General features: G+C 44.3%; 50 protein-coding genes and 5 pseudogenes (2 of these 55 running past the window's edge). 31 read left to right on the forward strand and 24 right to left on the reverse strand.

Annotation, left to right across the window (positions count from 1 at the left end; all coding sequences use genetic code 11):
- Positions 1-1,362, forward strand: the 3' portion of a protein-coding gene (focA, locus tag VTAP4600_RS25010; protein ID WP_102525380.1) for a formate transporter FocA. 93 nt of this gene lie to the left of the window's left edge; the window shows 1,362 of its 1,455 coding nt (coding positions 94-1,455); its start codon lies beyond the left edge, outside the window; it ends in the stop codon at positions 1,360-1,362.
- A 185-nt stretch (positions 1,363-1,547) separates the two neighbouring features.
- On the opposite strand, the gene VTAP4600_RS25015 is transcribed toward focA, so the two are convergent.
- The 3 genes from VTAP4600_RS25015 to VTAP4600_RS25025 form a co-directional block, all read right to left on the reverse strand.
- Entirely contained in the window at positions 1,548-2,117 is a 570-nt protein-coding gene (locus VTAP4600_RS25015) for a YceI family protein (RefSeq protein WP_102525381.1), read from the reverse strand.
- Positions 2,114-2,659 (reverse strand): cytochrome b, encoded by a 546-nt coding sequence (locus tag VTAP4600_RS25020; protein WP_102525382.1) that lies wholly within the window; start codon positions 2,657-2,659, stop codon positions 2,114-2,116. The genes VTAP4600_RS25015 and VTAP4600_RS25020 overlap by 4 nt, the downstream gene beginning before the upstream one ends.
- A 221-nt stretch (positions 2,660-2,880) precedes the next feature.
- Positions 2,881-3,123, reverse strand: a complete 243-nt coding sequence (locus VTAP4600_RS25025; RefSeq protein WP_102525383.1) for a DUF2164 domain-containing protein — start codon at positions 3,121-3,123, stop codon at positions 2,881-2,883.
- Positions 3,124-3,467: 344 nt separating this feature from the next.
- Here VTAP4600_RS25025 and VTAP4600_RS25030 point away from each other — a divergent pair, with 344 nt between their 5' ends.
- Positions 3,468-4,106, forward strand: coding sequence for a hypothetical protein (locus tag VTAP4600_RS25030; RefSeq protein WP_102525384.1), 639 nt, complete (start codon positions 3,468-3,470; stop codon positions 4,104-4,106).
- Between the two features lie 295 nt (positions 4,107-4,401).
- Complete coding sequence (locus VTAP4600_RS25035; protein WP_102525385.1) at positions 4,402-5,205, forward strand: EAL domain-containing protein; 804 nt, start codon at positions 4,402-4,404, stop codon at positions 5,203-5,205.
- Here the strand turns inward: VTAP4600_RS25035 and uhpC are convergent.
- The 4 genes from uhpC to uhpT form a co-directional block, all read right to left on the reverse strand.
- On the reverse strand, positions 5,202-6,533 hold the full coding sequence (gene uhpC, locus VTAP4600_RS25040) for an MFS transporter (protein WP_102525386.1): 1,332 nt from the start codon (positions 6,531-6,533) through the stop codon (positions 5,202-5,204). The two genes, VTAP4600_RS25035 and uhpC, sit on opposite strands and share 4 nt — an antisense overlap.
- 8 nt (positions 6,534-6,541) lie before the next feature.
- Positions 6,542-8,101, reverse strand: a complete 1,560-nt coding sequence (gene uhpB, locus VTAP4600_RS25045) for a signal transduction histidine-protein kinase/phosphatase UhpB (protein WP_102525387.1) — start codon at positions 8,099-8,101, stop codon at positions 6,542-6,544.
- On the reverse strand, positions 8,101-8,709 hold the full coding sequence (uhpA, locus tag VTAP4600_RS25050) for a response regulator transcription factor UhpA (protein WP_102525388.1): 609 nt from the start codon (positions 8,707-8,709) through the stop codon (positions 8,101-8,103). The genes uhpB and uhpA overlap by 1 nt, the downstream gene beginning before the upstream one ends.
- A 161-nt stretch (positions 8,710-8,870) precedes the next feature.
- On the reverse strand, positions 8,871-10,265 hold the full coding sequence (uhpT, locus tag VTAP4600_RS25055; RefSeq protein ID WP_102525389.1) for a hexose-6-phosphate:phosphate antiporter UhpT: 1,395 nt from the start codon (positions 10,263-10,265) through the stop codon (positions 8,871-8,873).
- 370 nt (positions 10,266-10,635) lie between these two features.
- Between uhpT and VTAP4600_RS25060 the strand changes: the two genes are divergently transcribed.
- From VTAP4600_RS25060 to VTAP4600_RS25070, 3 genes are all read left to right on the forward strand, one after another.
- On the forward strand, positions 10,636-12,939 hold the full coding sequence (locus VTAP4600_RS25060) for a bifunctional diguanylate cyclase/phosphodiesterase (RefSeq protein ID WP_197708687.1): 2,304 nt from the start codon (positions 10,636-10,638) through the stop codon (positions 12,937-12,939).
- Between the two features lie 106 nt (positions 12,940-13,045).
- Positions 13,046-13,981, forward strand: a complete 936-nt coding sequence (gene ylqF / locus VTAP4600_RS25065) for a ribosome biogenesis GTPase YlqF (protein WP_102525390.1) — start codon at positions 13,046-13,048, stop codon at positions 13,979-13,981.
- 171 nt (positions 13,982-14,152) lie between these two features.
- Positions 14,153-14,947, forward strand: a complete 795-nt coding sequence (locus VTAP4600_RS25070; RefSeq protein WP_102525391.1) for an EAL domain-containing protein — start codon at positions 14,153-14,155, stop codon at positions 14,945-14,947.
- A 55-nt stretch (positions 14,948-15,002) separates the two neighbouring features.
- Here the strand turns inward: VTAP4600_RS25070 and VTAP4600_RS25075 are convergent, their stop codons facing one another.
- A complete protein-coding gene (locus VTAP4600_RS25075; RefSeq protein ID WP_102525392.1) occupies positions 15,003-15,989 on the reverse strand; it encodes a CobW family GTP-binding protein in 987 nt (328 codons plus the stop codon).
- 443 nt (positions 15,990-16,432) lie between these two features.
- Between VTAP4600_RS25075 and clcA the strand changes: the two genes are divergently transcribed.
- The 3 genes from clcA (at position 16,433) to cqsA (ending at position 20,316) form a co-directional block, all read left to right on the forward strand.
- Positions 16,433-17,845, forward strand: a complete 1,413-nt coding sequence (clcA, locus tag VTAP4600_RS25080; protein ID WP_102525393.1) for a H(+)/Cl(-) exchange transporter ClcA — start codon at positions 16,433-16,435, stop codon at positions 17,843-17,845.
- Positions 17,846-17,960: 115 nt separating this feature from the next.
- Complete coding sequence (locus VTAP4600_RS25085) at positions 17,961-18,905, forward strand: TDT family transporter (RefSeq protein WP_102525394.1); 945 nt, start codon at positions 17,961-17,963, stop codon at positions 18,903-18,905.
- A 235-nt stretch (positions 18,906-19,140) separates the two neighbouring features.
- Positions 19,141-20,316 carry an alpha-hydroxyketone-type quorum-sensing autoinducer synthase gene (gene cqsA, locus VTAP4600_RS25090; protein ID WP_102525395.1) on the forward strand — a complete coding sequence of 392 codons (1,176 nt, stop codon included), beginning with the start codon at positions 19,141-19,143 and terminating at the stop codon, positions 20,314-20,316.
- Positions 20,317-20,357: 41 nt separating this feature from the next.
- On the opposite strand, the gene VTAP4600_RS25095 is transcribed toward cqsA, so the two are convergent.
- From VTAP4600_RS25095 to VTAP4600_RS25105, 3 genes are all read right to left on the reverse strand, one after another.
- Complete coding sequence (locus VTAP4600_RS25095; RefSeq protein ID WP_102525396.1) at positions 20,358-22,415, reverse strand: ATP-binding response regulator; 2,058 nt, start codon at positions 22,413-22,415, stop codon at positions 20,358-20,360.
- Between the two features lie 187 nt (positions 22,416-22,602).
- Complete coding sequence (gene ltrA / locus VTAP4600_RS25100) at positions 22,603-23,886, reverse strand: group II intron reverse transcriptase/maturase (RefSeq protein ID WP_102524786.1); 1,284 nt, start codon at positions 23,884-23,886, stop codon at positions 22,603-22,605.
- A gap of 795 nt (positions 23,887-24,681) precedes the next feature.
- Positions 24,682-25,875 carry an acetate/propionate family kinase gene (locus VTAP4600_RS25105; protein WP_102525397.1) on the reverse strand — a complete coding sequence of 398 codons (1,194 nt, stop codon included), beginning with the start codon at positions 25,873-25,875 and terminating at the stop codon, positions 24,682-24,684.
- A gap of 375 nt (positions 25,876-26,250) precedes the next feature.
- Here VTAP4600_RS25105 and VTAP4600_RS25115 point away from each other — a divergent pair, with 375 nt between their 5' ends.
- The gene (locus VTAP4600_RS25115) at positions 26,251-27,825 is read left to right on the forward strand and encodes a putative bifunctional diguanylate cyclase/phosphodiesterase (protein WP_172443223.1); all 1,575 of its coding nucleotides are present in this window, start codon (positions 26,251-26,253) and stop codon (positions 27,823-27,825) included.
- 49 nt (positions 27,826-27,874) lie between these two features.
- Here VTAP4600_RS25115 and VTAP4600_RS25120 read toward each other — a convergent pair whose 3' ends face one another.
- Entirely contained in the window at positions 27,875-28,495 is a 621-nt protein-coding gene (locus VTAP4600_RS25120) for an outer membrane beta-barrel protein (protein ID WP_172443224.1), read from the reverse strand.
- 376 nt (positions 28,496-28,871) lie between these two features.
- On the opposite strand from VTAP4600_RS25120, the gene phhA reads away from it, so the two are divergent.
- Positions 28,872-29,603, forward strand: a complete 732-nt coding sequence (gene phhA, locus VTAP4600_RS25125; RefSeq protein WP_415239696.1) for a phenylalanine 4-monooxygenase — start codon at positions 28,872-28,874, stop codon at positions 29,601-29,603.
- A 65-nt stretch (positions 29,604-29,668) separates the two neighbouring features.
- On the forward strand, positions 29,669-30,016 hold the full coding sequence (locus VTAP4600_RS25130) for a 4a-hydroxytetrahydrobiopterin dehydratase (RefSeq protein ID WP_102525401.1): 348 nt from the start codon (positions 29,669-29,671) through the stop codon (positions 30,014-30,016).
- Between the two features lie 7 nt (positions 30,017-30,023).
- Here VTAP4600_RS25130 and VTAP4600_RS25135 read toward each other — a convergent pair whose 3' ends face one another.
- The 5 genes and pseudogenes from VTAP4600_RS25135 to hutW form a co-directional block, all read right to left on the reverse strand.
- On the reverse strand, positions 30,024-31,796 hold the full coding sequence (locus VTAP4600_RS25135) for an ABC transporter ATP-binding protein (RefSeq protein ID WP_269459963.1): 1,773 nt from the start codon (positions 31,794-31,796) through the stop codon (positions 30,024-30,026).
- Positions 31,797-31,886: 90 nt separating this feature from the next.
- Positions 31,887-34,018: pseudogene (locus VTAP4600_RS25140) on the reverse strand (TonB-dependent hemoglobin/transferrin/lactoferrin family receptor).
- Positions 34,019-34,148: 130 nt separating this feature from the next.
- Positions 34,149-34,676, reverse strand: a complete 528-nt coding sequence (gene hutZ, locus VTAP4600_RS25145) for a heme utilization protein HutZ (RefSeq protein ID WP_102525403.1) — start codon at positions 34,674-34,676, stop codon at positions 34,149-34,151.
- Positions 34,676-35,191, reverse strand: a complete 516-nt coding sequence (gene hutX / locus VTAP4600_RS25150; protein WP_102525404.1) for a heme utilization cystosolic carrier protein HutX — start codon at positions 35,189-35,191, stop codon at positions 34,676-34,678. The genes hutZ and hutX overlap by 1 nt, the downstream gene beginning before the upstream one ends.
- Before the next feature lie 10 nt (positions 35,192-35,201).
- Positions 35,202-36,615: pseudogene (gene hutW / locus VTAP4600_RS25155) on the reverse strand (heme anaerobic degradation radical SAM methyltransferase ChuW/HutW).
- Between the two features lie 145 nt (positions 36,616-36,760).
- On the opposite strand from hutW, the gene VTAP4600_RS25160 reads away from it, so the two are divergent.
- From VTAP4600_RS25160 to VTAP4600_RS25185, 6 genes are read left to right on the forward strand one after another with little or no spacing between them, the layout of a single operon-like run.
- Positions 36,761-37,609, forward strand: a complete 849-nt coding sequence (locus VTAP4600_RS25160) for an energy transducer TonB (RefSeq protein ID WP_231897960.1) — start codon at positions 36,761-36,763, stop codon at positions 37,607-37,609.
- Between the two features lie 2 nt (positions 37,610-37,611).
- Positions 37,612-38,313, forward strand: coding sequence for a MotA/TolQ/ExbB proton channel family protein (locus VTAP4600_RS25165; RefSeq protein WP_102525405.1), 702 nt, complete (start codon positions 37,612-37,614; stop codon positions 38,311-38,313).
- Positions 38,310-38,726, forward strand: a complete 417-nt coding sequence (locus VTAP4600_RS25170; RefSeq protein WP_102525406.1) for an ExbD/TolR family protein — start codon at positions 38,310-38,312, stop codon at positions 38,724-38,726. The genes VTAP4600_RS25165 and VTAP4600_RS25170 overlap by 4 nt, the downstream gene beginning before the upstream one ends.
- A gap of 1 nt (position 38,727) precedes the next feature.
- Positions 38,728-39,591, forward strand: a complete 864-nt coding sequence (locus tag VTAP4600_RS25175) for a heme/hemin ABC transporter substrate-binding protein (protein WP_102525407.1) — start codon at positions 38,728-38,730, stop codon at positions 39,589-39,591.
- An 11-nt stretch (positions 39,592-39,602) separates the two neighbouring features.
- Entirely contained in the window at positions 39,603-40,655 is a 1,053-nt protein-coding gene (locus VTAP4600_RS25180; protein ID WP_102525408.1) for a FecCD family ABC transporter permease, read from the forward strand.
- On the forward strand, positions 40,655-41,482 hold the full coding sequence (locus VTAP4600_RS25185; RefSeq protein WP_102525409.1) for a heme ABC transporter ATP-binding protein: 828 nt from the start codon (positions 40,655-40,657) through the stop codon (positions 41,480-41,482). Before VTAP4600_RS25180 ends, VTAP4600_RS25185 begins: the two co-directional genes overlap by 1 nt.
- Positions 41,483-41,509: 27 nt before the next feature.
- Here VTAP4600_RS25185 and manA read toward each other — a convergent pair whose 3' ends face one another.
- From manA to VTAP4600_RS25210, 5 genes and pseudogenes are all read right to left on the reverse strand, one after another.
- Entirely contained in the window at positions 41,510-42,703 is a 1,194-nt protein-coding gene (gene manA / locus VTAP4600_RS25190) for a mannose-6-phosphate isomerase, class I (protein WP_102525410.1), read from the reverse strand.
- A gap of 245 nt (positions 42,704-42,948) precedes the next feature.
- Positions 42,949-44,682 carry an RluA family pseudouridine synthase gene (locus VTAP4600_RS25195; protein ID WP_102525546.1) on the reverse strand — a complete coding sequence of 578 codons (1,734 nt, stop codon included), beginning with the start codon at positions 44,680-44,682 and terminating at the stop codon, positions 42,949-42,951.
- 106 nt (positions 44,683-44,788) lie between these two features.
- Entirely contained in the window at positions 44,789-45,550 is a 762-nt protein-coding gene (locus tag VTAP4600_RS25200; RefSeq protein WP_102525411.1) for an adenosylcobinamide-GDP ribazoletransferase, read from the reverse strand.
- 17 nt (positions 45,551-45,567) lie between these two features.
- On the reverse strand, positions 45,568-46,170 hold the full coding sequence (locus VTAP4600_RS25205) for a histidine phosphatase family protein (protein ID WP_102525412.1): 603 nt from the start codon (positions 46,168-46,170) through the stop codon (positions 45,568-45,570).
- Between the two features lie 207 nt (positions 46,171-46,377).
- Positions 46,378-46,635: pseudogene (locus VTAP4600_RS25210) on the reverse strand (IMP dehydrogenase); the annotation flags it as partial.
- 899 nt (positions 46,636-47,534) lie between these two features.
- Here VTAP4600_RS25210 and VTAP4600_RS25850 point away from each other — a divergent pair.
- Positions 47,535-47,642: pseudogene (locus VTAP4600_RS25850) on the forward strand (DUF2753 family protein); the annotation flags it as partial.
- Here VTAP4600_RS25850 and VTAP4600_RS25220 read toward each other — a convergent pair.
- Positions 47,633-47,857 (reverse strand): type 2 periplasmic-binding domain-containing protein, encoded by a 225-nt coding sequence (locus tag VTAP4600_RS25220; RefSeq protein WP_102525413.1) that lies wholly within the window; start codon positions 47,855-47,857, stop codon positions 47,633-47,635. The pseudogene VTAP4600_RS25850 and the gene VTAP4600_RS25220 sit on opposite strands and share 10 nt — an antisense overlap.
- 689 nt (positions 47,858-48,546) lie before the next feature.
- On the opposite strand from VTAP4600_RS25220, the gene VTAP4600_RS25225 reads away from it, so the two are divergent.
- Entirely contained in the window at positions 48,547-48,762 is a 216-nt protein-coding gene (locus tag VTAP4600_RS25225) for a hypothetical protein (protein WP_102525414.1), read from the forward strand.
- On the opposite strand, the gene VTAP4600_RS25230 is transcribed toward VTAP4600_RS25225, so the two are convergent.
- The gene (locus VTAP4600_RS25230; RefSeq protein WP_102525415.1) at positions 48,752-48,982 is read right to left on the reverse strand and encodes a helix-turn-helix domain-containing protein; all 231 of its coding nucleotides are present in this window, start codon (positions 48,980-48,982) and stop codon (positions 48,752-48,754) included. The genes VTAP4600_RS25225 and VTAP4600_RS25230 overlap by 11 nt on opposite strands.
- Before the next feature lie 580 nt (positions 48,983-49,562).
- Between VTAP4600_RS25230 and VTAP4600_RS25235 the strand changes: the two genes are divergently transcribed.
- The 11 genes and pseudogenes from VTAP4600_RS25235 to traW form a co-directional block, all read left to right on the forward strand.
- A complete protein-coding gene (locus tag VTAP4600_RS25235) occupies positions 49,563-49,748 on the forward strand; it encodes a TraY domain-containing protein (RefSeq protein WP_102525416.1) in 186 nt (61 codons plus the stop codon).
- A gap of 291 nt (positions 49,749-50,039) precedes the next feature.
- Positions 50,040-50,543: a hypothetical protein gene (locus VTAP4600_RS25240; RefSeq protein WP_102525417.1), complete on the forward strand. Its 504-nt coding sequence runs from the start codon at positions 50,040-50,042 to the stop codon at positions 50,541-50,543.
- Between the two features lie 325 nt (positions 50,544-50,868).
- Positions 50,869-51,156 (forward strand): type IV conjugative transfer system pilin TraA, encoded by a 288-nt coding sequence (traA, locus tag VTAP4600_RS25245; RefSeq protein WP_012396992.1) that lies wholly within the window; start codon positions 50,869-50,871, stop codon positions 51,154-51,156.
- Positions 51,157-51,165: 9 nt separating this feature from the next.
- A complete protein-coding gene (traL, locus tag VTAP4600_RS25250; RefSeq protein ID WP_012396993.1) occupies positions 51,166-51,468 on the forward strand; it encodes a type IV conjugative transfer system protein TraL in 303 nt (100 codons plus the stop codon).
- Positions 51,469-51,477: 9 nt separating this feature from the next.
- Positions 51,478-52,053 (forward strand): type IV conjugative transfer system protein TraE, encoded by a 576-nt coding sequence (gene traE, locus VTAP4600_RS25255; protein ID WP_012396994.1) that lies wholly within the window; start codon positions 51,478-51,480, stop codon positions 52,051-52,053.
- Positions 52,054-52,138: 85 nt separating this feature from the next.
- Positions 52,139-52,831, forward strand: coding sequence for a type-F conjugative transfer system secretin TraK (gene traK / locus VTAP4600_RS25260; protein ID WP_012396995.1), 693 nt, complete (start codon positions 52,139-52,141; stop codon positions 52,829-52,831).
- Positions 52,821-54,329, forward strand: coding sequence for a TraB/TrbI/VirB10 family type IV secretion system protein (locus VTAP4600_RS25265; RefSeq protein WP_102525418.1), 1,509 nt, complete (start codon positions 52,821-52,823; stop codon positions 54,327-54,329). Before traK ends, VTAP4600_RS25265 begins: the two co-directional genes overlap by 11 nt.
- Positions 54,330-54,332: 3 nt before the next feature.
- Positions 54,333-54,713, forward strand: a complete 381-nt coding sequence (traV, locus tag VTAP4600_RS25270) for a type IV conjugative transfer system lipoprotein TraV (RefSeq protein WP_012396997.1) — start codon at positions 54,333-54,335, stop codon at positions 54,711-54,713.
- A gap of 71 nt (positions 54,714-54,784) precedes the next feature.
- Positions 54,785-55,051 (forward strand): hypothetical protein, encoded by a 267-nt coding sequence (locus VTAP4600_RS25275; RefSeq protein WP_102525419.1) that lies wholly within the window; start codon positions 54,785-54,787, stop codon positions 55,049-55,051.
- Positions 55,052-55,101: 50 nt separating this feature from the next.
- A pseudogene (gene traC / locus VTAP4600_RS25280) lies at positions 55,102-57,656 on the forward strand (type IV secretion system protein TraC).
- Positions 57,607-57,671 carry the start of a type-F conjugative transfer system protein TraW gene (gene traW / locus VTAP4600_RS25285; RefSeq protein ID WP_102525420.1) on the forward strand. It continues 703 nt past the right edge of the window, so 65 of the gene's 768 nt are visible here — the first part of the coding sequence; its start codon is at positions 57,607-57,609; its stop codon lies off the right edge, out of view. The pseudogene traC and the gene traW overlap by 50 nt, the downstream one beginning before the upstream one ends.

Here is a 57,671-nt window from a genome sequence, read left to right on the forward strand (position 1 = left end):
TCGACAAGCATGACCATCAGCCTTGCCATTATGGCTGGCGCATTCATCGGCATTGCTTTTTTGTTCTATATAACAGTGACAACGGGGAGTTCTGCTGTTGGATGGGGAATTAGCCGTCTTGTCGGTGGTATCGCATTCAGCCTTGGCCTTATTCTCATTGTTATTGGTGGCGGTGAACTTTTTACCAGTTCGGTGCTATCAGCCATCGCATTGGCTAACAAGCAAATCAATGTCAAAAAGATGCTGTCAATATGGGGCAAAGTTTATGTCGGTAACTTTATCGGGGCAATTTTACTCCTTGCCTTGGTGACTGGTGCGGGTCTTTACCAATTAGATCATGGTCAGTGGGGATTAAACGCTCTAAATATTGCACAGCATAAATTACACCACACGCCATTACAGGCATTTTCTCTGGGTGTGTTATGTAACCTACTGGTTTGTCTGGCAATTTGGCTTTCATTTAGTGCGACTAACGCAATGACTAAGTCCGCCATGCTGATTCTTCCCGTCGCCATGTTTGTCAGTAGTGGATTTGAGCACTGTGTAGCAAACATGTTCATGGTGCCACTGGGCATCAGCATTCAAACGTTCGCTTCACCTGAATTTTGGGTTCAAGTCGGCGCAACACCTGCACAGTATGCCGATTTAAATTGGGGCCAGTTTGTTTCCGCAAACCTAATCCCTGTCACCCTTGGCAACATCGTTGGCGGCGCCGTATTGGTTGGCCTTGCAAACTGGTCCATTTACAGCCGCCCACAAATTAAAGCCGCTAACTTAAAAGCAATCACAACAACTCTAACAACGTCGTCAATTAAGGAAATTACTATGAACACTAACACTACAGTTAAAACGCTTATCAACGCTCCTGCTTTTTCGCTACAAGCTGACATGCCAACTGAGCTAGCAGTTGACTCGTTAGTAGGACAAAACCTTAATGGTGCGGCGGTGACTGATAAGAGCGGTCGCTTGGTCGGTTTCTTCTCTCTTCATGACGTACTCGTTGAACTCTGGTGCCAAGACTACATTCCAGTAAAGGGCCAAAAAGTGGTCGATTTAATGTCTCGCGACGTGGTGGCTATTGATGCGAATGATTCATTAGTCAACATCGCAGAGTATATCTGTTTAGACAAAGACCAGCTTTACCCAACAACAGATACGGGCATCGCGACGAGCTTTAATACCTTGTCATTAGAAGAACGTGCGAAGAGCCTTAAGAATACGAAGCCAAAGTCTTACCCAGTATTAGAAGGCGATACGTTTATTGGTACAGTAACTCGAATTGACGTGATGCGTGCACTTCGTTCTGTTTATGGTGAAAAAGCCGATGCTAACGTAAACCAGCCAGCGTTAGAAATTGCATAAGTGCTATTACTTCATAAGCACTGCTACTTCATAAGGGCGAACAATTCATAAGAACTAATAAAGCTTAGAAGCCCCAAATAGAAAAGTCGCTCTGACACCAATGGGTGTTAGAGCGACTTTTTTAATTAGCTTTTTAGTCAGACAGCTGGGCAGTGAATGTGTCCTATAAACATCTCGCTAATGTCTTACTTACGGATACCTTCCACGTGCATTTCCATGTCAACGTAGCTTGATGAACCCATCACTGGAATATTAAAGTCGGCAAGTTCTAATCGAGTTGAGCCAACAAAACCGGCGCGATATCCGCCCCACGGGTCTTTGCCTTCACCAATAAACGAAGCTTCAATAACAATCGGTTTGGTTACGCCGTGCAAGTTAAGGTTACCCTTTACTTCCAGCATCCCTTTACCCTTGTCTACGACTTCAGTACTTTCAAACGTTGCCGTAGAAAATTTACTAGCATTAATAAAGTCACCGCTGCGAATGTGTTTATCACGCTCTGAATGATTGGAGTCTAAACTGCGAGTATCAACGTTAACTTTAATAGACGAGGCCGCAACGTTATTTTCATCATATGAAAAGTCACCATCAAAAGTATTGAATCGACCTTTGATAAAACTATAACCTAAGTGGCTTACCTTAAAGTTGATTGAAGCGTGAGCGCCACTAGTATCAATCTTATAATCCGCAGCCGAAGCATGTAACGGAAGCAGAGCAGAAACCGCTAAGCCTAGTGTAAGTAGTGTTTTTTTCATTTCCTTTCTCCTATCATTTTTCGTAGCGTTTCGTCTTTGTCGACAAAGTGATGTTTTAACGCTGCGATTCCATGTAATGCGGCCAAACCAATGAGTGTTAAGGCGCTGTAATAATGAATGTTTCCGGCAATATCTGGCTGATTTTCAAATAACTCACCCATGCTTGGTACTGCAAACCAACCAAATACCTCGATTCCGCGTCCGTCTGCTGTCGAGATCAAGTAACCAGAAAAGAACATAACAAACAAAAGAGCATACATAGCAAGATGCACCCATTTTGCTGCCAGAATTTCCAATGGCTTGCCTTCAACCTTAGGTGACGCAGACAAATTTTTCCAAATAACACGAGCTAACGTTAAAAACGCCAACAAAATACCAATCGACTTATGCCAGTGAGGCGCTGTTTTGTACCATTCACTGTAATAAGTCAGATCGACCATCCACAAACCGACACCAAACAAACCAAACACTGTTAACGCAGAAATCCAGTGAAAAAAGCGTGAAAGCGCTGAGTAATGTTTAATTTCAGATTTTGCGTTCATAACGTTCCCTTTTCCGAGATGTAGCAACTTTGTTACAACTAAAGATGTTGATGAGAATTATTTCCCATAATGGCCATGGTAAAAAGATGGGAATGTTGACTGACTCATTCGAATTTTTCGAACGAGTTAAATTGAACTTTTTGATTAGTACATAATTTACAGTGTAAAGAGTCATATCAAATACGCAAAAAACAAGCTAAATCACTGTATTTTATTGCTATTTATTCATCTTTTTCTATTTCGTAAATACCATCGCTGACGTCCATCATTTTACTCTCGAACACCTTCAACGCATCGTTCAATGCTTGATTATAAATCGCGGGGCCAATCTTCTTAACCATAAAGTCCAAAAGGAAGTCAGCATCAAACTGACCTACCTCCAAATCTAGCTCGTCCTGTAAATAAGCTTGTAATTCAATGACTAACTCGTTTTTCCGTTTCGATTCAATTTTTATATTCGACATACTAAGCTCCAAGCGTAAACAGCACATATTGAAAACGTTAACTGAGTTTACATCAGCACAAGTTCAATAAAAATGACTCTAGCTCGAGGTTAACACTTTGATACTCTGTATATTGATGTTGATCGCACTAAGCTTCATTGTCTTTGAGTTAAGTAACAGAATCGAAGCAAACCTTTATATAATTGGGTACAGCTCTCAGTCTTATTTAGCTCAATCTACTATTGTTATTCGGTTGAGCCTTCAACCAGCGTTCTCTTCCGCGGGCTGATTATCGTCAACTTATTACTGCTATAAACTACAATTAACTGATTGATAGCAAAGACGCTATCACAGGAGAACACCTTTTGTTAAAAGATCTGGTCATTCAAGGATTGAACGCCTTTCAAACCGATTGTTTGTTGTTGTGTCAAAGCCATTACCCTACCGTACATAATAAAGGCATGAGTAATCATCATTTAGGTCTCGCTTTTGCACGTAGAATGTCGAGCCAATTTACTCACTTTGATCATCGGAATTACTTTGAAGCCATAGATAGTGGTCATGGGGAAACCCAGCCAAGTCATTTCCGTGTGAGCTCCGAGCTCGGAACGGTATGGGTGCATAGCCATCATTTAATTAATGCAAGTAAGAGCTGCAGAAAAAATATTTTAGAAGATATTAACCTGTGGCAAGCGGAATACGGATATTCGATTCAACCTAATGATTTACTCGTGGTCATCAGCGATCACTGGTTCAGTCGCAATAAAGCGAGCCGCGAGCTATTTTCTTGGTGGAATGAATCTATCCCTGACGACAATCACCTTTATATACAGCAAGGTATCAACCATTCTGAATGTGCTGCAAGCTTACGTACCGATTTAGAACGGCACTTTGATCTCACTCCCTGTTACATAAAGTACAGCCATCCTCTGCTCAAACCACAAAGCAAAAACTCGGTAAAAAAATACATTCAACTTTACTCAATAATTGAATGGCAGGGCTAAGTTATTGTTTTATTAATTATGCATATTAAATTAAACAGATCTAAAGAGCTTAAAACGAAAATAAGCCTCGCTACATATTCAGAAACAATCTATTATTAGACATTAAATTAACATGCTTAATTTATATATATTACCTTGTGATTATTATTTTTTATATATCAAGAAAACAACGTAAGCCATTGATTTTGTAAATATAAAAATAAGAACCCGCAAACACTTGACAAATAAATGATTCAAGTCAAAATTGCCACCCAAATTCGTTTTATAATTCAATCTTTGATTTTCGTAAATAACCATGATTCTATCAAGCATTAATAAGATTAATAATTGCATCCTACGGAAAAGTGATGGCGAGCATTACGCTCGCTTTTCCGGTTTAATGCTCAGAAGTGTTTTCCAACCCATATTCACAGCTGATGAAAATATTATCGGCTTAGAAGCATTATTGAGAATTCAATCTGAAGATGGAAGAACGATACGCCCAGACGATTTTTTTCATACTGATCTTTACTCAAATGAACTAAAAACCTCAATTGAAGCACTCAGCCGTGCAATCCATATCCTTAACTTTGCGCAGTCCGAATACAGCGATAAAAAGCTATTTCTTAACATACTGCCTGATCCGAAGTTTAATCAATTGGACGTTCATAAGAGCTCCGAGATACGTGAACACCTTGAAGCACTAGATCTTCAAAGTAACCAAATCGTGATGGAGTTTGTTGAACTCGAAGTCAAAGATAAAGTGTTACTCTCCCGAGTAAAGACCGTCATAGAGAAAAGTGGCTGCGCTATTGCCGTTGACGACTATGGCAGTAACGCCTCAAATAAAGAACGCGTTACCCTATTGAACCCAGAAATCGTCAAAATTGACCGCGGAATTTTGACCGCTTTTATGAACGGTCTTGTTGCCCCCCTAAATTCAGCATTGAAGGTTGCAGCTGAAGTTGGAGCAAAAACGGTTATTGAGGGTATCGAAACCAGAGAGCAGTTTGAACAAATGGTTCAACTTAAAATAGATATGTTCCAAGGTTATCATTTGGCGCAACCTGAACCGATTAGCATTCGAGCCAACCCCACGATTAACGGTATGGTTGGCTAGAAGGTTTTGAGTGTGTCATTGGGCGTTTGCGCTTTCAAAAATGGTAGCAATAACAAACCCACGACAGCTGAAGCCGATGCGATAACAATAAAGAACCCATTCCACTGATATTGCTCCATGATCAAGGCTAAAGGATATCCTGCTAGCGCAGCCCCCATATAAGCAAATAGGCCGACAAACCCGGTGGCCGCCCCGACCGAATCTTTGTGAGAACATTCAGCCGCCGCCATGCCAATTAACATCTGCGGGCCAAAAACGAAAAAACCGACCGAAAATAGTGCCGCCGCGTGAAAAACAAAACCCGTAATGGGCATTAACCAAAGCGCTGCAACCGACAAAAATATTCCCATGGCAAAAATGAGATTCATTGGCCCTCGGTTGCCACCAAATAATTTATCTGATCCCCAACCCGCCACTAGTGACCCAACGAACCCACCAATTTCGAACAAAGATAAAGCGCCATTCGCACGAATCAAATCGTAATGATGTTGCTCTGTTAAGTATAAATTTCCCCAGTCATTTATTGCGGTGCGTACTATGTAGACCAACACATAACTAAAGGCCAGCAGCCATATGTATTTATTGCGTAACACATACTTGCGTAAAATTTCTTTAGAACTCATGCCGAGCCCTTCATTTTCTTGTGCGAGCTCTAAGTGATCATGCCGCCAACGACCAACGGTTGGTAGCCCCATACTGGTTGGCTTATCTCTTAAACGCCAACACAAGTACAGACCAACCAGTACGCCTAAGCCTCCGGTCACGACAAATCCATGCCGCCAACTATAATGTAACGTAAGGTACCCTATGAGCAACGGAATGATCGCCCCGCCGACATTGTGGGCTGTATTCCACAATGCCCACCAAAAACCCCTTTCCGAACGCGAATACCAGGTGGTTAGTAACTTAGAACAGGAAGGCCAGCCCCACCCTTGAAACCATGCATTGAGCACCCAGAGCCCAGTGAACATTACGACGGAACTCGATAAACCAAAGACGACGTTGATGATCCCCGTGGCGATGAGACCAACCCCCATAAAATAACGAGGGTTTGAGCGATCCGAGATGATCCCAGAGAAAAACTTAGAGAAACCGTAAGTAATATAAAATAGAGTTCCTATCAGGCCAATGTCTGCTTTATCCAACCCCAGATCGGCAATCATTGCGGGCATAGCATAATTAAAGCTTTTACGTGTTAAGTAGAAAACAGCGTAGCCTAAATACATGGTTAACATTATGTGGAAACGCCAATAAGCGTACTGTTTACCGACCTCTTCACGAGAGTAATCATGTTGTACGATGGGAGAAGATTTAAGAAAACCGAGCATCAGAGAACCTATAAAATTGGTAACAGGACAGACAAATGAGTGCCACTTAATTCAGAAGAGGAGATCGAACCTTCAGTCTGTTCACAACACGCACTTTGCAATTCTATTTGCCCGCCTAGCGCCTGCACCCTTTCTCGAATTCCACGCAAGCCAAAGCCTTTAAGGTTATCCTGCGGCTTAAACCCTACACCGTTATCAATGATGGACAGTTTCACCCAATCGTCCACATCAACACGGATGCTGACCTCGGTTGCTTTTGAGTACTTAACGACATTATTGAGCGCTTCCTGACAAATACGATACACTGTCACGTTTGTCGCATCACTAAGCTCGGTTATCTTCCCGTGATTAAGTAATAAATTTGAGTCATCGGGAAGCCAAACCGTCGTTACTCGCATTCCATGCTCCTCAAACTCGAGATCTCTTACTAACTGTTCCACCGCTTCGCGTAAGCCAAAGTCATCCAGCGTTTTTGGCCTAAGCTTTGTAAGTAGCCCTTTAGTCGTATCATAGACATTTAATGATAAGCTCTCGATGAGGTCAGCACAGCGTTCCCCCATATTGGTTCTTTCCACTCGTTTTATGATGCTCGCTTGTGTTCTAATCGCGGTAATATTTTGTCCAATTTCATCATGCAGCTCTCTAGCAATGTCTTTTCTTACAGACTCTTCCGCTTTGATCAATTGTCGTGATAGGTTTTGATTTCGGCTTAACTCATCACGTAACTGTACATTCAAATCTCGTTGTCTTTGAATCCCTATTCCGAGCAGAATCCCAGTTAAACTCTGGGCAGAAAGTGACAGCAATAGATCCGTGACTTCCATATTTGAAACCCCACTTCTTGCTGCGATCAACGCAACACTATTCAATAGCGTTCCGAGTAACGCGCCTTGCCAACCATATCGAAACGCCAATAGAATAATGGGGATCGCCAAACAAAATGGCGCAAAACGACGAAGCTCTTCAGGTAATCCAACTTGCAATGCGATACTCAGCACGAACAAGACGGCATAGAGAAATACATGCCGGGTTCGAAACTCAATGTGCCGAGAGACAAGATTCGCGGTGAGTGGTATCCAAGTACTTTGGAAAAGATAGCTCCACACCAGATAACAACTCGGCACCAACATTAGGCCCCCGGTTATGCTGACTAAGAACACAAGCCCGATCGGATGACCATGACTTGCTATAAAAGCGGTATTGAGCAATGCGGTAAAAACAATCACCCCCGCCATGGTGCTTAAACGGCGCCACTGAGTACCTGCGTTGTATTTCTGGGCGTACCAAATGACAGGGATACTCGCAACACTGGCTGCCAGCACCGTAAGCCACTGAGGCTGATCCAAAAGAATCGCCAATGATATCGTTAAAAACCACTCAGCGCTGTACACAGCAGGCCAATATTTTTTCGGGGCATGTAGACTAACTCCGAGTCGGAGCGCAAACGGAAACAGTAAAATCGCAAGCTCTGCATCCATGACAAAGTAGTAGCCGATGACCCAAAGACAAAACCAGCTGGTTAGCATAAGGAACCAACCGCAAAGTGACATCACTACATAGTTTCGCATCAGATGCCATCACCTTGAAAATGCTTACATAGACCCACATTATTTTTGACGTTGAGTTTGTCCATCGCGTTAGCGCGGTGCACGTGTACCGTTTTGTGGCTTAAACCCAGTTCCAACGCGACCGATTTTACATCTAAGCCTGATGCGAGCATTTCACCAATCTGACGTTCACGTTTGGTGAGCTTATTCAAGCAACCAGCCTCTCTTCCACCAGACGCCAGCTTTAAAGCAACATCGGGCGTTAAATAGCATCCTCCAGCTGAAGCGGTGCGCACAGCTTGTATCAACTCGTCTGGACTACAACGCTTGCTAAGGTAACCTTTAGCGCCAGCCTCAAGCGCTTTTTCTACCATGGCCGCCGTATCGTGAACACTGAGCATGACGCACGCAATGGAAGACGGTATGTCTTTAAGAAGATCCAACCCACTTTCGTCGGGCATAGAAATATCGACGATACACACCATAGGCAGCGTTATAGGCAGACCCGCCCTCGCTTCTTTAGCGCTACCATACTCTCCGACTACATCAATATCGGATTCCAACGACAATAGCTGGGCAAACCCAGAGCGCACGATCATATGATCGTCAATCAGCGCAACTTTGATCATGGATGATTCTACCTATGTTTAAAAACGGGCTAAATTACTCTCAAACCTCTCGGTACGCAAGCAATTGGAGTCACGCAAGCAATGTAAGCCGTGCAATCTATAAAACCAAAAATGCCACCGTGAACTTACGCTCATGGTGGCATTCATTCTGTCACCCGACGTTATATCGCGTCAGATGCAGCCAGCAATTTCTTCGCTTGGCGTATCTTTTTCTCTTCGGCAATCGCAACAAACAAAAGTAATCCGATACAAATCACCGCAGAGGTGTCTAACGCTGCAAACGTACCAGCCCAACCTGTTAGACCAAAAATTGGCGTACCATCGGCAATCATACCCAAGCCAAGTTTTGCAAAACTGTCACCAATTAGGTACGCAAATGTGCCTTTTACGCCATCGGCTACACTGATGGCTTTTTTAGGAACGAAACCGACAGCAGCAACACCTATCAATAATTGTGGACCAAAGACCAAGAAACCTAAGATGAACAATGACCCTAAGTACATGTACTCGTTGGTCGCATGTTGATAAAATTCTAGGGCAAATATGATCAATACCAACGAAACACAAGCTACAAGCGCACGGCGACCATTGGCCAAATCGGATAGGTATCCCCACATCAATGTACCAACCAAGGCACCAACTTCAAACAACGTAAAACCTGAAATTGCTGTTTCTTTAGATAAACCCAACTCTTGATATGCGTAAACAGTTGACCACTGATCAATACCAATACGAACGATGTATAAGAAAATGTTCGCAAAGCACAATAGCCAAATTACTTTGTTTTTCAGCACGTATTCCATGAAGATTTCGCGCTTAGTCATCTGGTTTTCTTCAGTATCGATGTCTTCTTGGCTCAACTCTTCGTCAAACAGTTCCTCCACCTTACCTAGGCCATAAGCTTCTGGTGAGTCATTACCAAAACGTAGGCCAAAGAAACCCACAACAATCGCAATGATCGATGGGAAAACAAACATGCCAATCACATGGCCGTCAAACAGGTAGTTCGCACCAAATAACGCGACGCCCGCAGCACCTGCACCACCGACATTGTGTGACATATTCCATAAGCCTAAGTAACTGCCTCGTTTGTTGCGCGGCGTCCACTTGGTAATCGTAGAATAGCTAGAAGGACCACCCGTACTTTGGAAGAAGCCACTCAAGCCGTAAAATGCAATCATTAGGAACAAGCTAATGCTCGACCCGCCCAAGCTCATGCTGAAGCCGATCATTGCGATGCCTGAAAGAATCAACATGAAGGGTAGAAACTGTTTAGTGTTCTTTCCATCGGCATAATAAGAAACGACCGTTTTACCGATACCGTAAGTAATCGAAAAACCAAGACCAATTAAACCCAAGTCTGTCATCGACAAACCATAGGTCGAGATCATGTCGTTTTGCGCAACATTAAAGTTTTTTCGAATCAAATACATGGTTAAGTAACCAATAAATACAACCAGATATGATTGTATAAATGGTTTGAACCACATTTTGCGTCGTTGTTCTACAGGTAAGTCTAGGGTTGGTTTTCTAACCTGTTCTAGCAGTTTTAACATGTGAAATCTCCAGGATACTCACTAAAGTCCATCCATTTCGCGTGCTTTCCAAACAGAGTCATCACGCCAAACAGTCAAATTCATACTACGTCCCAAATTAAACGAACTATCGAGTGGTCAATTTATTGGTGCAGCTCTTATTGATGAAACTGATTGTAGAAATGATGACAGTGCCTGGCTTGAGAAACGGGCTTAACGTCATTAGGAAAAATTCCTAGATCGTTAGCTATGAAGAGGAAATCGTGAATAAGATCACAAACAAACAGTGTGAACATCGAGTAATAAAATGCATCTTTAGACAATACTTGGGTTAGAAGTCACTTTCTAACGAATAACCCTGTTCATTATTTGTATCGTTTTGTAAAATTAAATGAACATACCATTTGAGCGCCGTATACTAGTGGAATATAACCCTCCCGACAGAAACAAGCGTAACAAGTCCGATCTTATTGTTGGCTCCGAATCGTCTCGTTCGCGTTCAGAGACCCAAGATACAGACCGATTTTTGAATACGATGCGTCGCGTAAATCAAGATTCTTGGGACTGGGATATACAAACCGATGACGTCCACTTTTCATCACATTGGAAAATCAGGCTCGGGTACGAAGAAGACGACACCGCCCCCCCATTAACCCTTGCCTCTGTTATGCAGCCTCAAGAATGGCAATCACTCATCAGCGATGCCAAACAGTCCATCGTCACTCACTCAAATTCTTTTGAAGCCGAAATTCGATTACAACACAAAAGCGGCCATTATCTTTGGGTTCGCGCCAGTGCATTCACCCTGTTCACTCCAAACCAACGGCAGCACCTGATCGGTTCTCTTGTCGACATCAACGCGAAAAAAGAGCACGAAGCATTCAATACAAAAAACGCTCAGATTCTTGAGATGATCGCCATCGGTAAACAAGCGTCCGATGTGTACACTGAGATCGCAAAAATGTATGAAAGCAGGCATCAGGGGATGCGATGCTCAATGCTGGAATTAAAAGGCGACACCTTACTTCATGGGGGTGCACCAAGCTTACCAGATGAATACTGCAAGGCGGTGCACGGTCTAAAAAATGGCCCTAATATTGGGTCTTGCGGTACATCGACATACACCGGGAAACGCGTCTTAGTTGAAGACATCAGTACCGACCACAAATGGGCAAATATCAAACATGTCGCCCTACCCCATGGTTTACGCAGTTGCTGGTCTGAACCGATTAAAAGCTCGACGGGAAAAGTCCTTGGAGCCTTTGGTACGTACTATAACCATCCCGCTTTGCCAACGGAGCAAGAATCTAACGATTTAACATCCGCCGCTATGCTCGCCGGTATTTTGATGGAGCGAGACCAAAATCAGCAACGCATCCAAGAATTGGCTTTTACTGATCAACTCACCGGCTTTTCCAGCCGGGCGAGTTTGTATATAGAACTTCAAAAGCTCATTACTCATTCATCAAGCAATAAAAAATTCGCTTTGCTCTATCTCGATCTCGATAATTTTAAAGACATCAACGACAGCTTGGGTCACGACTTTGGTGATCGTCACCTACAAACCATTGCTCGTCATATCGAATCTGCGGGCTTTTCTTCGCACTTCCTAGCTAGGCTAGGTGGTGATGAATTTTGTATTGTCGTTGAAGAGGCTGATGATACTCACACGGCCGCAGAAATCGCGACTCAGTACCTTAATGCCATTTCTCAAACCTGTTACTTGTCAGGAAGAAAACACACCCAAACCAGCAGTATCGGCGTTGCTTTTTATCCGCAAGACGGCCATGACCTACAAAGTCTATTAAAAGCGGCGGATACAGCGATGTACACAGCCAAAGAGCGTGGTAAGAACCAATTTTCTTTTTACAGCCAGTCACTGACCGAAAAAGCAAAATATCGTCTTAAAGTTGAACAGTACCTTCGTGAAGCAATCGAACAGCAAAAGCTGTCTTTAGTCTACCAACCACAAATCAACCTAGAAAATGATCAATACGTGGGGCTAGAAGCTCTATCTCGCTGGCAACACCCAGAACTTGGCCAAGTCTCTCCATGTGACTTTATTGCCACAGCAGAACGCATAGGGATGATAAAGCCACTCACTGAACTGGTTCTTAAAACAGCCTGTCGCCAATTTATGATATGGCAGAAACAAGGCCTTGATCCAAAACGGATTGCTGTCAATATCTCGCCAAATCACTTTATAGACCCCGACTTCATCCCTTTGATTAAGCGCGTTATTACTGAAACGGGAATTCTTGCATCAAATTTGGAGCTGGAAGTGATCGAAACGGTCGTTCAAACAGAACATAAAAATCTGCCCGTATTCGAAGAGCTAAACAAGCTCGGAATTATCCTGTCAATTGATGACTTCGGTACCGGTTATTCCTCTTTCGCTTCACTTAAACACCTCAAGCTAGACTGTATTAAAATTGATAAGTATTTCATTGATGATCTTCTCACCGATAAAAAAACACGCCTACTGGTTGGCTCAATGATCGAAATGGCGCATAACCTCGGTTGTGACGTTATTGCTGAGGGCATAGAACACCCAGAACAAGTTGGCGTACTAAAAGAATTAAAATGCGACATTGCTCAGGGGTTTCTGTTTAGCAGGCCGACGCACGCGAATGGCATTTCAACACTGCTTAATAACGGCACGAATGGTTTGTATTCTCCTGATTCACATGGCTAGCAGCCTAGTCTCACGTGAATTCTCGGTTTCTGCTAATAAAAGCCTTTACCCTCTCGCATAAGCCATTACAATTGGCAGCAAGTTTAGTTATACAAGGTTTATCTCAATGTCTATCCAATGGTTTCCGGGACACATGCACAAAGCCCGTAAAGAAATCGAAGAAGTTATCCCTCAAGTAGATGTCATCATTGAAGTTCTCGATGCTCGCATTCCTTTTAGCAGCGAAAATCCAATGATCTCTACTTTGCGTGGCGATAAGCCTTGTGTGAAAGTGCTGAACAAACGCGACCTTGCGGATCCTGAGTTGACAGAGCTGTGGATCAAGCACCTAGAAAAAGAACAAGGTGTGAAGGCAATGGCGGTAACAACGTCTAATCCTTCCGAAATTCAGCAAATCATGGATACGGTACGTAAACTTGCTCCTCACCGTGAGCAGTTGGGCAAAAACATACGTACGATGATCATGGGAATCCCTAACGTTGGTAAGTCGACCATCATTAACTCGCTTGCAGGCCGTACTATTGCAGTAACGGGCAACCAACCAGCGGTTACACGTCGTCAGCAACGTATTAATCTACAAAATGGTGTTGTGCTGTCTGATACTCCAGGGATTCTGTGGCCAAAAGTTGAAAACCCACATAGTGGTTTCCGCCTTGCGGCAACGGGCGCGGTTAAAGACACAGCGATGGAATACGATGAAGTTGCATTCTATACCGTTGAATACCTTGCTCAGCAATACCCTCAATTGCTTAAAGAGCGCTATCAAATTGACGAGCTTCCAGAGTCTGACGTTGAGTTAATGGAAGCTATCGGCCGTAAGCGCGGTGCCCTGCGCTCTGGTGGTCGCATTGATTTACATAAATCATCTGAGATTCTGCTACATGAACTTCGAAACGGGACTTTAGGCCAAGTCACCCTCGAGCTTCCAGAGATGATTACAAAAGAACTGGTCGAAGTTGAAGCGGCAGCAGAGAAGAAAGCAGAAGAACAAATTAAGAAGAAAGAAGAGCGCCGTAAGCGTTATCTCAGAAATAAGAGATAAACGAAACATTATTGATAAAATACTAAAATGGGGACGTCGCTCCCCATTTTTACATTTATTATTTTGGCATTAACTCAGTAATGGTACTTTGTCTTGTAACGTGTATCATGCTTTCACATTGGTAGAATAAGCACAACTGACCACCTAATTTGGTCGAGGTAAGAGCCCGAAATGATTTTCTCATCCCGCTCCGATTTCAGCAATCGGTGTAGAATCCACGAAGATACGAAATTACACTACGCTCATTATAAAGATTGGTTGCTCGATAGCGTCTTCCAACCTATCTTCGATCAATCAAATGATGTCATCGGGTACGAAGCGCTATTGCGAATTACGTGTGCCATTAACGGAAACCCAATACCGCCCTCAGACATTTTTGCGTTGGACTCAATATCAAACGAAGATAAAATCAACGTTGACCAATTAAGCCAAGCAGTACACATCAGAAATTTTGCTCAAACCGAGCAATCGCATTTAAAACTGTTCCTCAATACTTTACCCATTTCAAATGAACATCGAGTCAATGCACTTAAGAACAACTCACTATTGCTCACTCGCCTCAACGAGCTTGATTTAAAACCTGATCAACTCGTTCAGGAAATCATTGAAAGCGAGTCTACCGATGATATAGCTTTGAGCATTGCGGTCAGAGAACTCAAAGACAATGGGTTTCATGTTGCAATTGATGACTTTGGCAGCCTTTCTTCAAACTTACAACGTGTCGCGTTAATCAAACCGAATGTCTTGAAAATCGATCGGGGATTATTGTTGGCTTACATGTCTGGTGACAAGCAGCCTCTTTACGATACGTTACTATTAGGTAATAGTTTGCATGCGCCTACGGTTATTGAAGGGATTGAAACCAGTGAACAGCTAGAGGAAATGGCGAAGCTCAATATCGAATTCTATCAAGGCTTCTATCTTGCAAAGCCGACTCCGTTGGCAAAAGCCAATGCTCACTCCTAACTATAATGAGGCAGTACCTCACTATATAGCCAAGAGCGAGACTCTTTATTATTGGTTACGTCGCAATGCCACCTATGTGTAACAGCGCCGCTTCTAATTGATCCCAGCCCAGTAACTGGCTATCAATCACTTCCATTCTTGTTTCAAAACCGTCCAAACTCATTTCGTTCACGGAAAGTACACCATTGGCTAAGTTAAATGAATAGCAACCATTTGTGGTATTCACAACCGCTTTAACTCGTTCTGCGGTAAGCGCATTTAGCATGCTAAACATCAGGTCAAAATCGAAAATATGTTCGGCTCCAAATAACCAACCACAACTGAAGTGACCCTGCCCTTTGTTTTCTTTTCGTACAAACGATTGACCCGGTTGCAACATGAATTGCGGTTCTAAATCGGCGTGTTCGTGATGATGGGCATGTAACTTGGTCGATTCAATGCCTTGAAGTCGCTCAATATCAAGCAGCTCTAATGGGATGTCTCCATGACTGACCACATTATGAAGTTTGCCGCGAGCACTTGAAGTCTCTAACCATTGCTGAAATTGCTCAATGTCACTCTCGGCACATTGATCGGCCTTATTGGCTATGATGACATCAGCGCTATCAAGTTGATCATTAAAGTTGCTATTTGACGTGTATTTCTCGTCACTGAGATTTCTAGGATCGACCAACGCAATCGTTGCTTTTAAATCAACACTTGTTTGATATTGTTCAGAGGTGAGAACGGCAACGACTTGTTTAGGGTGACCTAGTCCTGTTGGCTCTATGATCAAACGATCAGGTTTTTGACGCAAAAGAGCGTTAATTCCGACTGACATAGGAACACCTGCTGTACAGCACATACACCCACCCGGAACTTGTTTAATCATTGCACCATGTTCAGACATTAAAGCGCCATCGATACCGATTTCACCAAATTCATTAACAAGAACAGCCCAGTTTTCTGACTCAGGTTTATTTTTAAGTAAATTAAGAATAGCGGTGGTTTTACCCACACCTAAAAATCCGGTGATAATATTGGTAGGTACAGCAGTGATCATAGATAAGCTCCTTTATTAACAAGGAGTATACTCGGTTTTGATGTAAGACTTAAAGACAAAAGGCGTACTCTTTAAAGTACGCCTTTACCTCGAGACTCAATCGTGAGTTTGCGAATTAGGGCAAACGATGGCCCTAAACAATGTACGAGGAATTACAATTTTTTTCGATTCCATCCAAATTGTGAGTAAAGCGCCTTCTCCTCCATGTTGGTTCGAGTTACTTCGCCTTACACGTTAACTATGGTATACATCCGTGAGTTTGCAAGTATGCCAATCACTCAATATTCATTATGTGATGCTGCTTCAACTTTTGTACTCTTCATTTTTGAAATATGCACATACTATTTTTGCAATTGTAATTTTCATTCTTATGCCTGTTGCTCGTCTATAGATCCATTATAATCGCCAGATCTCTACTCCTCCTCACGCTAGGCAATGGCAAAATGACAAGAAAAGAAAAGGTTAAGCAATCTTTGCTTGCACACTTCCCACGCGGTGCTATTAATCAATTTCTTTCTCGAGACACAACGCCTGTGTCTGTGCTTTTTCAGTCATGTATTGTCGGCATTCTTGCTGGGTTGCTTGGAACCTTGTTTGAACTTGGTGTCCATTTTGTTTCAGAAACCCGCACCGATTGGTTAAAAAATGAAATAGGTAACGCCATCCCGCTGTGGCTTGCCGCCTTTTTGATCAGTGCCGCATTGGCATTCATCGGGTATTTTTTGGTTCATAAATTTGCACCAGAAGCGGCAGGCTCCGGTATACCAGAGATCGAAGGTGCAATGGACAACATGCGCCCGGTTAGATGGTGGCGAGTTCTGCCGGTTAAATTCATTGGAGGACTTGGTGCTCTTGGTTCTGGCATGGTATTGGGGCGCGAAGGTCCAACCGTCCAAATGGGCGGCAACATTGGTCGTATGGTCTGCGATATATTCCGAGTAAAGAACGATGATACTAAACATTCCTTACTGGCCTCGGGGGCTGCTGGTGGTCTTGCTGCCGCTTTCAATGCACCGTTAGCGGGGATCATGTTTGTCGTAGAAGAAATGCGCCCGCAATTTCGATATTCACTTATATCGATCAAGGCTGTTATCATTTCTGCTATCTCTGCAAACATTGTATTTCGTTCGATCAATGGACAACAAGCCGTCATTACCATGCCGCAGTATCAGGCTCCTGACCTTCAGGCATTATGGTTATTCTTATTACTTGGGGTTTTGTTTGGCCTATTCGGAGTGGTATTTAATAAGTTGGTGACTCTGTCCCAAGATGCATTTGTCGCGATTCATAGAAATGACCGTAAAAGGTATCTGATTACCGGCACCATTTTGGGCGGTAGCTTTGGTTTGTTATTGTTGTATGTACCAGAACTTACCGGCGGCGGTATTGGGCTGATACCGGCGGTAACAGAAGGTGAATATGGCACGAATATTCTACTGCTGCTGTTTCTAGGCCGCATCCTTACCACCCTTCTTTGCTTTGGCTCTGGTGCTCCCGGTGGCATATTTGCGCCTATGCTTGCTCTTGGTACCCTATTTGGCTATGCATTTGGCCTCATCGCGCAAACGATGTTGCCTGAGTTACCATTAGAGGCTGGAATGTTTGCGATTGCAGGCATGGGCGCTTTATTTGCTGCAACAGTGCGAGCACCAATAACGGGAATACTGCTCGTGATCGAGATGACTAACAATTACTACCTCATCTTGCCACTGATTATTACTTGTTTAGGGGCAGTTATCATTGCTCAATTATTTGGTGGACAGCCTATCTACAGCCAACTACTTCATCGCACATTAAAGAACGATAAACTCAGACAACAAGATTTGCCCACTCAACAAAATGAAACGGGTAAATAAGATAACAATCCATCGCGAGAACAAGCATTTTTCAGTACAAATCGTGAGCGAATAACAAAGCAAGCGTATAGTCTTTTTGGTACACTATGCTCAAATTGACTATTAGGATTCCACGTTGAACATCGCGTTGCCAAATTTTCGCCGAGCGGTTCCATTATCTCTTGCTTCTCTTGCTCTTGGGGTTATCGGGCTGGGTCAAGCTTGGATGCTTTATGCTCCTTCTGTAGGTGTGTGGTTTCGTCCGTTCTGTGCGTTAGTTGGCGGTTCGCTGCTCGTTCCCGTAATTATTCAATACCTAACAAATTATCGCCGATTTATCACCGAAATACGTAACCCTCTAAATGGCAGTCTTATGGCTCCAATCAGCATGGGATTACTCATTTTATGCGATTATCTCGCGACTATTGTGCCTAATGTAGCCTACTTTCTTTGGTTTTTAGCTTTAGGGTTACACATTGTCATGATGGTTTGTTTTTTCTACTTTCAGATTAAAAATTTCAAGTTATCTAACATAGTACCAAGTTGGTTCCTTTACCCTGTCGGACTAATTAGCAGCTCTCTTGCTGGTTCACAGCTTGGTCATACGCTCTATTCAGAAACCATTGCAGCAATTTGTATTACCATCTATTTCTTTATGTTGCCAGTGGTGTTGTATCGTTTGGTTTTTGCTGGCATGTTACCGCGACGAGCCCGCCCAACTTTAGCCATCATGGCCGCACCAATTAACTTAACGTTAGCGGCCTACCTCGTTAACTTTAAGGCACCTGATCCCATTTTAACGGGCGCGCTCGCAGGTATTGCCATTACGATGACTCTGCTGATCTACCTATGTTACATCCCGTTGCTGCGTTTGAAATTTCAGCCATCGATCGCCGCGGTGACATTCCCTTCAGTTATCAGCTCCATCGCCATGCATCATTTAACCGATTGGTTCCATTCCGATTACCCACAATGGTCTTGGTTGATGAGTTTCGGCCTGACAGAACTGCTCATCGCGACATTTTTAGTTTGTTGGGTGTTTAAAAATTATGTCGTTCATTTCTTAAAACATCCCCACTAAATTGCGGATCAACTACATTAGAATATTTGAATTTTAAAACAACAAATAGCCCCTACTTACCTAAGGAATAGACCTCCAAAAGGGTAATTAGAATATTCAAATACAAAATATAGAATAGTTAATATTGTACACAACTTCAAATTAATTACTTTCTCATGATGACAGTATTTATTTATTGAGCAATAACTAGTTTTGTCAGCTGACATTACATTATTCTTAAAATGAGTACTAAAAAATGAATATTGAAAATAACCATTCAAAACCTTTGCCTTCTTTTATTAGTGACAGGCTAGATTCCTATCTTGACAATCATATTTTGTGCCGGAAAAATGCCAAACATTTAGTGCTTGGACTTGAACCTGACAATACAGGTATCGTATTAAGAAGTAACGATTATCTGGCTGTGTCTAATCATCCATCAATCAAACAAAGACAAATAGATTCCATTCAAAATGCTGAAAAAGAAATCGTCATGTCTGCCGTATTTGAACAAACGGAAAAGAGTTCTAATACCTTCGAATACCAATTGAGTGAATTCACTCAGTTTTCTCAGTGCATCGTTGCTCAGTCAGGCTGGGCTGCAAACGTTGGCTTACTGCATACCATCGCTTCCGAAGACACGCCCATATATATCGACTTTTATGCCCATATGTCGTTGTGGCATGGCGCACAAAACGCGAACAGCCCAATCTACTCTTTCATGCATAACAAAACCAAGCATCTACAGAAGCTGATCGATCAACATGGCCCAGGCATTGTCATCGTAGATTCCGTTTACAGCACCGTTGGCACTGTTTCTCCACTTAAGGACATTGTAAACATTGCAAACGAAAGTGGCTGCGCAGTCATTGTTGATGAATCCCATTCATTAGGTACGCACGGTCCCAACGGAGCCGGTTTGCTGGTAGAGCTCGGTTTGACAGAACAAGTCGACTTCATGACCCTTAGTTTGGCCAAAGCCTTCGCTTATCGTGCTGGTGCGATTTTGTGTCATTCAGAGATGAATCGTTGGCTACCATACACGTCTTTACCGGCAATTTTCAGTTCAGCAATCTTGCCTCATGAAATGGAAACGTTAAAGGCAACACTCGACCTCATTAAAGGTCGCGATAAAGAGCGAACACGCCTATTTGAACAGTCGGATAAACTGAGAAACGGATTAAGACAATTGGGGTATCGAATCCAGAGTCAGTCTCAAATTGTGTCAATTGAAACCGGGAGTGAAGAAAATACAGAAGTCGTTCGAGATTATTTTGAGCAACACGGGTTATTTGGTTCCGTCTTTTGTCATCCAGCAACACCAAAAAACCGGAGCATTATCAGGTTATCTGTGAACAGTGATATTACCAACAGAGACATTGATCATGTTTTAACGGTATGCAGCGCTGCAAAATCCAATAATATAACTTAAAGTTACAACTTATTAATATAAAGAAAAGGTACCTTTCTTTATTATACCCAAGTTGCAACTTTATTAATTAGTATATCTTTCGAAGCCGGCTTAAGTATATAATCATTCATTCCACTTTCTGAAATGGCTTTTAATGTTCGCTCACATTTTTCACCGGTAAAGCATATAATTGGTATTTCCTTACCATTATATTCATAATTGATATCTCGAATTGCTTTTGTGGTTTCAATTCCATCCATCTCGGGCATTTCAAGATCCATCAAAATCAAATTGACTAAATTCGATTTCAATACTTGCAAGGCCGATTTACCATTTTCAGCTTGTAATACCTTATAACCTTGTCTCTCTAATAAAGTCGAAGAGTAAGTGCGAAGTGAGGCATTATCATCGACAATGAGCACCGTTGGTTGCGTAGGCGACGGTTTAGGCTTTGCATTTGAGCGAGGAGTCTGTTGGGAAATCTCGAAAAATAATTTGTCTAGCTTTACTGCTAGGTTTTGCCCAAAAGTACTGATCTCCATTAATTCATAAGGCAATATTCTATTCAGCTTAAAGCAGTCCAAAATATTACCAGCATATAGATAAACAATTTTGCCTTCATAATTGCATAGTTTGCGTTCTAATGCCGAAAATGCCGCAATGTCATCCTTAAAAATGCTTAAGTCGATCAAAACAACGTCTTCAGTCAATTCAAACGAGTTAAGTTGAAAGTCATTACTATATGCATGTAATTTGTAACCAGAGAAAAACGCATGAGACTGCAATGCGTTCAACGTAGCGTTCTTGTAGCCAATATAAATCAGAGATTTCGTTCTGATTAATTCAGATTTAGCGTTTAATACAACATCTGAGTGATATTTCGGGAAATAAAGAGAGAACTTGGTTCCTGCTCCTGACTCACTTTCACAGGTGATTTTTCCGTTTAACGCTTTCATAACCTTTCGACAAAATGGTAAGCCAAGACCAAAGCCCCCTTTCTTACCCGATGTATAAAAATCGTCAAAAATATGCTCTCGAGCTTCAAGATCCATGCCTGGACCGCTGTCTTCGACGCTTATCACATTCCACTCTTCATCATCGACCCTAAGCTGAATATTGAGCTGGAATTTTGCTTTATACTTGTAGTAAAACGCATTTTTCAACAGGTTAAATATTACGTACCTCACCAGAACATCACTGCCAAAAAACTCCTCACTTTTACTAAATTCAAGGTGAATCTTGCTGCGATCAGACTTATCAGCGTAGTGAAAACTATTGATAGAAGCTTCTAATGTTTCACCAAGCGAGTATCGTTTAAAGCTCGATGTAGACAACTTATGCTCATCAATGGATGTGAGTAACAGATTAATGGTCTCGTTGCCTTTCTCTATCACCGACATAGAATCATCTAAGATCAGGTTGATCTCATCTAAGTCTTTGGCATCTAGATGATATTGATCCGACAAATGCTGCGCATTGCGATCTGGTAAGAGAAATTTAATGACTTCAATAGAACTGTAGACGGCACTGAGTGGGTTTCTCATTTCATGGGCAATTCCCGCACCAAATGATTTGGCAAGCGATACCCGTTGTTCATGCTCTGCATGATTTCGATAGTGAAACAAGGTGCCAAACACATAAGTAAACACCAATATGGGAATGTAATTCCAATCTAAGGCGTAGAGCTCGTTGTTGCCCCCGCTAACATGCACGGCTGCGTAAGCTGCAACAAAAGCAACGACGCTTTGCAGAGCCACGATCTTTGAGTCATAAATAAGCAATATCTGCAAGAAAATCGCCGACATTAACGACATAACCCAAATGATAGACCAATCATTTTTAAGCAGCATAAAGAAGAAAAAGAAGGGTAAACACACACCTAACGCCACAATGTAATAAACATACAGTTGACGTTTAAAAGCGTAGGGAATTTTGTGCCTAAGCAAAATTGGGATCAGAAAGGCACCGCAGGCTAAACGAAGCCCGAGATTCTCATACCCGCCAGGTACTAAGAACTGCCATATGTAGTAATACGCGGGAAATCCGACAATCCCCATAATCGCAACTATGGTTAGGTTCGGTTCTGCATATTCGTAGATTTTCTTCGCTCTATCAAACATTTATGAGTTTAGCCAATGTCGTTGTTATTATATTTACTGCATATACTTATATATAGCACAAATAACAACCTAAGACATTTAGCTAGCTCACGCCTCCAGCACTTGATAACGCAATTTCATCGAGTAGGGTGAGGCGTCTCCGCCTCATCCCTCTCACAGAACCGTACGTACGGACCTCGTATACGGCTCATGCACATTTCCATTCAGCATAATGGCTGAACACATATCCTGTCCTAACGTGTTCAAGATTCACTAATCCAAGGTCGTTAAACCATTGATTTGGCATCGAGTAACTGGCTAATGGACTCGCAGCATTTCTCCAACTATCCATACAGATATACCTGAATGACCCTTCGTAACCTAGCTGTCTTAGCCTGCGGTGGAGTCGGGTCGGTTTTTTCCATAATCGTAATTGGACGCTGCGAAGTCTTCGCCTTAACCACGCGGCCAGTTTCTTAAACTCCCTGTTGGCATTCGCTATTCGAAAGTACTGGCTGAACCCTCTCAGAAGTGGATTCAGTTGTTTAATGACTTCTAACAATGGCTTACCGCCATTGCGTCTTGTCACTCGCTTCAACTTTCCTTTGAACGTCGACATTTTCTTTGGCTGAATACGGCTATAATGGCTACCGATTTCTATTCCAAGGAATTTCACACCTTCGCCGCTGTGCGCTATGTGTGATTTGGTTTCGTTCACCGTTAACTTGAGCTGTTTTTCCAGGACCTTCGTTGCCTGTACTTGCGCATTTTCTGCACCTTTACGGCTGCGACAGAAGATCAGTATGTCGTCGGCATAACGGACTATTCGATGTCCTCGCTTTCGCATCTCTTGATCAAACGCATCCAGATAGATGTTCGCTATCAGTGGGCTTATTACTCCACCTTGCGGACTACCTATCTCGGTATGCTGCCACTCTCCATCAACTATTACGCCACTTTTCAGGAACTGTTTGATGAGCTCCAGTACGCTACTGTCTGTGACTCGTTTCTTAATGCTTTTTAGAATAAGCTCATGATCGAGCTTATCGAAGCACTTCGATAAGTCCATATCTACGACGTGTTGCATTCCGTATCGACGGATGAACATCGTCGCTTTGTTTATAGCATCGTGACAACTTCGATTCGGTCTATACCCAAAGCTGGATGGGTGAAACTGCTCTTCGAAGATTGGGGTTAATAGATCATTTAGAGCTTGTTGGACAACTCTATCCCGTACTGTTGGGATCCCAAGTAATCGCACCCCACCATCATCTTTCGGTATTTCAACCCGTCTGACGGGTTGAGGGGTGTATCGCTTGGTTTTGAGTTCCAGAAGAAGTTGATCTAGGTTATCACTCAGATTTTGGGCGTAGTCGCTTAGGCTCTGCCTATCTATTCCGGCCGCGCCTTTCGCTTTCCACACTTTTTTAAATCCTTTATAGAGTCGCTCTTTGTGGAGCAAGTGACCATATAAACTGTAGTAAACTCTCAACTTTTTCCTTTAGATTGTGTGCCGTGTGGGGACAAATGCTCTCTCACAGTGTTGGTGTATTTCACTCCACTCTCTAGCCTTCTAGCTCAATGGCAATTTACTAGAGTGAGTCAGAGTTACTCCCTTGTACGGTTTCTCGCTTCAGTGCTTTGCTTTCACAAAGACCGAGACGGAATACCTCGATAGCTAATCAACTTGTATACCACTGAAAAAAAAACATCTGCTCATCACAGACTTAAAATGTACTTCATCCCTTCGCAACACCAGATTGCTTTTGGCAAAATGTTGTCCCATCAGACGTGTTACTGATGGTCAGCTCAGTTTTATCCTCCACACCATTACTGGGCTTCACCGGCCGAGCTTTACTCACTACTACGGATTCATCTGCCACCTCGCACCAACATAGATCTTGGCTCTCGCCTTGAGTTTATGCTTCCGACGTTTGCTCGGATGTGGTGTCAGGCTTCCCCAGTTACTGCACTGGCTCCCTGTTAACAATGCCACCCTCAAGCACAATCTAGGTCTGATTGAGTATCGGGCTTCACGCTATTTTGCACGCTTACCCACCTAAATTGCCGAATCAGGTTCACTTTCGTTGTGTACTGTTAACTTCCTATCGCTTCCTTCAAACCCTGCCGTTGGCCAGCAACGCCCTTGCGATTCGGATTATCTTCCCCTCAATCAGGGTGATTTAGGCTTCTTTCAGCCTAATGGGTTTGCCAGCTTCGCTGGGCAAACAAAAAAAACCGCCAGCAAAACTGGCGGTTTAATCAAATCTAGTGCTTGAAGCGCTGATTAAATAAGTTCTACAGACTGTTGTGCAATTACGAATTCTTCATTGGTTGGAATAACCATGGCGACCGCGTCAAGCATTTCTGACTTAGCAATAACACCTTCAGCGCCAAAGCGAGCGGCTTCGTTTCCGGCTTCGTCTTCAACAAAACCAAGTAGTTTAAGATTTTTTAAGATTTCACGACGAATCGGTAGTGCGTTCTCACCAATACCGCCAGTAAAGATAATACCATCCAGTGAATCTAGCGCTGCTAGATAAGAGGCGATGTATTTAGCCACACGGTAAGTAAATACTTGGAACGCTAATGTCGCGCCTTCATGGCCTTCTTCCATTGCTTCGAGAATGCCGCGAGCATCGCTTGTCAAACCGGACACACCTAGGAAGCCTGATTTTTTGTTCAATGAGTCAAATACCTGCTCTTGCGACCAGCCTTTCTTAAGAAGGTACTCAATGATGCCAGGATCAAGGTCACCACAACGTGTACCCATCATTAGGCCAGAAAGTGGCGTGAACCCCATGCTTGTATCAACACTGTTACCATCTTTGATAGCACATACTGATGCACCATTACCTAGGTGAACAGAAATGAAGCTCGATTCTTCAACGGGTTTGTTAACCATCTTCGCAGCTTCACGGCTAACAAAGTAGTGACTTGTACCGTGGAAACCGTAGCGACGCACGCCAAAGTCCGTGTATAGCTCTTTCGCGATGGCACCAGTAAATGCGCGCTCAGGCATTGTTTGATGGAAAGCAGTATCGAATACAGCGAATTGAGGAAGTGCTGGGAACGCTTCCATTGCTGCTCGAATACCAACAGCACCTGCTGGGTTATGCAGCGGAGCAAGGTCTGCAAGGCTTTCGATCTCAGTTGTTACTTCTTCAGTAATGCGAACCGTTTTAGTAAACTTTTCACCACCATGTACAATACGATGACCCACCGCTACAAGGTCTTTATTGAAGCCATACTCACTGACTAAATCAACCAGACGGTTAATCGCTAGTTGGTGGTGATTACCCTCACCCTCAACGGCTACTTCTGACTTCTCACCTTGGTATTTCCAGCTCATGCGCGCATCATCAAGGCCAAAACATTCACCTAGACCGCTTAAAATTGCGTCGCCGCTTACAGAATCGATAACTGCAAACTTCATGGAAGAACTGCCAGAATTGATTACGAGTACATATGCGTTTTGCATGGGGTAGAATTCCTATTGGTACTAATAAATGAGCTGAAACATAAACTCAACAAAAGGTGTAACCCTATTATTCAATATATTTTGAATCATTCAACTTTATTTTGGCTTTTTGTTCATTTAATCGTGTTTTTTCTTGATCTAAAGCATAAATCGATTTTATTTATTGCTCAAATTATCAAAACCTCATTAACAACATCAATTCACTCAACTATTTTTGAGTCCATTCGTTATGAAATCAGTTTATTCGTAAGTCTAATACCGATTCTCAGAAATTTTGCTAACCTTATAGAGAGATTGCAATCAGAAGAAGACTTATATGCACGCTTACAATCAATCTAGTCACCGTTATTTATGCTGATTTTTGCTGATTTCCTTATGATTGTGGCAATTGGGCTCCTACTACTCTCTGTTAAGCCAGCACTCATCATTTGCATGAAAACAGAAGAGCCCGGATGGAAGCTCCTGTTGGGGCTGATTGTCGCATTCTCGATAGCTTATGTTGCCTACTTAGCTTATCTGTTAGGAAAAAGAGACGCTAATTATGTCGATATTGGGATGACGTCGATTCTGTTCGGAGGCAGTATCTTTGTGTCTATCGTCCTTAGGTTTAGTTTGAGTACTATTCTTAAAATCGAGCGAATTGCCAAAAGTGAACGACACAATGCCCTACACGATTCATTGACCGGGCTTCCTAATCGAGCTTATTGCTCCAAAGCGATGACAGAGCGACTCACAGCCCAAACACCCTTCTCTGTTTTGCTCTTCGACATCAACAATTTTAAAAACGTTAATGACGCGATGGGCCATCAAACAGGAGATCTATTGCTCGTTAACATCGCCAAGCGGATATCTGTGGTCGTCCCTCCCGATGCGTTTTATTCTCGAATTGGCGGAGACGAATTTGTCATTATATTGAACACCAACAGTAAACAGCGCATTGACTCTTACTGCACTGAAATAGCAGAACAGCTCAGCCCACGGTTCCAACTAGAGCAATACAATCTTCCAGTGTCAGCCAGCATCGGTGTAAGTATTTTTCCTGATTTTGGTTCTAGCCAAGATGAATTATTGAAACAAGCAGATTCTGCGATGTACGACGCAAAAAGAAAAGGGCTCAGCGTTTCATTTTATTCTGATGCGTTAGAAGTTAAGGCAAAACAGCAACTCGATATCGCCAGTCGCATCACAACCGCATTGCATAATCAGGAATTTAGGCTGTATTACCAACCCATTGTTAACACACTTAAACAAACCTTATACGGTTACGAAGCACTGATACGATGGCCTCAAGAAGACGGCAGCTTTATCTCTCCTGAACTGTTCATTCCTATCGCAGAACAAACCCATCTGATAAGAGATATCACCGATTGGGTGATCAATCAGGTTATGCTCGACTTACATATTTTTAATAATGCAGGTATAGAGGCCAGTATTCACCTAAATTTATCCGCTCATGACCTCACCAGTAGCGCCCTACTCGACAACTTGAAACAGCTTGCGCAAAGTGAACAATTAGACTCATCGCAAGTTGTGCTAGAAGTGACTGAAAGTGACATGCTTAAAAACATAGGAAATACTAAGATCGTACTGGAAGAGCTTCGTCTCATGGGGTTTAAAATTAGCCTAGATGACTTTGGGACGGGCTATTCATCATTAACACTGTTACGTGAACTGCCTATCGATCAGATAAAAATCGACCGTTCTTTTGTATCGAGTATGCACATAAGCAGTGCCGATCACGCTATCGTAACCAGTTCTATATCATTAGCTCATGGCTTGAATTGCACCGTTATTGCGGAAGGAGTAGAAGAACAAGAATTAATTGGTTTACTGAACACGGCAAAATGTGACTACGTGCAAGGCTTTATAAATGGTAAAGCACTCTCTCTTGATGAGATCATTTATTGGACAGAACAACATCATTTAATCATGGCTTCAAACTCGGCTTGAAACCATGCGATATCATGAACTAAGGCAGTTTTTTCATTTAAGCCAAAAGCTAGAAACGGTATCCTGCTGTTGCAAACAAACCGTACAGATCAGCTTTACCCGAACGTTCGTCATTATCAACATTTAGATGACTTGAACGAAATTCTGCGCCAAATTCAAAATTGTTATCGAGTTCATAACGAGCGCCAAAGCCCCATAAGTAACCCCAACCGGTGACTGCATCTCTCTCAGACGCTAATGAACCCGGTGTCTTTTTATAATCTTGTTCTTTCAATGCGCCGTACGAAACTCCGGCATAAGCAAATAAAGCCGTTTGTTGTGTGACCATGTAACTCAATTTTGGTGCGAAGCTACCGATCAAACTGCTCACTTCTTCAACTTGATAAACTGCTTGATTGTCTGCTTTTTTCTTTGAGTTGTAGTGGACATCTAATGAAGCAAGGTAACCAAGATAGACGTTTTTATTGTCAGTCCATTTGTTAGATTCAGAAGTATAGTCAAAAGCAAGAGAGCGCCCATATAGCTCAAAATTCTTATCGCCAGTTACGTCAGTTTTTAGCTTAGAACCACCAAACTTAATCGTAAATGCGCGCTCTTTTTGGTTTTTCTGCTCTTGTTGCCCACTTTCTGCATGACTAGAAAATGAGACCAATAGTGCCGAGCTTATCAATACTGCTAGTGTTTTTTCACTGAAAAATATCCATTTATTAACAACTGTGTTTTATCTCAGCTGAGACGCTGGAGCAAAAATCACAAATATAAGATTAATTTTAGTTTCATTAAGTGTACCCCAATGACCATTCCATCAAGAGCATTAATTTTGCCAAACCCATTAACGCAATCTATAGAAGTTGACACAGCTCACACATTTCTCCACAAAACCGGCAAACTTATAAATGGCGTTAGTCGCTCGCACCAGTCACTTGTAAAGGATATGTTACAGGTGCATTTTCTTTCGATGTTCCCTAGAAGTCGACAAATCTCCAGTCCCCATTAATAGTTAAATTAATACCATCCGCCCGCGCGCTGATTCGGAGGCAATTACAATGGCTGCCAATACTCTGTACGTTGCAAAGAAACCTGATACGCAAGGCTCGTTTCACTGGACAAAAGATGAGAATCAAACCTGGAAACAATTAGTCACGCGCCAGATACATAATGTCCAAAATAAGGCTTGTGATGAATATTTGTCGGGCCTAGAGATGCTCAATTTACCCGTCGACCGAGTACCTCAATTACACGATATTAATCGAGTTCTTGAGCCTTGCACGGGTTGGCGTTGCAAAGGTGTACCGGCACTCATTAGCTTTGATACATTCTTTGAGTTATTGGCCAGTAAGCAGTTTCCGGTCGCTACATTCATTCGCAGTAAAAATGAGATGGATTACCTTCAAGAACCCGATATTTTCCACGAAATTTTTTGCCACTGCGCTATGCTAACTCACCCCGCTTTTGCTGATTTCACCCAAAAATATGGCCAACTGGGTTTACACGCTAGTCATGAAGATCGTGTATTTTTAGCACGGCTCTACTGGTTTACTGTGGAATTTGGACTGTTGACCTCAAAAAATGGTTATAAGATTTATGGCGGCGGAATCTTGTCGAGCCCAGAAGAAACGGAATATGCTTATTCAAATCAACCACAGATTAAGCCATTTGATGTGGTCGAAGTACTAAGAACCCCTTACCGCATTGATATCATTCAGCCGATATATTTTGTGATTGATACCATTGATACACTGTTCTCACTAACAAAAATCGACTTAATGGAAAGATAAACCAAGCAAAATCCTTAGGATTACGCTCTCCTAGCTACCCATTAAAGGCTTAAATAGGATAAACAATGAATAACAAACCATTAGCTGATCTTGAATGCGAAGCCTGCAAAGTAGGCGCACCTCAAGTGGAAAAAGAAGACATAGCATCATTAATGATGGCACTTCCTAATTGGGAAGTCATAGAGGTAGACGGGATATTACGGCTTACTCAAACGTTCAAATTCCGAAACTTTAAGCTCGCTTTGGCTTTTACTAACCGCGTGGGCGAAATGGCTGAAGCGCAGGGACATCACCCTGCACTTCTTACCGAATGGGGGCAAGTTAACGTCACCTGGTGGAGCCATTCAATCAAAGGCCTTCATCAAAACGACTTTGTGTGCGCAGCCAAAACTGACGCACTGTTAACAAGCTAGATCAGCCTTAATGGACTTGGAGTGTGCCATACAAGGTTTGGTACAATCCTCTTTCGTTCACTAAATCATGATGAGTCCCTGATTGCACCACTTTGCCATCTTCAAGTACATAAATTAAATCCGCTTGTTTTACGGCGGATAAGCGGTGCGCAACGATAAGCGTTGTCTTGCCGTTTAGGAATTCATCTAAGGCTTCGTGCAACGCGGCTTCTGTTGCCGTATCGAGTGCTGATGTTGCTTCATCTAATATCACAAAATCTGGATTTGAGAGCACCATACGGGCAATAGCAAGCCTCTGTCTCTGCCCTCCTGACAATCGCACCCCCTGCCGCCCTAGTTGGGATTCTAATCCTTCGGGAAGCGTCGCTAATAGGTCGTTCAACTGGGCAATACTTAATGCCTGATGAAGTGCGTCGTCAGAATAATCTTGCCCTAAGGTCAAGTTCTGCCTCATGGTATCGTTAAAAATCATCGGTTGTTGCAATACGGTCGCAAGCTTAGAGCGCAACTGGTCGTAACCCACGCTTTCTATTGGAGAGCCATTAATTAAAATGTCGCCACTCTCTTTGTGGTAAATGCCGAGTAACAATTGAATTAATGTCGACTTACCGCCACCGGATGCACCAACTAACGCCACGCGTTTGCCTTTTGGAATACGCAAATTCAAGCCTTTCAATACGTTTCGTTCGTCGTTGTAAGAAAAGCTGACATTACGAATGTCCACATCGAATGATTCATTTTTTATGAAAGGATTAACGGTTGCGGTTGGGCGATATTCTTCTTCCAGATCGAGAATCGCGTTCAAGCGCTTCATCGCGGCAGACGCACTAAACCAAGAATACTGAATACTAAGTAAATCTTGGATCGGCGAGAGCATAAACCAGAGGTAACCAAAGATCGCAAAGATTTGCCCAACGGTTAGATCGCCCATTAAAACCAACACAATCGCGGCTGCTCTGAAAATCTCGAACCCAACGAGGAACATTAGGAACGACACTCTATTGGCGGCATCCGTTTGCCAAGCGTAATTGTCTGCATCGACACGAATTGAGTCTGAATCTTTTTTAAGACGATCTAAGTACTCTTTCTCACGATTTGCAGCGCGCAGCTGATAAAGGCCATCTAACGTTTCAACCAACCGTTGTTGAAAGCGTTCAAAGGATTGGTTTTCTCTCTTTTTAAGATGCTTTACTTTCTGCCCCATCAGACGTGACAAATAGACAATCACAGGGTTAAGTAGCACGATAAACAGAGCCAGTTTCCAATCTAACCAGAATAACACCGCCGCAATACCGATAATACTCAAGATGGATACGACAAATCGGCTCAAGGTATTGCCGATGAAACTGTCGATCGTCTCTATATCCGTCACAAGATGTGACGTTAGAGCACCACTGCCTTTTTCTTCATATTGACGCATGCTAATGCGGCCAAGCTTATCAAGCAACTTCTGGCGCATGTAACAAGTTAGAGATTTTGATATGAGTGTAAACTGACGAGTTTGGTAAATGTTGAGTGCTTGGCTTCCCATTCGCATAAACACGACCAAAAACGTCACCATTGCAATGTAGCCCATTGGCGTCTGCCAAGAATCCAACATCGCATGGTTAAGTAATTCAATGCCACCAGCGGGGTTACTGAGCAGCACTTCATCCACTAGCAACGGCATTAATAAGGGAATTGGAACACTCAGAGCTGCCGCAAATATCGCAATGACGTTCGCAATAACAAGTTTCTTTTTGTGGCGGCCAGCTTGTTGAAGTAGCCAAGTTTTGTTGATATTTAAAGTCGTCAAATTTCACTCTGCCTTTGTACAAAAAAAGCCGCTTTTCCAATGAAAAGCGGCCTGTTCATTTAATGGAAACGATGATTAGAAATCGTATTTTGCTGATATTCCGAAGTTTCTGCCCGCTTGTGTGTAGAATTTGTCTTCTTCTTGTCTCCCACGAACATCACTCCAATTGTAGTATTCTGCATCCGTTAAGTTGAAGATACCGGCACGCAATGTCAGATCTTTCATAGGGATGTAATAGGCCGTTAAATCGACCACCGTCGAGCTACCCGGAGCAAACACGGGTTGATCTTGGCCTGCACGGTTCTTGGTTGGCGTTATGTCTTCCTGCTTTTTGCCCGCAGTGTAAGACACCTTCAAAGATGAGCCCCATAGCGTTGATGGTGCGTCATAATTCAACCCTACCACTGCATTCCATGGATTAACACTGTTCAATGGATTACCTTCGTGATCTTTACCTTCAGTGTAGGCGGCAGAGAGTAAAGTCGTCATGCCTTTGGGAGCACCCACCAATTCGTGCCAATTCAAGGTATTGGTGAGCTCGGCACCTTTGATCGTCGCTTGATCGATGTTTACGTATTGGTTTTGCTGAATTCGACCACGGTATCCCACGTCCTTCATTTCAATGAAATCATCGTATTGACTATAAAATACGGCAAATTCCGTTGATGATGCGCTTACGTCATGGCGCCAGCCTAGCTCATAGGATAGGCTCTTTTCTGCTTTCAGGTTCGGGTTTGGAATACTTTCATAGCCATGTGCCGGATTACCAAACGAATAGAACAGTTCTTGGAAGTCTGGCGCTCGGAATCCTTGACTCACTTGAGCGAAAACTTTATTGCTGTCATTTACGCTATAAAGCGCACCAAGTCGACCAGTAAAAGCTGAGTCTTGGTAGTCTTTATACAAGGATTTATCGACCGTACTGCCTTCTGGAAAATTATTCCCTGGTTTGGTTTCAAATGAGTCGTACGAATACCAGGGGTTAAGATCAATTTTCCAATGGTGATTTCATCTTGTACAAATAAACCATAACGACGTTCACTTGCCTCTGGCATATAAAACACTTGTGTGTCCGGCTTGAGCGAGTTGAACTCATCGTTAACATTTTCAATGTCTTTATCACTGAACGACGCGCCATACACGACGAAATGTTCAGAATTGCCAAAGGTGAAGAATTTGTCTAGCTGAATATCACCTTGGAACCCTTTGTCATTGTAGATGTAATCTTTAGTTTGAACGTTGCCTGCGGGTGTACCACGGCTTGCCTTTAGGTACGTTCGATTGGTCACACCATTTGTTTTTTTAGACATATAGTCCAACTGCCACTCAACTTTATCAGCATACGCAGCCTTTGTGTTCCAAATGTGCTTAATCCCAACTCGAGTACGATCACTTGTATCTTTACCCGTGTAGTTTTTATAGTCGCTGTCATTGAAAACGGTGTCTGTCTTGCCTTTCACCATTTCGCCAGTAAATTCGATGCGGTGTTCTTGGTTTAACTGATATTGAAGTTTTACCAGCAAGTTATCTGCTTTAGTTTCTTGCTCTCTATCATTACCGAAGTTATTCAATTCCTCAGCATTTTTATGAGTATATGCCACTAAAGTTTCTAAATCCTCGAAACGGTTCGCCAATGCAACGGATTGAGAAAACGTCTTGTCTGCAGAAGAATAGTTAAGTTTGGCGTGACCACCAATGTCTTTACCACCCTTAAGAAAATCACTTGGATCTTTCGTTTCAAAAGCGACAATACCACCAATCGCATCACTGCCTTGCAATGAAGATGCCGCGCCCTTTACCACTTCAACGGACTTAATCATATCGATATCGAGATCTACACGACCGGAGTTAATAAAGGATTAGTTGTTTTTGAATTGATTTGGTTGGGAAACACCGTCAATTAAGATCTTCACGCGGTTGCCTTCCATACCGCGAATATTGATGCTCTGCACCCCTTGGCGTGAATCCGTCTGGACATCAACACCCGGCGTATAATCAAACAAGTCGGATACGCTGTTCGTCATATTCTCTTCAATCGCTTGATCAGAAATGACTTTGACAGAAGCTGACGTATCTTGGATGGTTTGGTTTGTTCGAGTAGCCGAGACGACCACTTCATCAAGTGAATACACTTGATCGTCAGCAACAACATTATTTGAAGCTAGAATTGCGGTAATCACCACCGCTAAAGGTTTTTTGATAAACATAATCTATTCCATTTAAAATATTTTGAGCGCAGCAATCCTTCAGCCAATTCATAAGATTGGCTGATTTTATTAGAATGGGATTGAGCTAAAGTTTGATTAAATTAAATCATAAGGTACGTGCTCTATACCGTTATGCTGGATTGGGTTCTTTTCTATGCCCTTCATCTAGATGAACAAAACTAAGTAAGTCATCACCTGACACGTCAAACGCCTGTCCAAATCCTTTTACATAACGCCCTTTTTCCGGTGTAAGTTGATACAAATTGAAATCTGCTAACGAGCTTAAACTTTCCACAATATCGCCAAACCTTGCTTTTAAACACGCAATGGCTGCAATACCGGTTTCTGATTGTTTGTCGATGCATTCAGCTTGAGTGTCAAAACCTAAACGACGTCTAGCGTAAATGGTTTTCGCCGCCGATTCGTCTTCGATCATCATGATAGAAACTGATTTAGCCGTTTTCAGGTTCTGGCCATGCTGAGCAATGTCACTGACTAAAATAAAGTACCCTTGCTCGTTATGAGCAAATGGCGCATAACTTACATGTGGTATGGCACCGTTGAGTGTTGCCAACTGTAGCGTTTGACATCCATCTCTGAATTCTTGAATTTCTGGACCGATACGATTTTGAAGTCTTTCTAATTTCACGCTGCTCATTACGCCAATTTTCCTTTTAATTCTTTAAATGCGATCACTTGTTCAGGTAAAAGAACTCGTGCTTTGTCTCTGCCTACATACACTTTAAATACACAGTGACCTTGGGCATCGAAAAACCCAATATAATAACTTTCCATGCCTCTAAAAGGTTTACTAACAAATGCAACGTGTTCTATGACGTCGATAAGTAGGTGACCATGCAAGCCTTCTTTGCCCATAATATTATAGTAACCATGGGACACCTTCCCCTTTGGGAACGGGTTTTTGAACTCAAAAATTGAGCCAAATGAATGAACAATTGTCGTCACTGGCCCCCACTCGGGTAACAATGACAAAATGGATTCCGTGTGAATACCCGCGATTACGGATACTTGATCCGAGGGCAAAGCAAACGTTACTTCGCCTTCTGTCAAGTTAAGCTGCTCGGCGAGTGTAGATACTGGAATCCCTGTGTCTTTTTCTAGCGCGCTGCTTACTAAAACTTTCACGTCATCGTACGAAGTTTGCGAAAACATCTTTTCTCCTTTAAGCCAAAACGGCTTTTATTTTATTGTTATTCGGTGACTGATTTTTGGATGTCGAGCTTTTATCCGGTTCTGTTGTCATCGCCCCACTTTGAATCACCTGAATCAAGTTCTGTGCAAGTGTTGTTGCCCAAAACTCACCCGCTAATGTTAGCTCTACATAATCGTCACTGAGCTTAGTTAAGCCATTATTTTGCCAAGCAACAAACAACGGCAGTAGCATTTCAAACATGCCAAAACCTGCACACATATTCAGTGTTTTTTTGGTTATTACCCCGCGATCCATCGCAGACTTAACAAAACTTGTAATAGCGCGATCTGGCGCACTACGCATGACGAAAATGCTGTTGCTGAATGGCTTCTATGTACTTGTCCATGTCTCGATGCTGCATCATATTAAGCCCTGCCACATTACCACCAGCCCCCGCGCCTATTGGCAGCACTTCGGCGGTTGTTTTAGCAAGGCTGTTGTAGATACTGCGTTCACGGTTAGTCGACGCCCAGTGGTTCACACTTAAACGTCTTTGGTGGTGCTTGGCCATGAACTCCACCCCCATCTTAAACATAGAAGCTTTTGTTGGTGTATCGGCTGGGTAGGGTAACTTTCCTTGTGCAACGGCCCTTTCCATCGGCAGCCCTTTCATCTCGATCAGTTGATAAAGGTCAACGCCATCAACACCTACTTCCAAATAGGTTTCTAGATCGGCTTGCCAGTTGTCTAGATTTTGGTAAGGCAATCCATACAGCAAGTCGATTACGATTGGTGCCGCGTTATACGACATCATGCGCTGCAACGCTTCTATGACGTGATCTCCGTCATCTAAACGTTTTGCACTTCGCCTTACTAAGTTGTCAAAACTCTGAACACCAAATGAAAAACGATTAAAGCCACCTTCTAGTGCCGACTCAAACTTATCCTCTCCGAAACGATTTACCCGTCCTTCGAGGGTGATTTCGCAGTCTGATGTAAGTGGAAAGTGTGCTCGAATCGCCTTGCCTAGTTGCTCTAACTGCAGTGCCGACAAATCTGTTGGAGTTCCGCCACCTACGTATACCGCTTGAAATGGCTGAGCTTGAGTCCATGCCATAGACGCCTTCCAACGAATTTCCATCATTAAAGCGTCAAAATACGATGCCATTAGTTGCTTTGAAGACGCGTATTGAAAAAAGTTGCAATACGTACACCTTACTCGACAAAACGGTATGTGAATGTAGAGGCAACGTGAAGCTACCGTGACTGACGAGGACGAATTACCTGCTAGTACATCCGTTAAACTCTGCTGCACTAAAGGCGGTGGCACCATGTCCAACTTCCCCCCTGCGTGAGCCGAGCGTTTTCGGCTAAATGCAAAGCGCAGAGGGTCTGGTGTTGAAAGTCCTACGATATCCGTATTTTTAGTATCGATCTCAAACATAGCTGTCTAATAATTCACGAATTGGATTTGGGTAACTGAGCTGCATAGTACATATTTGACTTGATAATATAAATAATAATTGATCTCATTCGCAATTAGTGGATAATTATACAATACGCTATTACTTATCGTTATTGAGGTCAAAATGGAGTTGAAAAGGTATTTGGTTTTTGCGGGGATTTCACTCATTATTCATGGTGTTGCATTCTCTGCGAATTATAAGCCAATGACTATTGCGCCTATCTCTGAGAACGTTGGTAGCTCGGTAAGTATTCAGTTAATACAGCGCTCATCCACTCAACCGAATCAGCAATCCGTTTCGGAAGCTAAACCCTTTTCCAAGACACAACCGGAACCAGCGCGTAACCCAAAACCAGAAAAAGCGACAGGCTATGCAAAAGATACGAAACGAAACACGATAACTAAACCGAGAAAGCAACTAAAGACGCTCAAGCCAACTGAGCCAATTAATAAAGAATTAGTCACAAACAAAGCAGCGACCAAGAAGGTTCCACGTAATACCAGGAAAGCTAAAACTGCGAAGGATAACGTAAAAACTGTTGAGACGAACAAAGCCGACACAGTCCAAGTTAAAAAACAAGCCGTAACCTTTCCAGAGAAGGTCGATAAACCAATAGTTGATCAAGTGTTATCAAAAACTTCGGCTCAAGAGGATACAGCCCAGCCGCAACAACAAGTACCTCCGTCGGCACCAAAAATGGTCAAGAAACCAAGCTTTAGTGCTAAGCCGACACCCATTAACTATCCACGTAACGCTAAACGCCGAAATATAGAGGGTTTGGTGTTGGTTGAAATATGGATTGATGAACAAGGAAAACAAACCAAGCAAATAGTCGTCGACTCATCAGGTTATCCAATGCTAGATCAAGCCGCTCTAAACGCCATCACACAATGGCAATTTAAGAGCTACCGCGACAAAGGTCAGCTCATTGCACACAGGGTTCAAGTCCCTATTTCATTCGAGTTAAATTAATCATGCAAATTCTCCAATCTATCCAGTCTCAACTTGGGCTGATGACTTGGCCTCTGGCGGTCATGTCTTTTATTACATTAATGATCTTATTAGAGCGAACACTATTTCTAGCCTTTAATACTCGAACCAAGAGTAAAAACCTATTGGTTCAGCTTCGCACGCTTGACCTAACAGATTCACAAAAGACAGAGGCACTAATCGAACAACTAAACGAAGCAAAGGTCACCGTATTTCAAGGTGCTGGAATGTTGTTGTCTCATCGACGTTTTGAAAAAACACTACGAGAAGAAACCGTTTCTATTTGGCTACAGAGAAAACGCCAAACCTATACCTCTGGCCTTCGCATCCTTTCGATTATTGGCATGATTTCGCCGTTAGTCGGGTTGCTTGGCACTGTGATCGGTCTTATTGAAATGTTCAAAAGCCTTGCGACGACGTCTGGCTCAATTGAGCCGTCTCAACTCGCTGACGGGCTCGGTTTAGCTATGTCTACTACAGCAGCAGGCCTCCTCATTGCGCTGCCTGCTATTATGGGGGCTCAGTTGTTTCATATGTGGGCCGATAATACACTCGCCAAGATAGAGCACGCGCTTAACCACTGTAATTTGTTTATCGAAGGGATAACAGCCGATTTAAATTCTTCAAAGACGCAACATAAACAAGCGACACAAGATGATTCAACAAGTTGGAAACAACCAGCATGATCCGTTCGAGTACTCAATCATCCGCTTCCGACTTCAAACCAGACCTAACCCCTCTGCTTGATATCATATTTATCGTCATGGTTTTTTTGTTATTAACAGCAAACATCAATATAAAGACCATGCAGTTAGACATACCAACGACTGACCAAACTCAAGTTTTATCCGAACCTGTTAGTCAGGTTATTGCAATCAACATTCTTGAAAAGTCACCCCATTGGGCGATCGACCAAACCAGCTATAAAACGTGGGCCGATTTTTCTGCCGCCCTCGTTGAAGCTAAAAACCAGTTCCCTAAAAGAGAAGTCATTATTGGGTCTGACAAGTCAGTTCCTGTAGAAAAAATGCTTCAATTACTCGCATTTATGCAACAAAACAAAATCGATGCTACGAGCATCATGATGGAAGAAAAATAATATGAAGAACACATTCAATCCCCTTTCAAAAGCCTCATTAGTGCTCGCAACCTTGGCGCTGACTTCAGTATCAATTTCTGTTAACGCACAAGAGCGTATCATCAGTGCTGGAGCCAACATTACCGAGCTGTTTTTCGCACTTGAGGCACAAGATCAACTGGTGGCCGTGGATGTAACAAGTAAAAGTTACGTGGCTGGAACAGCAATCACTCAGGTCGGCTACCATCGTCAACTCTCCGCCGAAGGGCTCATGGCACTCAACCCTACTCGCTTAATTGGCTCAGATGAAATGGGGCCAGATACCACATTAGATTTATTGGCAGCAAGTGAAGTTGAGGTTATGACGATGCCAGCTGGTAACTCTATTGAAGCGCTAAACCAACGAATTGATATCATTGCTGGCATCGTAGACAAACCAAGCCAAGCAGAAAAGATCAAACAAAAAGTCGTACAAGATATCGCTAACCTAAAAAACAGCCCATTAAGCGTGAAACCAAAAGTCATGTTTTTGATGATTAATGAAGATAGGCCTGCCACGGCCGCTGGTTCAAATACGCCTATTGATAAAATAATTTCGTTATCTGGTGCCGTTAACCCTGCAGCAAAAGAGATGGAGTCTTATAAGCCGCTATCTTATGAAGCTATCATCAATATGCAGCCAGACTACATTTTAGTCAGTGACCGTGCATGGCACAAATTTGGCGGTGCGGATCAAATACTGCAAAAACTACCACTCCTTGCGGCTACGCCAGCGGGAACAAACGGTGGGATTGTATCCGTTCCTAGCCGTGCGTTAGTCGGGGGGTTCGGTCTACAAAGTCTCGAGTTGGCTAAAACGCTCAACACCCAATTTGCATCTCATTAGTATCGATGACCATGACTGTATTACCTATCAATCATGTAAAAACCAAGAGCCTGATCTTCATTGCATTGATAGCGCTATACGCCGCTATCATCAGCTCTGTAGCATTAGGGCCGATGGATATTACTTTGAGCCAAAGCATTAATGCGCTATTGCCTGATGGGCTAAGAAGCCATGATATTCCGAACCACATCGCGTTGGTTATTCAGCAAATTCGTTTGCCACGGACATTATTGGCCATTGCTGTTGGTGCTATTTTGGCAATATGCGGAACCGTCATGCAAGGCCTATTCAGGAATCCTCTTGCTGACCCCGGTATCATCGGCGTAAGTGCTGGTGCCTCACTGGGTGCGGCCATCGCGATTGTGTTATTTGGGTCATTAGCTGAAAGCTATCCCAATATTTTGCTATTTGGAACGGTTCCGATCTTCTCATTCTTGGGAGGGGCGATTACAACAGTATTAGTTTACAAATTAGGGACAGGATCCAATGGAACTTCAGTCACCATGATGCTGCTGGCTGGTGTTGCTATCGGTGCCCTTGCCGGCGCAGGCCTTGGCCTAATGAATTACTTCGCAGATGATCAAGCTCTGCGTGATTTGTCTTTATGGACGATGGGCTCATTAGCTGGAGCAAATTGGGGAGGCTTAGGGTTAGCCTTTGCCACTCTGATCATTTTAGTTTCTTTGTTTTATCGATACGCCGAATCACTAAATGCTCTATTACTCGGGGAATCTGAAGCGAAGCATCTCGGTATCGAAGTGCAAAGCTTGAAGCGGAAGTTAATTCTACTGACTGCGGCGGGCGTTGGCGTAACGGTTGCGCTAGCAGGAATGATCGGCTTTATTGGGCTTATTGTACCGCATGTGGGCCGAATGCTGATTGGTCCTAATCATAAATCTCTATTACCCATTTCCATGATGATCGGCGCCCTACTTCTTCTCGTCGCCGATATGATTGCACGCACAGCCGTCGCCCCACTCGACATGCCGGTAGGCATCGTGACAGCACTGCTTGGGGCACCTTTTTTCATGTGGCTTCTAATTAAACAAAAAGGTCGTTTGTAATGAGCCGAGTCGCAACCCACCCCACCGAACTAAAATCGTCGGTCATTCATTTAAAGAATTTAAGCTTATCATTTGGTAAACGCACCATTTTAAAAGGCATCAATGCCGATTTCAAAGCTGGTGAGTTAACGATATTACTAGGCCCTAACGGAACGGGAAAAAGCTCGTTATTAAAGCTAATAACCCAAGAGTACCCGAGCAGTGGTGAAATCCACTTTTTTGGCGACCACGTTAAAAGCTGGAAATCGAAATCGCTAGCAAAGCACTTAGGCGTTCTTCCGCAGACAAGTAGCCTTACGTTCAATTTTTCAGTTAAAGAAGTGGTAGAGCTAGGGGGCATTCCACTTGAAGGTTCCACGGAAAGTATTCAAGCTATTGCCAGACAGAATATGACCGACACCGATGTTTATCATTTAGCCGAGCGATCTTACCCGAGCCTTTCTGGAGGGGAAAAACAACGAGTTCATTTTGCGAGAGTTTTGACACAGCTTGCGCAAAGTAACGGTAAAAAAATACTGCTGTTAGATGAGCCAACCTCTGCCTTAGATCTTTCGCATCAGCATCAGACTTTACGCCTTGCTACGCGCCTAGTTAGCGAAGGTGCAGCGGTGATCATTGTCATGCATGACCTTAACCTCGCCGCGCAGTACGCCGACAGAATCATGATATTAAATGAGGGAACCATCGTGGCCGACGGTTCACCATGGGAGGTCCTGACGCAAGAGAACATCGAAGCCATCTATAACTGGAAGGTTCAGATCATTCCTCACCCAACGGACCAATATCCACTGGTGATTAACACGTCTTCTTCGTGCAATCACCAATAAGATCCCTCTCAAGATAACAAACCAAGGTTAATTGAATGCTCTCGCTAGCGTTCCGTTGCCTTGGTATTGGTACACTTTTGCATCATGACATATAAACGCCGATTCCCCTGCCTCCAATTTAAGCGATTGGTCTCCCGATTCAAGCAACACGCTGCCTTTAATGCAAAATACGATTTCCGCACCTCTAACATATTGAGAAACGATGCTGTCGGTTGATTCAATCACCTCAAAACCAAAATCGTCAACAGGAATTGGAAAGCCAATTTTATTGTCCATTTTATAAGCATCTAACTTGATGTCTTGTTCTAAAACGCTTTCAAAGGTTGTATTCGCCATTAATTCATCTACATCCATGAATTTAGGCGTTAAGCCAGCGCGAAGTACGTTATCTGAATTCGCCATGATTTCAAGGCCCGTGCCTTCAACGTAGGCATGAGGTGTTTCAGCATGTAAGAACATTGCCTCGCCTGGAGCCAGTTCAACAACGTTTAATAGTAATGGCGAAAACAGACCAATGTCGTCGGGGTAATCTTGGTAAAATTCACTCACCAGTTGGAACGCACTTCTTGCCATCATCGTGGTCGGTGTTACTAATACAGCCTGTTTTAATTCTGATAGCGCCGCTTGTTTCTTTTCTCCTGATAACGTCATTACGTCAGAGAAAAACTGCCCAAGCCCAATCGCATTTGGCGTGCATTTCAAGCTGGCAAGCTCATCCTCAAGAGAGCGGATATTTGCTGCCTCAAACAAAGCAATAATATGCTCTATTTCCCTGAAACCATTCATCGCCTTATAAAACGTTAATGCATAAACTAATTCAGGTTTATGATTCGCGTCTTTGTAATTGCGGTTCGGTGCATCCAGAGCAATGCCTTGTTCGTTTTCTTTGGCAAATCCTACCTGAGCTTTTTCACGACTAGGATGAACTTGTACCGAAAGAGGCTTAGCCGCCGACAGTACTTTAAACAAGTAAGGCAGTTCACCGTAACGCTGTGTTGTGTATTCACCAAGTATGGCAGTTGGATTGCTCTGAATAAGCTCTGACAGCAACTGACCGGTTTTCGCTACCTTAGAGCAGCCATTTGGGTGAGCACCCATCCAAATTTCGGCTTGTGGTTCGTTGGTTGGGTTTTCAATACCAAACAGATCGCCAATGGCACTTTTACTTCCCCAAATGTAGTTTTGAATCACGTTATCAAGTTTGAAAATGGTATCGTTCATTAACGTTTCTCTTTCAATTTTCTTTGAATGCAAGCTTATTAAAATGGTAAATTTTGACCGAGTTTCAATGTGGCGCGATATTTCTAGCGGTGTGAGTGAGATTTTTTAATATTGCTCTTTCCCGCTCTTGTGAAGCGATGAATCCGATAACAGGTTAGCCCCTTCACAAGCGACATCAAATTTACCCTTTGTGCATTGATAGTGCAAATGAGTTAAATCAATTGAATACAAGTTAGATAACTGAATTAAAACTCTGCAGGCACTTCAAACTCCACCACTTCGTTAGTGATGGGGTGGGTAAACTTTAAGTAACCTGCGTGTAAGTGCAACCTGCTGTCTTTAAAACCGTATAGGTCGTCTCCTACAATCGGAATATTTAACCCAGCTTGGTGAGCACAATGAACTCGTAACTGATGAGTTCGACCGGTTTTAGGGTACAAATAGACTTTGGTACGGTTGTTACTCACTTCTCGCACTTGATATTTCGTTGCTGATTTTTGGCCCAGTTGCTGACAAACCATTTGCCTTGGCCTGTCTTCCATATCACCACGGATGGGCAATGTAATTTCTCCGCTCAACGCCTTACCGTCGGTCTCGGCAATCACCCCTTCCAAAAGTGCCGTATAGCGCTTCTCTACCGTCCGCTGAATAAATTGCCTCTGGACGTGCTTATTGGTTTCTGCGGTAAGCGTTAAGACTAACAACCCGGACGTAGACATGTCTAAACGGTGAACAATCAACGGACCGGTTGCGTTTGGATAAAGAGCCCGAATGCGAGCATGGACAGAATCACTGATGTATTTGCCTGACACAGAAAGGAACTCTGCAGGTTTATTCACAACCACCAGCACATCGTCTTCATAGACGATCTCTAACGCCTTATCAAAAGACGGCGTTTGCTCTAACGGGCTTTCGTCCATTCTTATGCCGTCTAACATATGTTCTAGAATTTCGAAGCATTTACTTTGGCATACTGGGTATAAGTTTTCGTGTTGACGAATTGAGTCATAAGGCGCACAACCCCACCAAAATTCACCTAAGGCCACCGGCTTATAATGATGAGTAAATGCAGCCTGCAACAGCTTAGGCAAATTCTGCTCACTAGAGTGTGGGATCGCTTCACCGTGCTCAAACAGCTCGTGAAGACTTTTAAGTTCGCCTGCTTGATTCAAAAACTGGCACGCTTTATTTAATGCCGTGTCCATGTCAGTAACCAGATGATTACAAGCCTCTTGCTGTTGTTGTATTTGAGAGTGGCTAAGAGTTACCCTTGCGCTCAATTCCGTTAAGGATATCTGCCATTGCTGCTTAAGCGCTTTGAGTTTTCTTTTCTCTCGGCTGCTTTCATCGCCAAGCGTTTTAATCAGCAAATCCAACTCGTCTTGTGAGAGTGATAAACCCAACCGAGATTCAGCTTCCTTTCTTAGTTGCTTGCGTCGCTTCTTTCCTTCCGACATTGACTGCGCAAGCTCTTTTAATTCTTGTTCAGATTGACTTGTTTTTGTTGTCAATTCATCGATACGTGAACTAATGTCCAGCGACCGTTGCAATTCAACCAGTTGCGCTCTCGCCTCGTCTAGTTCCCGTTGAATAGGAGCAAGTTCTGCGTGATGTACCTCGATGTCGAAAACTGCATTCACAAAGTTATCTGACGTAGTCAGCCACTCGGGCGTATCCGACTCTTTGCCCGCATACGATGATAAATACCCTAATTGCCCCTGTTCATTCTCTACTACGAGAACGGCAAACATATTGCCTGACTCAAGAGGTTTATCTTCCGTTTCTTTCCAATCATGCCGATTTTGCAGCAACGTTAAATGCGCTTGCAATTGCTTCATGGCGGCAGTAGCAAGAGGATGTGGAGTGTAGTAATACGGGAAGGTAAATAATTCAGGCAAAGCGTGCTGTTTTACATCCGCTATAAAAGGGGTAAAACAAGACGCAGGCACGTTGAAGGTTGAGCTGTTATTCGGTGTCATTTGGGACTCTAGCATATATTAACATCGGCACTATGCTCCCTTTAGATAAGGTAATCAACCTCGATTCAAGAGTGCCCTCAGTGATGGGTTATAAATGATTAAAAACTCACGAGAGCAACAATAGCACGAGATAACAGATAACTTCCGACATCTGCTGAACGGCACCCAGTGCATCACCAGTGTAGCCGCCAACTTGTTTCACCATCCAACGACTAAACCATAGACGAGCAATAAACAAAACAGACACAAGAATTAAGGCCGATTTCATTGGCAGCGCAATCAGCACCACCAACGTAGCGATGACGATTAACGTGATGGCATCAGATTTGCTGTTGGCGCTTTTAGCTATCTGCAACTTAGATTGTTCGACCTGACGAACATAGCCGTGCGTATGCACGAAGCTGACTGATAGAGTCCGACTTAACACGTGTGCGACGATCAGCGCGATAGGAACTTGTGTTAAAGAAACCAACGTGGTGTATTTGAGCAGAATTAGCATGACCATACCCAATAATGCGTAGGCACCAATTCGCGAGTCTTTCATTATTGCCAGTTTACGCTCAGCGGTAAAACCGCCACCGAATCCATCACATGTGTCGGCAAATCCATCCTCATGAAAAGCCCCAGTGGCATAAATGCTGAATGACATAGATAACACAACGGCGACGTCTACCGGCCAGATCAGTTGGCACACAAAATACACCAAGGCCGTCAGCGAGCCGATGAGCAGACCAACCAAGCCACAGTATTTATATGATTCGTTCTTGCGCTCTTCACTGTATGGCACTGAAGCAGAAATCGGGATCCGTGTGAATATCGCGACAGACAATAGAAAAACCTGCCACTCTCTTGTTAGTTTATCAATCATTGCTCTTGAGTTCTCTGTTACGTAGGCCAATGCAGTTCAGGCCAAAGCTTGCCGTCGCTATCATGATAAACGGTTATCTTTATTTTTGCAGCGTACGGTATGGTAAGCCGCTGCAAATAAACTTCATTTTTGGCCAGTTGAAGTACTTGCCTGATGATTTGTTTCATCACCCCACCATGAGTCACAAGTAAAATCTTTTTACCTTTATGTTCTTCCAACATAGCAGCCCAAGCACTTTCAATTCGCTGATCGTAACTCTCGACCGTTTCTCCGTTAGGTGGTGTATTTTGCCATGGGGATGCCCAAAATTGGGTTAACGCTTCTTGCTGAGTATCCCAAATTTCTTGTTTTGGCTTGCCATCCCAATCACCAAAATGGATTTCTTTAAAATCGGCATTCATCACAAGGGGACAACCGCTTTGCTCACTGTATTCTAAAGCAAACTTCCGGCAACGCAGCAAAGGTGAACTCAGCACCACATCGGGTAACTCACCACCATTAACGGCAGATCGCATTTGGTTTAGCCCTTCTGCTGTTAACAAAAAGTCGGTATGTCCACGAAAACACGCTTCTCCTTCAGGAAGACCGTGCCTGAGTAGCTCAATGTGCGTTGTTGTCACTTAGTTTACCCTTTCGGTAGGAATATCATAAGATAATGCTTTGATTTCAGTTTGATAAGCTGTATCACTCATTTTTCGTTATCCTGATGATTAGAAGAGAAAGTACTTCCATTCATTACATTCCCCGATGGTTAGCAACGAATTGGTTAAAAAAGAGCCACTCTATTTAGTGGCTCGTGTTTGTTACCTAATCGTGAGAACTAACCGCTACTCTTTACCGAATACGTTATTCTCTTGCTCTTGCACACGGATGAAAGTCGTACGCTTAGTTAGCTCTTTAAGCTTTGCGGCGCCTACGTATGTACACGTTGAACGTACGCCGCCAAGGATGTCTGAAATAGTGTCGTGCACGCTACCACGGAATGGCAATAATACTGTTTTACCTTCAGCTGCACGGTATTTAGCTACGCCACCAGAGTGTTTCGCCATTGCGCTTTCTGAAGACATGCCGTAGAACTTAGCAAAAATTGGCATTAATCATTTAAAATCAAAAAGTTAAATAAATGAAACTGTATATACCAACAGCAGTAATGAGCGATTTACACCTATAAATAACGCTATTTTACAATGTATGCCGCCATTTTTGCCGCCACTTTTGCGAGCCAACCAAGCCGCTTAATTACTGAGCATTTACACAGCAAATACATAGCGAGTAGAATATTTACTTACACCTAACCCAAACGCCTTTGCTTGCTGCGTCTGGATAGGTCAAGTTCGGGGGGAACTTGCCTCCCTATCTTCAATACGGGCTCTAGCGGGGTGATTTGGCTAACACTATACCAGTAACTCAAGAGATGGTGCTTGAGTAAGAGCATGCCGAAAACGATAAAGCTTTAGATTTTAACGAGTATGACCTCGATGCTTTTGGAAAAATAAAGGTGTCCTATATGAATTAAGAAAGACTTATGTGGGTGATGAAGATCTTACATAATGCCGGCAGAGCGAAAAACCTGATGCTTAACAAGCTACATTTTTATGTAAAGTCTAACTGTAAAATGAGTTTTGAATAATTCAACAAATGACCATTTGTGCTATAGCCTCTTGCACAAATGAGTTAACGCACCTTTTCCCCATTGTTTGTTGATGCAATTACTTAGAGGCAGCTCATGTAATTGGGATGACAGTACCCATGTTTATGGTTAAAAGAGGCATTAAACGAAAGGATACTAAATAAATAAGCAAAGCGAATTTCAGGGTGTATTGGCATAGTTAATCGACGCGGGGGAAGTTAACATTTGCAGGCCTTTAATACTGGAGCGTTCGCTTAATACTAGATTTCCTGGTTTTTCATGAAAGCGCAGCTCGGCTTGTACCTCACCAACGATAGATAACCCAATACCTCCTACTGCCCATCGTTCATAGTATTTATGAAACGCCACCCAAATCCTGAAGTGGCTAAATTGGTACAAAACATCAATACCGCGTCGAGCTGTAACGTTATTGCTAAGTTCAGATTAAAGTGTTACTGCTGATCCATTAACTTGCGTCCTTCTTCAATCGCACTAATTAGGCTATTTTGCAAGATAGGAAAGCAAAGCTCACTAAACCATTTGTGTTCAGGATCACGGTGGCTTTTGCTATGCCATAACAAATAGTATTGGTGTGGTACTAGTGTTATTTGAATGGGCTTGAGCACCAAGTCGAACTGCTTCGCATAGTCGATACTAATATGCAGAGGGGCGGTCATAAGAGCATCAGTATTGGTAAGTATTCGAGAAGCAGACAAGAATGAGGCTGTTCTTGCGAGTATTTGCCTTTGCTTGTTGCTTCTGAACGCGTGTTAGTTTTAGTACGTCAATGCAACCCAAATCCTGAAGTGGCTAAGCTGGTTCAAAATATTAATACCGCGCCAGGCTGCAACGTTATTGCTAAATTCAAATTAAACTAGTTCACTGCCCTACCGATTCAAAGACAACCAAACACCAAAAAGGCAGCGTATTAACCGCTACCTTTTGCCATGTGACGTTATCACTACGAGATTGCCTAATGTTCTTCTAAGTTATTGTACAATAAGAGATCACGAAAAAGCTCCACCGACAATAGCGCCAGGGAGAAAATGGAAACAGATATTCAGAACTCCTGACAATACTGAGAATTAATTTTACGTGAATGATTTTATTGACTTTTTAATTTATAAAATTCACCTACTCACCGCAACCCTATGAGATTGGAACTTTATCTATCAATTTGCTTTTGAGCTAAAATTCTTGTTCAGTATCAGAACCGATCTCTAGTAGAGCTATACCAATAAGAAGCGGTTGAGGAAGTTCACATCGATTAAATCTTACGAAGTAAAATACTACACACTTTGTGACTCATAGTCCGTAGACCTTTACGTATCATCGCGAGATAATATGACTAAAGGAGACCTTTATTATGATAATTGATCATTACCCAGAATTTTACTATGAAGAGGAGTACAGAGGATACACTCTGTACGTTGAAAATAATCCTGACCAGTATAATGAGGGTTATGAATACTCTATTTCTGACGGAACGAGCATTTTAGAGCAAGGGCTAACTTTTGATGCTCAAGAAGCAATAAAAAGCGCCCAAATTTTCGTTGATTCTCTCGTCAAATCTAGCTCTTAATCTGAGATAAACGTATAAGAAAATCCGCTGAGTCTATTTGCAGAGCTCCCAATAACTTTTCGAGCGTATCTAAAGTGACATTACGTTGGTTACGCTCCACTCCAGAAATGAAGGTCCTATCAATACCTGATTTTTTTGCCAATTTATCCTGGCTAAGTCCAGACTCGATGCGTATTTCACGTAGTAGTAATGCGGTGTTTTTTCGAAGTGAATGATTCATATATAGCCAATTACCGATTTAAGTCACTTTAGTGTAATAAAAACAAATTATAAGACCACTGACTATAAGTCACATAAGCTTACTTACAAGCCAGATGTTGTGGCATAGGTCAAAATAGACCTCACGGCCTAATTAGGCGCTTCGATGACCAGCTACCACTCACGCTTGGTTCGTTACTTTCCTTTGCCTAGTAATATGCTTGGGTGGGAGTGACTTACAACATGTCAGCTAATTCTTTAACCACTAACATCAATTCGCTTAGTCAGTTGAGTACGTGCTCATGCTGGCCTCATCCCATGTCTTTAGCGCTTGCAGTCTATCTGGTGCAGATCATAAATACTCAACCGACACATTTTAGCGACATACTAATCAAATCCCGTCCCTACCAAAACTAACTGAACAGAAACCAACAAACTTGTGCGCCCAATTAGATAACAAACATTGTTTAGCGTTTTAACCTGAATTAAATTGCCTGTATGTCAATCGGTTTTACTTTGTATACCCGTAACTTGAAATAGTGTGCGACTAAACCATGGATATGTGAATTCAGATTTTTATATAAACCAAATAGGACAAACCTGTGCCTGAACAATCAAAGTCCATTAACGTAACTGTTGCAGTGCATGAGCACAACAATCGACTTTTAACCGCATCTGCAAAGAAGAATAGACGAGTAAAATTACGCGAAGCAGAAGCAAGGCTTGCGCATCATTTACACTTGTTTGGTGCTGATTGGGCGCAAGCCCAAATGCCCCATAAAAATTAGTTTTATTGTCGGGAATAGATTATTTCCGGCTCGATAACCAATGTATTCTCTATGGTTAACAATATTCCTTGAGCGCTAAGAAGGGCGCGGGCTGGAATCAAAACGAGTCCAAGAAATGCGTGCGAAACATCAAATTGGCTCAACCATAGAGACTCGCTGCTCTAGCCAAGTAGTATGAATTGTGTTCATACATAAGCAAAGAAACACAACACGGGTATTGAAAGGTACCCGCCTAATTTTAAGTGCAGATACTGCCTGCGCGTTAAAGTCAGCTGTTTAGGAATCCACCTCATGCTTAGGATCATGTACGGCATACTCCCTTTGGACAGCCAGTTAATGCTCGGCGACATGACAGAGAAAAAACAATGCAAAAACCTAGTGGGCTTTTCTTTTCAAGATAACGCCATCATCAATGTCAAATTCATTGCAGATACGGCCGAAGGACTCATTTTTGCCGCGTTGATTGTTCCTAATAGCAGAGTAAATTCGCCATCGTTTCATGGAAGGATTGAATCCATACAAATAGATGATCGGCAGTGCCGCTTTTCTACCGTCCGTAGCCAACTAGCCATACATTTAAACCGCATACCGATAACACGGCGCAAACCAACCCGTAAATCAAATCGTATAAAAGGTGAAACTCAATGGCGGAGCAACTCAGGAAAGAAACGATTCCGAAAAGAAAAAAACCTCACGTTAAGCAAGAGAAACTGGAAGCAATTTGTACGTAAACGTAAATCCGTGGTCAGCCTATACCTAAAAAATAAGGCAATGATAAGCACAGCCTCCGTTTAAAAATCAAATTACGTATACAAAGCGACGACCGGTAGAAATGTAGCCTCTGTTATTGGCGCTTCCACAATAAGGGGGATCCATGTCGTTCGAGTGAGTACCCCGAATTCGGATAACGTACTTCTTTTGCCTCTGCATGATGTCTTTTTATCGTGTCGAGACAAAAGGAACGCCGAAAAAGTGAATCTCTTGTCCTTTTGGCCACCTATGAACACAACGACTCACGCATATCGCCACCTGGCGGGGGTAAGAAAGGACTGGCAACCTTTTAATGCACCCCTTCGCCACGTTACTTCATGACGTTTACTCATAAAAAGGAAATCATCCAATGAAATGTAACTCACAACGCGCTCTGGCTGTTGGCGTGGCCGTCGGGCTTGGCGCCCTCTTGGTCACTCAACCCACGCTCGCCGCCGATTTGTTTGCCGGTGGCAAGCAAGCGGTCAAAGACACCGCCGGAAAAGGCTCTCTAGTCGAAACCGCCATGCTCGGCACTGGCCTACTTGGCGCCGTGGTCACCGGACTCATGACGCGTAACTGGTTCGCCGCCCTCGGCGGATTTGCCGGAGGCTCCATCTTATGGAACGTCGGCGCCCCAATGGTCGGACTCGGCTAAGGAGATCTCATGGAAGATCCTCATCAGTTTTTTGCGGTCCCCAAACACATGAACAAAGGACGCCGCCTCGTCGGCTTCCCCATGGATGAAGTGCTGCCAGCGTTTGTCACCTTTGGCCTCGCGTTTTGGCTTGGACACGAAATGATTGGCATGGTGATAGCCATGGCGTGGTTCGGGGGATTGCGCTACATCAAATCCCAATACGGGGATCACATCATCGCGCAAGCCAGCTATTGGTGGGGGGCTTCCTTTATGAAGCGCGTGTTATTCACGCGCACCCCCGCCGCCTCCAAACGCTACTGGATATATTAAAGGCCGTTTATGGACAGTTTCATCAAACAAGACAAACTGGCGATAAAAAGCCTGCTCAATCTTTTTTTGAGCCTCGGCTTTCTTGCCATGCTCCTCACCAATCTGGTGCTCGGTTTTTCGGTGTACCAAGCCCTCACCCATAAAAGCCGCACCCTTGTGCCCCCGGTGATATCAAAAGCCTTCTCTTTGTCGGACTCCCAAGTGGATGCGCCCTACTTAGAGCAAATGGCCGATTACTTTTTGTATCTCAAACTCAACGTCACCCCAGGCAACGTCGGTCGGCAATACGGCCAACTGCTGGAATACGTAGACGAAGGCAGTTGGGCCACCTTTCAACCCAATCTGCTGCGAGAAGCGGGCGCCATCAAAAAGGGCAACATCAGCAGCCAGTTCGCTGCAAGCACGTTCACGATTAACCTTGATGAGTTGAAAGTGCACGTAAAAGGAACGCTAACCAAACACGTAGGCACGCGCACGCTGCCCGCGGAGAGTAAATGGTATCAAGTCAACCTGACCTACCACCATGGCGTACTCGCCCTTCAATCCATCCAAACTCTAGAGGCCACCGACCATGCATCGCCCTAATGTCTTTCCCCCAACGCGCACTCGGTTTTATCCCCCGTTTTACACACGGTTGTGCTTACTGCTCTTTCTCTTGAGCACTCCACTCATGGCGCAAGCCCAAAACGCAGAAAAAGTGACTTACCCCTTTAGTAATGGCGACACCATCCCTTTATCTCTGTCTTCCATTAACCTCAACCGGCTCGTGGTGGCCAATGACCGAATTTTATCCATCGTGTGCCCGCAAGGCTTTTGCACCTCATCGGGCAACCAAAAAGACGCCTCCGGCTCCATCACCTTAAAAATCAACATTGCTCTGCCCTTTACCGCGCATTTGACCACCGAAAAAGGGCGCTTGTTCGCGCTGTTCATCAGCCCCAAAGCCACCCCGGGCTTCGTGTCCGAATTTACGTGGGCGCAGTCTCATTTAGAGCAAGACAGTGTCATGCAAACCAGCGCCGATTACCCCAAGGGCCTGACACGACTCACCAAGGCCATGATGCGCTTTGTCCATGACAAAGCGCCGATTGAGGGATTTAGCCAGCACCCGGTAGATCCCGCCACGTTACCAGACGATGACGCAGCGCTGGCCGTCATCCCCACCACCGTGTTTGTCGGCCGCGATTACTCGGGCATCATTTACACCCTGCGCAACCAAACCCAAACCCTTATGACGCTCACCACCGCGCAATTTTACAGCGATTCCGCGCGCAGTGCGGCGCTTGAAGCTTACGAGCTGGCTCCTGGAGCCAGCACCACCTTATACCTCATCACCGGGGGAGGCGCCGCGCATGTTCGATAACACCAAAGACCGATTAAGCCGCGTGGGACGCACCTTCTTTAAAGACCGTGACGGGGACTTTGACCAAGGCGAGCGCATCAACCAAGCCACGCACTCCCGCAACCTCATCATCACTGTGGTTATCTTGGCGGCGCTCGCCTTAGCGGGCGCGCTGGTCTGGCAAATGACGCGAGAGGCCACCTCGGTTGAGCCCGTCACCCAAGTGGGCTTTGGCGCCGTGGTCGGTGACGACTTCACCGAAAAAGACAACCAATCCGCCCTCACCGCGCAGCAGCTTAAAATCAACCAGCTAGAGCAATCCCTGATTAAGTTTGAAAGTACGCTGGGGCGCTTTGGCGACAGTCTCACCGCAGAGCTTAAAAACATCGAGCAGGCGAGCGCGCGCAATCAAAGCTCGACCTTGAGTGAGCTTGAGCGAAAAATGCAAGACAAACTGGCGGAAATCGACGCCCTCAAAACGCAACTCACCACGCAGTGGCAAGAGGCGAAGAAACCGGCAGGCCAAGGCGCGTCAGCCGACGTCTATTCTGGCCGAAATTTTGGGGAGTATGCCCTGCCCCCTCGCCCGTCGGTTCGTGATGGGCAAAACAACTCGAACATGGCGGACTTTCAATACCAAGGCAAAGACAACGTCGCGTTTGCCGCGCAAGGCTTTGACAGTTTCGAGTTCACCTGGGCGGCCAGTGAGCAAGAACGCGCCCCTCGGCGCACCGTTGATAACTACGTGCCAACCAGCACCTTTGTGACCGCGGTGGTCACCGGGGGCGCGGATGCGAACGCCGGTGTCTTAGGCCAAGGCGATACGGCGCCGCTGGTTTTCCAAACCCTGAACGCCGGCATTTTGCCAAACGGTAAACCGTCAAAATTACGCGACTGCACCGTAACAGGTTCCGTTTATGGGGAAATCTCGTCCAGTCGCGGCATTGTTCGCACCCACCGTTTGAGCTGCATCCAGCCCAGCGGCGACATCTTAGACGTGCCCGTCAAGGCCACCGCGTTTAACTTTGGTCGCAACGGCATTCGAGGCACGACGATATTGAAAAACGGTCAAATCGTTAAAATGGCCGGGATATCAGGCATCCTTGAAGGATTAGGCGGCGCCGGCAAAGCCCTGTCACAAACCACTACCCCGACCGCGTTAGGGCCAAGCAGCAGCGTCAGCACCGACAAAATCGGCCTGAACTTACTGGGCAGTGCCACCCAAAGCGTCGGCAGCAAACTGGCTGACTATTACATCCAATTGGCGGAGTTGTATCACCCCATCGTGGAAGTCAACCCGGGCGCCATCGTGAACCTGGTGTTCTTGGAAGGCTTCCCGCTTGACCCCGTCTTGGCCCAAGCCTACGAAACCGAACTGGAAGAAAAAGCGCACGCCGCTTCCAATACCAACCACATCATGGACGTCATCACCAATGCGCCGACGAGCGCCATCAACCCCCTCGCCGATAAGCTCACTCAACAAGGGCTTAACCAAACCGGCTTTGGACGACAGGAGTAACACATGAAGCGCATCATAATCAGCCTCACTTTGCTGACCTTATCCGGCTGCGCCGCCGGATTGGATGGCGACTACGGCTGCAAAAAAATAGGCGGCACATCGAGCTGTACCACCATGGACGACATTAGAAACAACCCTTACGGTCATGCCGGTCAAGAGCATGGCGACGCCATCTTGACCCCCACCGCGCCCGCCTCTTTTACGCTGCTGCCAAGGCGAGACCGACATGGCCAGCCGACACGAAGCCGTGAGCGAGTCAAAAAGGTGACCATTTTTCCTTTTAAAGACCAAGATAACGACTACGTTGACACCATGGATGTGTATTTCGTGCTCGATGACAGCCAATGGTCAGGGCGCCCCGCCCCGGCCATTTGGCAAGATTAAAAGGAGAAAAGAATGCAATCCTTCATAAAAAAGGCGTTCATTGTCGCCACTTGGGCTAAGGCGCTCTGTTAATGAGCGCCTTAGCCCAAGTGGCGCAGTACGTGCTCAGCACGAACTCGGCCAGAGCCCACACCTATACGGTCTACCTTGAGCATCAACCGTGGCCTCATCAACGCCTTATTGACGCTTTACGCGAGCTAGAGCGGTGCGAACTCGGGCAACCTATCAGCGAAGACGCCACACACCCAATCATCAAACCCGTTAACCTCTACGAGTGCCTGAAAAAACAGGCTTCAATGAACTCTCGGCCGCCATTAAGCGCTCCGATGAGGCCATGATGCCCGTCAGTTGGCCCTTATCCCTTTTCTGGTAACCCCACGGAGTCTCCATGTTTTCTCAATCCACCTCCGGCTTATCCCGCCTCTTTACCGAGGCCAAAAAAGCGCAAAACCACCTACACCATGAACTGCCGTATCGAGAGCATGACGCCATTGACCGCGTTTTTCGCAATCAACATGCTCAAGGCTTTGGCTTTCGCCTCAGCATTCTGGGCGGCGCCAATGACACCATCATTCAATCGCTCAACAAATTGGTGGCCGATTTACCGCAAGGCGACAAATGGGACTATCAATTGCAACTGTTTGGCCACAATCGAGTGGCGCATTATCTGGAAAGCAACGAAGCCTTACTCAGTAAACGCGGCGGCGTGTGCGCGAAAATGGCAAGAGATGACGCGATTTACGCGAATTACGCTGCCCAAGCCGGCTTTTTTCATCGACAAAAAAACAGCCATTTCGATTTACGCGATTATGATGCGTTTATGTTTGTCTCAACCTGCGAAGACGAACCCCAAGCCTTGCTGGATGCGCGCATCACGCTGGAGACCGGGTTGATGCAATTGGGGTTTGATTTGCAACCGCTGACCCCGGAGGCGCTGCTCACTCACGTGGGCGATGTGCTTAATTTTGATCCCAATCAAGACCGCCCACAGCTCAAGTCTTATCACCCTTTGGAGTCACTGCACCGCCAAGCGCTCGCCCCTGACACGGAAATGATGACGCACCGTGAGTACATTGATACGCGCCACACCAACGACAAGGGCGAAGAAACTCGCGGACGCATTGTGAACATGGGCTTATCCAAACTGCCCGGAGACTATCGTCTGTACGCGCTGCCAGAGTGTTTTTCGTCGTTAAGAAACGTCTCCCGCTCCATCAAATGCCCCCATATGCTGACGCTCAACTTTCGTCATGAGCCCACCGGGAAACAAAACGCCAGTAATGATGCCAAAATCAAAGATTTGACCAAAACGGTGGAGTCAAAAATGGCCCTACTGGCGCCCACCGCCAAAGACGAGCTGGCCGAGCGCAAAGCCATTCAAGCGGGATTGCTGGGTAAATCTTTCACCATCGCCAGCATGGTCTTGACCGTCACGCTGTTCACCAACCGCAAGGAAGGAAAACAGCACACCCAAGCGGCCAGAGAAGCGTTCAGTAACGCCGGTCTCGATATCGCCCCCCTCAAAATGCTCCAGCCTCAAGCCTTGCTCAGCATCCTGCCCTTCATGATGAGCGAAGGGCTTTGGGAGGATTGCAAGCGAGTCGGCCGCACTCGCACCGTGAAAAGCTCCAATCTGGTGAACTTTTTCCCGGTGGTGCTGGATTTTCGCCAGCTCAAAGGCGGCATGCTGCTTCCGACCATGCGACAGCAGATCTCATTTTTTAACCCCTTTACCTGTGGCAGTGATAACCAGAACATTGCCCTGACGGGCGGCTCAGGGGCGGGCAAAAGCTTCTTTGTCCAAGAGATGGCCGAGAACGTGTACGCCATGGGGGGCAAAGTGTGGATCCTCGATAAAGGCGCCAGCTACAAAAAGCTCACCTTGAGTTTGGGCGGCACCTACATGACCCACAACAACATTTACTTAAACCCGTTCACTCACTTAGGGAAAATGGCCGACGCCCAATTTGAGTTTGTGGACGACGACGGCACCGCGGTGGATCCGATGATGGAAGCGCTGGACAACATCACGGCTTTATTCGCCACCATCGCCTCGCCTTATGCGCCCCTGTCCACGTTCCAACAAAGCGTTTTGGGCGACGCCATTGTCCAAGCGTGGGAAGCCAAAGGCGTAGACACCTTGGTGGATGATGTCAGGGATGCCCTCATCGACATTGCCGGCGAAGAGCAAGACCGCCGCATCAAAGACATTGCGGTGCAACTGAAAAAGTATGGCACCGATGGCACGTATAGTGATGTGTTTAACAAGCCGTCCATGCTCGATCCTAAAGTGGAATTCACCACCTTGGAGCTCGATGGCTTTCCGCCTGCGGTGTTAAGACCGGTGATTTTCGCGCTCATGGTGTCGATTAATCAGCAAATGTACTTATCCGGCTCTCGCTCTACCCCGAAGCTGTGCATCATTGAAGAAGCGTGGAGCTTGTTGAGTGGCGCCAACGAGCAGGCGCGCGAGTTCATTAACACCGGCTATCGCACCGCTCGAAAATTCGGTGGCGCGTTTTGCACCGTCACGCAAGGCATTGAGGATTTCTTTAGTAGCGAAGAAGCCAAGGCAAGCTACAACAATTCCGACATTCATATCTTATTACGACAAGGAGCCGGCTTTGATAACTACCTCACCGACAACCCCAACGTGTTCTCCTCCTTTGACCAAGCCATCATCAAGGGGTTTGAGAAATCCAGCGAAGCGGGCTACAGCTGCGCGCGCATCAAAGCGGGTGGACACGTTACCTACCACCGCTTTTCGCCTCCCCCGTCAAACGCGCCATGCTCTCCACGGAGCCTCACGAGTTTGAGTATTGTGAAAACTTGGTGCAAGCAGGCCACGCTTTGGAGTCGGCCATTGAGCAAACGTCCATGCACTTTTACGGCGATGAAATCCACGCCTTCCAGCAAGCCATCCATCAAACGGGCGGTGCCTAGCAAACATCGCGGTAA

The sequence above is a fragment of the Vibrio tapetis subsp. tapetis genome (assembly GCF_900233005.1).
Lineage (GTDB): Bacteria > Pseudomonadota > Gammaproteobacteria > Enterobacterales > Vibrionaceae > Vibrio > Vibrio tapetis.

What these genes read in the sequence shown, in the direction of transcription:
- VTAP4600_RS25025 (WP_102525383.1), bottom strand. Translation starts at nt 3,123, where the DNA reads ATGTCGAATATAAAAATTGAATCGAAACGGAAAAACGAGTTAGTCATT.
- hutZ (WP_102525403.1), bottom strand. Translation starts at nt 34,676, where the DNA reads ATGAGCAGCGTGAAATTAGAAAGACTTCAAAATCGTATCGGTCCAGAA.
- VTAP4600_RS25225 (WP_102525414.1), top strand. Translation starts at nt 48,547, where the DNA reads ATGATAATTGATCATTACCCAGAATTTTACTATGAAGAGGAGTACAGA.
- VTAP4600_RS25020 (WP_102525382.1), bottom strand. Translation starts at nt 2,659, where the DNA reads ATGAACGCAAAATCTGAAATTAAACATTACTCAGCGCTTTCACGCTTT.
- uhpB (WP_102525387.1), bottom strand. Translation starts at nt 8,101, where the DNA reads ATGCGAAACTATGTAGTGATGTCACTTTGCGGTTGGTTCCTTATGCTA.
- VTAP4600_RS25035 (WP_102525385.1), top strand. Translation starts at nt 4,402, where the DNA reads ATGATTCTATCAAGCATTAATAAGATTAATAATTGCATCCTACGGAAA.
- VTAP4600_RS25180 (WP_102525408.1), top strand. Translation starts at nt 39,603, where the DNA reads ATGACTGTATTACCTATCAATCATGTAAAAACCAAGAGCCTGATCTTC.
- VTAP4600_RS25195 (WP_102525546.1), bottom strand. Translation starts at nt 44,682, where the DNA reads ATGACACCGAATAACAGCTCAACCTTCAACGTGCCTGCGTCTTGTTTT.
- uhpT (WP_102525389.1), bottom strand. Translation starts at nt 10,265, where the DNA reads ATGTTAAAACTGCTAGAACAGGTTAGAAAACCAACCCTAGACTTACCT.
- uhpC (WP_102525386.1), bottom strand. Translation starts at nt 6,533, where the DNA reads ATGCTCGGTTTTCTTAAATCTTCTCCCATCGTACAACATGATTACTCT.
- VTAP4600_RS25070 (WP_102525391.1), top strand. Translation starts at nt 14,153, where the DNA reads ATGATTTTCTCATCCCGCTCCGATTTCAGCAATCGGTGTAGAATCCAC.
- traL (WP_012396993.1), top strand. Translation starts at nt 51,166, where the DNA reads ATGGAAGATCCTCATCAGTTTTTTGCGGTCCCCAAACACATGAACAAA.
- hutX (WP_102525404.1), bottom strand. Translation starts at nt 35,191, where the DNA reads ATGTTTTCGCAAACTTCGTACGATGACGTGAAAGTTTTAGTAAGCAGC.
- uhpA (WP_102525388.1), bottom strand. Translation starts at nt 8,709, where the DNA reads ATGATCAAAGTTGCGCTGATTGACGATCATATGATCGTGCGCTCTGGG.
- VTAP4600_RS25095 (WP_102525396.1), bottom strand. Translation starts at nt 22,415, where the DNA reads ATGTTTGATAGAGCGAAGAAAATCTACGAATATGCAGAACCGAACCTA.
- VTAP4600_RS25060 (WP_197708687.1), top strand. Translation starts at nt 10,636, where the DNA reads ATGAACATACCATTTGAGCGCCGTATACTAGTGGAATATAACCCTCCC.
- VTAP4600_RS25165 (WP_102525405.1), top strand. Translation starts at nt 37,612, where the DNA reads ATGCAAATTCTCCAATCTATCCAGTCTCAACTTGGGCTGATGACTTGG.
- VTAP4600_RS25185 (WP_102525409.1), top strand. Translation starts at nt 40,655, where the DNA reads ATGAGCCGAGTCGCAACCCACCCCACCGAACTAAAATCGTCGGTCATT.
- VTAP4600_RS25015 (WP_102525381.1), bottom strand. Translation starts at nt 2,117, where the DNA reads ATGAAAAAAACACTACTTACACTAGGCTTAGCGGTTTCTGCTCTGCTT.
- VTAP4600_RS25175 (WP_102525407.1), top strand. Translation starts at nt 38,728, where the DNA reads ATGAAGAACACATTCAATCCCCTTTCAAAAGCCTCATTAGTGCTCGCA.
- VTAP4600_RS25200 (WP_102525411.1), bottom strand. Translation starts at nt 45,550, where the DNA reads ATGATTGATAAACTAACAAGAGAGTGGCAGGTTTTTCTATTGTCTGTC.
- VTAP4600_RS25170 (WP_102525406.1), top strand. Translation starts at nt 38,310, where the DNA reads ATGATCCGTTCGAGTACTCAATCATCCGCTTCCGACTTCAAACCAGAC.
- VTAP4600_RS25115 (WP_172443223.1), top strand. Translation starts at nt 26,251, where the DNA reads ATGATTGTGGCAATTGGGCTCCTACTACTCTCTGTTAAGCCAGCACTC.
- VTAP4600_RS25160 (WP_231897960.1), top strand. Translation starts at nt 36,761, where the DNA reads ATGGAGTTGAAAAGGTATTTGGTTTTTGCGGGGATTTCACTCATTATT.
- VTAP4600_RS25275 (WP_102525419.1), top strand. Translation starts at nt 54,785, where the DNA reads ATGAGCGCCTTAGCCCAAGTGGCGCAGTACGTGCTCAGCACGAACTCG.
- cqsA (WP_102525395.1), top strand. Translation starts at nt 19,141, where the DNA reads ATGAATATTGAAAATAACCATTCAAAACCTTTGCCTTCTTTTATTAGT.
- VTAP4600_RS25230 (WP_102525415.1), bottom strand. Translation starts at nt 48,982, where the DNA reads ATGAATCATTCACTTCGAAAAAACACCGCATTACTACTACGTGAAATA.
- VTAP4600_RS25240 (WP_102525417.1), top strand. Translation starts at nt 50,040, where the DNA reads ATGCTTAGGATCATGTACGGCATACTCCCTTTGGACAGCCAGTTAATG.
- traA (WP_012396992.1), top strand. Translation starts at nt 50,869, where the DNA reads ATGAAATGTAACTCACAACGCGCTCTGGCTGTTGGCGTGGCCGTCGGG.
- VTAP4600_RS25075 (WP_102525392.1), bottom strand. Translation starts at nt 15,989, where the DNA reads ATGATCACTGCTGTACCTACCAATATTATCACCGGATTTTTAGGTGTG.
- traE (WP_012396994.1), top strand. Translation starts at nt 51,478, where the DNA reads ATGGACAGTTTCATCAAACAAGACAAACTGGCGATAAAAAGCCTGCTC.
- ylqF (WP_102525390.1), top strand. Translation starts at nt 13,046, where the DNA reads ATGTCTATCCAATGGTTTCCGGGACACATGCACAAAGCCCGTAAAGAA.
- VTAP4600_RS25130 (WP_102525401.1), top strand. Translation starts at nt 29,669, where the DNA reads ATGAATAACAAACCATTAGCTGATCTTGAATGCGAAGCCTGCAAAGTA.
- VTAP4600_RS25265 (WP_102525418.1), top strand. Translation starts at nt 52,821, where the DNA reads ATGTTCGATAACACCAAAGACCGATTAAGCCGCGTGGGACGCACCTTC.
- traV (WP_012396997.1), top strand. Translation starts at nt 54,333, where the DNA reads ATGAAGCGCATCATAATCAGCCTCACTTTGCTGACCTTATCCGGCTGC.
- traK (WP_012396995.1), top strand. Translation starts at nt 52,139, where the DNA reads ATGGCGCAAGCCCAAAACGCAGAAAAAGTGACTTACCCCTTTAGTAAT.
- phhA (WP_415239696.1), top strand. Translation starts at nt 28,872, where the DNA reads ATGGCTGCCAATACTCTGTACGTTGCAAAGAAACCTGATACGCAAGGC.
- manA (WP_102525410.1), bottom strand. Translation starts at nt 42,703, where the DNA reads ATGAACGATACCATTTTCAAACTTGATAACGTGATTCAAAACTACATT.
- VTAP4600_RS25220 (WP_102525413.1), bottom strand. Translation starts at nt 47,857, where the DNA reads ATGACCGCCCCTCTGCATATTAGTATCGACTATGCGAAGCAGTTCGAC.
- VTAP4600_RS25105 (WP_102525397.1), bottom strand. Translation starts at nt 25,875, where the DNA reads ATGCAAAACGCATATGTACTCGTAATCAATTCTGGCAGTTCTTCCATG.
- clcA (WP_102525393.1), top strand. Translation starts at nt 16,433, where the DNA reads ATGACAAGAAAAGAAAAGGTTAAGCAATCTTTGCTTGCACACTTCCCA.